This window comes from Candidatus Nealsonbacteria bacterium, from assembly GCA_026396195.1.
Lineage (GTDB): Bacteria > Patescibacteriota > Minisyncoccia > Minisyncoccales > JAGGXC01 > JAPLXH01.
Genome location: JAPLXH010000007.1, coordinates 1 through 56959, shown reverse-complemented (window position 1 = coordinate 56959; position 56959 = coordinate 1). Strand labels below are relative to the sequence as shown.

At 35.3% G+C, this 56959-nt stretch carries 60 protein-coding genes, 1 tRNA gene and 1 other RNA gene (1 of these 62 cut by a window edge); 50 read left to right on the top strand and 12 right to left on the bottom strand.

All coding sequences use genetic code 11. From position 1 onward, the window contains the following. Positions 1-240: the 3' portion of a DNA polymerase III subunit delta gene (gene holA, locus NTU58_02720; protein MCX6764598.1), read on the top strand. It extends 699 nt beyond the left edge of the window; only the last 240 of its 939 coding nucleotides appear in the window; the start codon falls outside the window, past its left edge; the stop codon is at positions 238-240. On the opposite strand, the gene rpsT is transcribed toward holA, so the two are convergent. Continuing rightward, on the bottom strand, positions 237-512 hold the full coding sequence (gene rpsT / locus NTU58_02715) for a 30S ribosomal protein S20 (GenBank protein MCX6764597.1): 276 nt from the start codon (positions 510-512) through the stop codon (positions 237-239). The two genes, holA and rpsT, sit on opposite strands and share 4 nt — an antisense overlap. A gap of 58 nt (positions 513-570) precedes the next feature. Continuing rightward, positions 571-2517 carry an excinuclease ABC subunit UvrB gene (uvrB, locus tag NTU58_02710; protein MCX6764596.1) on the bottom strand — a complete coding sequence of 649 codons (1947 nt, stop codon included), beginning with the start codon at positions 2515-2517 and terminating at the stop codon, positions 571-573. Between the two features lie 45 nt (positions 2518-2562). On the opposite strand from uvrB, the gene NTU58_02705 reads away from it, so the two are divergent. The 6 genes from NTU58_02705 to NTU58_02680 all read left to right on the top strand — a co-directional run bounded on the left by NTU58_02705 (position 2563) and on the right by NTU58_02680 (position 7983). Continuing rightward, complete coding sequence (locus tag NTU58_02705) at positions 2563-3846, top strand: UDP-N-acetylmuramoyl-L-alanyl-D-glutamate--2,6-diaminopimelate ligase (protein ID MCX6764595.1); 1284 nt, start codon at positions 2563-2565, stop codon at positions 3844-3846. A gap of 240 nt (positions 3847-4086) precedes the next feature. Beyond that, on the top strand, positions 4087-4263 hold the full coding sequence (locus tag NTU58_02700; protein ID MCX6764594.1) for a hypothetical protein: 177 nt from the start codon (positions 4087-4089) through the stop codon (positions 4261-4263). A gap of 10 nt (positions 4264-4273) precedes the next feature. Further along, complete coding sequence (locus NTU58_02695) at positions 4274-5215, top strand: Nif3-like dinuclear metal center hexameric protein (GenBank protein MCX6764593.1); 942 nt, start codon at positions 4274-4276, stop codon at positions 5213-5215. Between the two features lie 19 nt (positions 5216-5234). After that, on the top strand, positions 5235-6380 hold the full coding sequence (gene metK, locus NTU58_02690) for a methionine adenosyltransferase (protein ID MCX6764592.1): 1146 nt from the start codon (positions 5235-5237) through the stop codon (positions 6378-6380). A 79-nt stretch (positions 6381-6459) separates the two neighbouring features. Continuing rightward, entirely contained in the window at positions 6460-7341 is an 882-nt protein-coding gene (locus tag NTU58_02685; protein MCX6764591.1) for a presenilin family intramembrane aspartyl protease, read from the top strand. Positions 7342-7443: 102 nt separating this feature from the next. After that, a complete protein-coding gene (locus NTU58_02680; protein MCX6764590.1) occupies positions 7444-7983 on the top strand; it encodes a hypothetical protein in 540 nt (179 codons plus the stop codon). Positions 7984-8149: 166 nt separating this feature from the next. On the opposite strand, the gene NTU58_02675 is transcribed toward NTU58_02680, so the two are convergent. Continuing rightward, a complete protein-coding gene (locus NTU58_02675) occupies positions 8150-8371 on the bottom strand; it encodes a hypothetical protein (protein MCX6764589.1) in 222 nt (73 codons plus the stop codon). A gap of 163 nt (positions 8372-8534) precedes the next feature. Here NTU58_02675 and NTU58_02670 point away from each other — a divergent pair, with 163 nt between their 5' ends. The 3 genes from NTU58_02670 to NTU58_02660 all read left to right on the top strand — a co-directional run bounded on the left by NTU58_02670 (position 8535) and on the right by NTU58_02660 (position 10688). Next, positions 8535-8948 (top strand): hypothetical protein, encoded by a 414-nt coding sequence (locus tag NTU58_02670; GenBank protein MCX6764588.1) that lies wholly within the window; start codon positions 8535-8537, stop codon positions 8946-8948. 204 nt (positions 8949-9152) lie between these two features. Continuing rightward, positions 9153-9941, top strand: coding sequence for a hypothetical protein (locus tag NTU58_02665; protein MCX6764587.1), 789 nt, complete (start codon positions 9153-9155; stop codon positions 9939-9941). A gap of 45 nt (positions 9942-9986) precedes the next feature. Then, a complete protein-coding gene (locus NTU58_02660; protein ID MCX6764586.1) occupies positions 9987-10688 on the top strand; it encodes a class III extradiol dioxygenase subunit B-like domain-containing protein in 702 nt (233 codons plus the stop codon). A gap of 34 nt (positions 10689-10722) precedes the next feature. On the opposite strand, the gene NTU58_02655 is transcribed toward NTU58_02660, so the two are convergent. Beyond that, positions 10723-11727: a hypothetical protein gene (locus NTU58_02655; protein ID MCX6764585.1), complete on the bottom strand. Its 1005-nt coding sequence runs from the start codon at positions 11725-11727 to the stop codon at positions 10723-10725. 255 nt (positions 11728-11982) lie between these two features. Between NTU58_02655 and NTU58_02650 the strand changes: the two genes are divergently transcribed. Beyond that, positions 11983-12774, top strand: a complete 792-nt coding sequence (locus NTU58_02650) for a hypothetical protein (GenBank protein MCX6764584.1) — start codon at positions 11983-11985, stop codon at positions 12772-12774. A gap of 67 nt (positions 12775-12841) precedes the next feature. Here the strand turns inward: NTU58_02650 and NTU58_02645 are convergent, their stop codons facing one another. Beyond that, positions 12842-13603: a slipin family protein gene (locus NTU58_02645; protein MCX6764583.1), complete on the bottom strand. Its 762-nt coding sequence runs from the start codon at positions 13601-13603 to the stop codon at positions 12842-12844. Positions 13604-13668: 65 nt separating this feature from the next. Further along, complete coding sequence (locus NTU58_02640) at positions 13669-15243, bottom strand: tRNA uridine(34) 5-carboxymethylaminomethyl modification radical SAM/GNAT enzyme Elp3 (protein MCX6764582.1); 1575 nt, start codon at positions 15241-15243, stop codon at positions 13669-13671. On the opposite strand from NTU58_02640, the gene NTU58_02635 reads away from it, so the two are divergent. From NTU58_02635 to NTU58_02610, 6 genes are all read left to right on the top strand, one after another. After that, positions 15242-15955: a methyltransferase domain-containing protein gene (locus NTU58_02635; GenBank protein MCX6764581.1), complete on the top strand. Its 714-nt coding sequence runs from the start codon at positions 15242-15244 to the stop codon at positions 15953-15955. The genes NTU58_02640 and NTU58_02635 overlap by 2 nt on opposite strands. Before the next feature lie 68 nt (positions 15956-16023). Further along, positions 16024-16096, top strand: a tRNA-Arg gene (locus NTU58_02630). Positions 16097-16469: 373 nt separating this feature from the next. Further along, positions 16470-17015: a hypothetical protein gene (locus NTU58_02625; GenBank protein MCX6764580.1), complete on the top strand. Its 546-nt coding sequence runs from the start codon at positions 16470-16472 to the stop codon at positions 17013-17015. 22 nt (positions 17016-17037) lie between these two features. After that, entirely contained in the window at positions 17038-17307 is a 270-nt protein-coding gene (locus tag NTU58_02620; protein ID MCX6764579.1) for a hypothetical protein, read from the top strand. Positions 17308-17322: 15 nt separating this feature from the next. Further along, a complete protein-coding gene (locus NTU58_02615; protein MCX6764578.1) occupies positions 17323-17796 on the top strand; it encodes an MgtC/SapB family protein in 474 nt (157 codons plus the stop codon). Positions 17797-17857: 61 nt separating this feature from the next. Next, a complete protein-coding gene (locus NTU58_02610) occupies positions 17858-19108 on the top strand; it encodes an endonuclease Q family protein (GenBank protein MCX6764577.1) in 1251 nt (416 codons plus the stop codon). On the opposite strand, the gene rtcA is transcribed toward NTU58_02610, so the two are convergent. Next, entirely contained in the window at positions 19109-20137 is a 1029-nt protein-coding gene (gene rtcA, locus NTU58_02605) for an RNA 3'-terminal phosphate cyclase (protein ID MCX6764576.1), read from the bottom strand. It abuts the gene before it with no gap. A gap of 100 nt (positions 20138-20237) precedes the next feature. Here rtcA and NTU58_02600 point away from each other — a divergent pair, with 100 nt between their 5' ends. The 8 genes from NTU58_02600 to NTU58_02565 all read left to right on the top strand — a co-directional run bounded on the left by NTU58_02600 (position 20238) and on the right by NTU58_02565 (position 29429). Then, positions 20238-20711 carry a GreA/GreB family elongation factor gene (locus tag NTU58_02600; GenBank protein ID MCX6764575.1) on the top strand — a complete coding sequence of 158 codons (474 nt, stop codon included), beginning with the start codon at positions 20238-20240 and terminating at the stop codon, positions 20709-20711. Positions 20712-20801: 90 nt separating this feature from the next. After that, a complete protein-coding gene (locus NTU58_02595) occupies positions 20802-21842 on the top strand; it encodes a lysylphosphatidylglycerol synthase transmembrane domain-containing protein (GenBank protein ID MCX6764574.1) in 1041 nt (346 codons plus the stop codon). A 90-nt stretch (positions 21843-21932) separates the two neighbouring features. Further along, positions 21933-22565 carry an MFS transporter gene (locus NTU58_02590; protein MCX6764573.1) on the top strand — a complete coding sequence of 211 codons (633 nt, stop codon included), beginning with the start codon at positions 21933-21935 and terminating at the stop codon, positions 22563-22565. A 7-nt stretch (positions 22566-22572) separates the two neighbouring features. Further along, positions 22573-24291 (top strand): DNA polymerase/3'-5' exonuclease PolX, encoded by a 1719-nt coding sequence (gene polX / locus NTU58_02585; GenBank protein ID MCX6764572.1) that lies wholly within the window; start codon positions 22573-22575, stop codon positions 24289-24291. Positions 24292-24351: 60 nt separating this feature from the next. Further along, positions 24352-28338: a DUF2341 domain-containing protein gene (locus NTU58_02580; protein ID MCX6764571.1), complete on the top strand. Its 3987-nt coding sequence runs from the start codon at positions 24352-24354 to the stop codon at positions 28336-28338. Between the two features lie 95 nt (positions 28339-28433). After that, positions 28434-28871 (top strand): NUDIX domain-containing protein, encoded by a 438-nt coding sequence (locus NTU58_02575; GenBank protein MCX6764570.1) that lies wholly within the window; start codon positions 28434-28436, stop codon positions 28869-28871. Further along, on the top strand, positions 28816-29121 hold the full coding sequence (locus NTU58_02570) for an MGMT family protein (GenBank protein ID MCX6764569.1): 306 nt from the start codon (positions 28816-28818) through the stop codon (positions 29119-29121). The genes NTU58_02575 and NTU58_02570 overlap by 56 nt, the downstream gene beginning before the upstream one ends. A 14-nt stretch (positions 29122-29135) precedes the next feature. Further along, positions 29136-29429: a hypothetical protein gene (locus NTU58_02565; protein MCX6764568.1), complete on the top strand. Its 294-nt coding sequence runs from the start codon at positions 29136-29138 to the stop codon at positions 29427-29429. An 8-nt stretch (positions 29430-29437) separates the two neighbouring features. Here the strand turns inward: NTU58_02565 and rplT are convergent, their stop codons facing one another. From rplT to smpB, 5 genes are all read right to left on the bottom strand, one after another. After that, a complete protein-coding gene (gene rplT / locus NTU58_02560; GenBank protein MCX6764567.1) occupies positions 29438-29788 on the bottom strand; it encodes a 50S ribosomal protein L20 in 351 nt (116 codons plus the stop codon). A 5-nt stretch (positions 29789-29793) separates the two neighbouring features. Beyond that, the gene (gene rpmI / locus NTU58_02555; GenBank protein ID MCX6764566.1) at positions 29794-29982 is read right to left on the bottom strand and encodes a 50S ribosomal protein L35; all 189 of its coding nucleotides are present in this window, start codon (positions 29980-29982) and stop codon (positions 29794-29796) included. Continuing rightward, positions 29972-30472 carry a translation initiation factor IF-3 gene (gene infC, locus NTU58_02550; GenBank protein MCX6764565.1) on the bottom strand — a complete coding sequence of 167 codons (501 nt, stop codon included), beginning with the start codon at positions 30470-30472 and terminating at the stop codon, positions 29972-29974. Before infC ends, rpmI begins: the two co-directional genes overlap by 11 nt. A gap of 58 nt (positions 30473-30530) precedes the next feature. Then, positions 30531-30878: a transfer-messenger RNA gene (gene ssrA / locus NTU58_02545) on the bottom strand. Between the two features lie 11 nt (positions 30879-30889). Continuing rightward, positions 30890-31348, bottom strand: a complete 459-nt coding sequence (gene smpB / locus NTU58_02540) for an SsrA-binding protein SmpB (protein MCX6764564.1) — start codon at positions 31346-31348, stop codon at positions 30890-30892. Positions 31349-31488: 140 nt separating this feature from the next. Here smpB and argS point away from each other — a divergent pair, with 140 nt between their 5' ends. The 25 genes from argS (at position 31489) to NTU58_02415 (ending at position 56804) form a co-directional block, all read left to right on the top strand. Beyond that, positions 31489-33084: an arginine--tRNA ligase gene (gene argS / locus NTU58_02535; GenBank protein MCX6764563.1), complete on the top strand. Its 1596-nt coding sequence runs from the start codon at positions 31489-31491 to the stop codon at positions 33082-33084. A gap of 1 nt (position 33085) precedes the next feature. Beyond that, a complete protein-coding gene (locus NTU58_02530) occupies positions 33086-33643 on the top strand; it encodes a histidine phosphatase family protein (protein ID MCX6764562.1) in 558 nt (185 codons plus the stop codon). A 7-nt stretch (positions 33644-33650) separates the two neighbouring features. Beyond that, positions 33651-36530: an isoleucine--tRNA ligase gene (ileS, locus tag NTU58_02525; protein MCX6764561.1), complete on the top strand. Its 2880-nt coding sequence runs from the start codon at positions 33651-33653 to the stop codon at positions 36528-36530. A gap of 6 nt (positions 36531-36536) precedes the next feature. Beyond that, complete coding sequence (recO, locus tag NTU58_02520) at positions 36537-37265, top strand: DNA repair protein RecO (protein ID MCX6764560.1); 729 nt, start codon at positions 36537-36539, stop codon at positions 37263-37265. 20 nt (positions 37266-37285) lie between these two features. Then, positions 37286-37567 carry a GIY-YIG nuclease family protein gene (locus NTU58_02515; protein ID MCX6764559.1) on the top strand — a complete coding sequence of 94 codons (282 nt, stop codon included), beginning with the start codon at positions 37286-37288 and terminating at the stop codon, positions 37565-37567. 37 nt (positions 37568-37604) lie between these two features. Continuing rightward, complete coding sequence (locus NTU58_02510; protein ID MCX6764558.1) at positions 37605-39260, top strand: hypothetical protein; 1656 nt, start codon at positions 37605-37607, stop codon at positions 39258-39260. Positions 39261-39433: 173 nt separating this feature from the next. Continuing rightward, complete coding sequence (locus NTU58_02505; GenBank protein MCX6764557.1) at positions 39434-39832, top strand: hypothetical protein; 399 nt, start codon at positions 39434-39436, stop codon at positions 39830-39832. Positions 39833-39945: 113 nt separating this feature from the next. Further along, positions 39946-41271 (top strand): glycine--tRNA ligase, encoded by a 1326-nt coding sequence (locus tag NTU58_02500; GenBank protein ID MCX6764556.1) that lies wholly within the window; start codon positions 39946-39948, stop codon positions 41269-41271. Further along, positions 41264-42529, top strand: coding sequence for a pitrilysin family protein (locus NTU58_02495; protein ID MCX6764555.1), 1266 nt, complete (start codon positions 41264-41266; stop codon positions 42527-42529). The genes NTU58_02500 and NTU58_02495 overlap by 8 nt, the downstream gene beginning before the upstream one ends. Beyond that, on the top strand, positions 42526-43563 hold the full coding sequence (locus NTU58_02490) for an AI-2E family transporter (protein MCX6764554.1): 1038 nt from the start codon (positions 42526-42528) through the stop codon (positions 43561-43563). Before NTU58_02495 ends, NTU58_02490 begins: the two co-directional genes overlap by 4 nt. Position 43564: 1 nt before the next feature. Then, on the top strand, positions 43565-44236 hold the full coding sequence (rsmI, locus tag NTU58_02485; protein ID MCX6764553.1) for a 16S rRNA (cytidine(1402)-2'-O)-methyltransferase: 672 nt from the start codon (positions 43565-43567) through the stop codon (positions 44234-44236). After that, entirely contained in the window at positions 44229-45740 is a 1512-nt protein-coding gene (locus tag NTU58_02480; protein ID MCX6764552.1) for a class I tRNA ligase family protein, read from the top strand. The genes rsmI and NTU58_02480 overlap by 8 nt, the downstream gene beginning before the upstream one ends. Before the next feature lie 227 nt (positions 45741-45967). After that, positions 45968-46297: a hypothetical protein gene (locus NTU58_02475; protein MCX6764551.1), complete on the top strand. Its 330-nt coding sequence runs from the start codon at positions 45968-45970 to the stop codon at positions 46295-46297. Continuing rightward, entirely contained in the window at positions 46282-46626 is a 345-nt protein-coding gene (locus NTU58_02470; GenBank protein MCX6764550.1) for a hypothetical protein, read from the top strand. Before NTU58_02475 ends, NTU58_02470 begins: the two co-directional genes overlap by 16 nt. 129 nt (positions 46627-46755) lie before the next feature. Further along, the gene (locus tag NTU58_02465) at positions 46756-47598 is read left to right on the top strand and encodes a TatD family hydrolase (protein ID MCX6764549.1); all 843 of its coding nucleotides are present in this window, start codon (positions 46756-46758) and stop codon (positions 47596-47598) included. Between the two features lie 168 nt (positions 47599-47766). After that, positions 47767-49632 carry a hypothetical protein gene (locus tag NTU58_02460; protein MCX6764548.1) on the top strand — a complete coding sequence of 622 codons (1866 nt, stop codon included), beginning with the start codon at positions 47767-47769 and terminating at the stop codon, positions 49630-49632. Positions 49633-49724: 92 nt separating this feature from the next. Beyond that, complete coding sequence (glmS, locus tag NTU58_02455; protein ID MCX6764547.1) at positions 49725-51536, top strand: glutamine--fructose-6-phosphate transaminase (isomerizing); 1812 nt, start codon at positions 49725-49727, stop codon at positions 51534-51536. 109 nt (positions 51537-51645) lie between these two features. Continuing rightward, a complete protein-coding gene (locus NTU58_02450) occupies positions 51646-52479 on the top strand; it encodes a DUF5677 domain-containing protein (protein MCX6764546.1) in 834 nt (277 codons plus the stop codon). 6 nt (positions 52480-52485) lie between these two features. Beyond that, entirely contained in the window at positions 52486-52902 is a 417-nt protein-coding gene (locus tag NTU58_02445; protein MCX6764545.1) for an NUDIX hydrolase, read from the top strand. Positions 52903-52990: 88 nt separating this feature from the next. Continuing rightward, on the top strand, positions 52991-53848 hold the full coding sequence (locus tag NTU58_02440) for a hypothetical protein (protein ID MCX6764544.1): 858 nt from the start codon (positions 52991-52993) through the stop codon (positions 53846-53848). Between the two features lie 173 nt (positions 53849-54021). Further along, positions 54022-54780 carry a hypothetical protein gene (locus tag NTU58_02435; protein ID MCX6764543.1) on the top strand — a complete coding sequence of 253 codons (759 nt, stop codon included), beginning with the start codon at positions 54022-54024 and terminating at the stop codon, positions 54778-54780. 82 nt (positions 54781-54862) lie between these two features. Further along, positions 54863-55189, top strand: a complete 327-nt coding sequence (locus NTU58_02430; protein MCX6764542.1) for a hypothetical protein — start codon at positions 54863-54865, stop codon at positions 55187-55189. Between the two features lie 259 nt (positions 55190-55448). Beyond that, positions 55449-55751 (top strand): polyhydroxyalkanoic acid system family protein, encoded by a 303-nt coding sequence (locus NTU58_02425; protein MCX6764541.1) that lies wholly within the window; start codon positions 55449-55451, stop codon positions 55749-55751. Between the two features lie 178 nt (positions 55752-55929). Beyond that, positions 55930-56358 (top strand): hypothetical protein, encoded by a 429-nt coding sequence (locus NTU58_02420; protein ID MCX6764540.1) that lies wholly within the window; start codon positions 55930-55932, stop codon positions 56356-56358. A 155-nt stretch (positions 56359-56513) separates the two neighbouring features. Beyond that, entirely contained in the window at positions 56514-56804 is a 291-nt protein-coding gene (locus tag NTU58_02415; GenBank protein ID MCX6764539.1) for a hypothetical protein, read from the top strand. Positions 56805-56959 lie beyond the last annotated feature (155 nt).

Genomic DNA, 56959 nt, shown 5'->3' with positions numbered 1-56959 from the left:
ATGATTAAATTTCAATTTTCCAATCTTTTGATGGTTAAGGATTTAGTTGAAAGAAGAATGGGGTTTTCCCGGTTAAAAATGCATCCTTTTGTTCTGAAAAAAAGCTGTCAATTGTCCGAGCGGTTTAATTTGGAACAATTAAAAAAGATTTACAGGAAAATTTTTCAATTAGACCTTAAAATAAAAACCGGCAAGATTGGACCGGTTTTGGCGATAGACATTTTAATCGGTGAAATTTAATTTTGCTTAGTTTGTTTTCTGTTGATCAAGGCGGTAATCCTTGATTTTTTTCGGGAAGCCGCATTTTTTTTAATTAAACCGGATTTTGCCGTTTTATCTAAGATTTTGTAAATTTTAGGCAAAAGCTTCTTAGCTTCATCGGTTTTATTTTGAGAAACTAAAGTTCTCGCCTCTTTAATAAAGTCTTTTATTTTTCTTTTTTTTACCGAATTTATTTTTCTCCTTTTTAAGTTCTGCCTTAAGGCTTTTTTTGCCGAATTGGTTATTGGCATATTTTTATTTTTTAAACTCTAATCAGGATAGCAAATTTTAAAATTTTTGCAATAGCTTTTAATTAAAGCCCTGTTTTTTGATTTTATTTATTAAATCTCTTATTTGAACCGCTTTTTCAAAGTCTAATTCTTTTGCCGCCCTATCCATTTCTTTTCCCAGAAATTTAATGTCTTTTATCGCGCCAAATTCCAGCTTAAAAACATCTTTTTTTGCGGCAAATGGCCAATTTTTTATTTCCTTTATAATTGCCTTGGGGGAAATATTATTTACTTTGTTATATTTTTCTTGAATTTTTCTTCTTTTGTTTATTTCTTTTATGGCGTTTTTCATTGATAGGGTAATTTTATCGGCATATAAAATTACATGGCCTTCCGGATGCCGGGCCGCCCGGCCCATGGTTTGGATTAAGGTTGTTTCCGTCCTTAAGAAACCCTCCTTGTCGGCGTCTAAAATTGCAACCATCGCCACTTCCGGCAGGTCCAGGCCCTCCCTTAAAAGATTAATGCCCACCAAAACGTCGTATTTTCCTTCCCTGAAGTCTTTTAAAATCTGGGGCCTTTCCAAAGTTTTTATTTCAGCGTGGAGCCACTGAGTTTTAATTTTTTCCTCAGTTAAATGGTCGGACAAGGCCTCCGCTAACCTTTTAGTCAAAGTTAAAACTAAAACTCTTTGTTTTTTTTCAATTTTTTTTCTGATTTCTCCGATTAAATCCTTGACTTGATTTTTAGTCGGCCTTATCTCAATCGATGGTTCTAAAAGCCCCGTGGGCCTTATCAACTGCTTAATAATGTTTTTTTTATTTGTTTTGTTTTTTTCAAAGTGACCGGGAGTCGCTGAAACATAAACAACTTGGTTGATTTTCTTTTCAAATTCTTCAAAAGTCAATGGCCGGTTGTCCAGAGCCGAAGGCAATCTGAAACCGTAATTAATAAGCGTTTTTTTACGAGCCTTGTCTTGGTTGGCCATTGCTTGAATTTGAGGCAGGGTCATATGGGATTCATCAATGAAAATTAAAAAATCCTTGGGGAAATAATCAATCAGGGCGTAAGGCGGTTCTTTTGGCTTTCTAAACTCCAAATGCCTGGAGTAGTTTTCTATTCCATGGCAAAAACCCGTTTCTTCGAGCATTTCCAAGTCATAATTTGTTTTACTTTCTAATCTCCGGGCTTCCGTCGGTTTTTTTTGTCTTTTGAATTTTTTTAATTGTTCTTGAAGTTCCAGCTTTATGTTTTCCAAAGATATTTTTAACTTATTTTGAGGCCCCAACCAAAAATGAGCCGGGAAAATTTTGATTTTTTGGCCGCAAGGCTTAAATTGAGGCGATAAGGAGTTTTTAGACAAGTAAATCTTGCGAATCTTATCATTTAAAAATTCAATTCTTAAAATTTCTTTTCCGGTAACCAAAGAAATATCAACCATATCCCCTCTCGCTCTGAAACTTCCGGGCTTAAAATCAATATCGTTTCTCTGGTATTGCAGGGAAGTTAAATGGCGGATAAATTCTTTTCGGCTTATTTTTTGGCCGGGCTTTATTTCCAAAGATATTTTTTGGTAATTTTCCGGAGAGCCGATGTTATAAATACAAGAAACCGAAGCCACTATGATTATGTCTTTTCTGATCAGCAAATCCTGGGTGGCGGCATGCCTTAATCTGTCAAGCTCTTCGTTGATTTTTGCGTCTTTCTCAATATAAGTGTCGGTTTGGGGCAGATAAGCCTCCGGTTGATAATAGTCGTAATAAGAAACAAAATAATGCACCCCGGCTTCCGGGAAAAAATCTTTAAATTCTTGGTAAAGCTGGGCGGCCAAGGTTTTGTTATGGCTGATAATCAAGGTTGGCTTTTGGATTTTTTCAATTAAGTTAGCCAAAGTAAAGGTTTTACCGCTTCCGGTAACTCCTAATAAGATTTGATGCTTTTCTCCTTTTTTTAAATTTTTAACCAAGCTTTTTATTGCCTTGGGTTGATCTCCGGTAGGCTTGAATTTTGAAACTAATTTAAACATGTTAATATAATTTAAAGCGAAAAAGGCTTTGTTTATGAATTTTATATGAAAAAAATAATAAGAAAAATAGCCCCTAACTTTTTAATAAACTTTTATCATTTCGGGTTGGCGTTTTTGGGAGCTGTTTTATATTTTTTCCCTTCCCGAAAAATGAAAATAATTGGCGTGACCGGCACCAATGGCAAGTCTACCGTGGTTTATTTAATAAGTAAAATTTTAGAAGAAGCCGGTTTTAGCGTGGGATCGGTTTCCACTATTAAATTTAAAATAAAAGATAGGGAATGGCTTAATACTCTTAAAATGACAATGCCCGGTCGTTTTAAGTTGCAAAAATTTTTAAGGCAGGCCTTAAATCAGGGTTGCCAATATGTCGTGGTAGAGGTTAGCTCAGAGGGGCTTTTACAGTCCCGTCACAAATTTATAGATTTTGATGCTGCTATTTTTACCAATTTAACTCCCGAGCACATTGAAACCCACGGTTCCTTTGAAAAATACAGAGAAGCCAAGGGAAAATTATTTAAATCATTAAGGGGAAGCAAAAAGTCAAAAACAACATCAATTATTAATCTGGACGACCCTAACGCCGATTATTTTTTAAAGTTTGAAGCGGACAGAAAAATAGGATACGGATTAAATAGTGAGCCAACCGATAAAGTTTCTAATTTTTTGAAAGCGATAAAAACAGAGGCAACAGACCAAGGGCTTAAATTCGTATTGGCTGACACAACTTTTAATTTAAAACTAAGGGGTGTTTTTAATATTTATAATTCCCTCTCGGCAATTGCTTCGGCTTTGTCTCAAGGAATTGATTTGAAAACCTGCAAGAGGGCTTTAGAAAAAATAGAAGTTGTTTCCGGCCGAATGGAGGAAGTGATCAGCTCTCCCTTCAAGGTGTTTGTTGATTATGCTCACACCCCGGACGCGCTTTCTAAGGCTTATTCAGCCTTGCCCAAGGATTCTTTAAAAATTTGCGTTTTGGGTTCTTGCGGTGGCGGCAGGGATAAATGGAAAAGACCTAAAATGGGAGAAATTGCTTCCCAATTTTGCAATCAAATTATTTTAACCAACGAAGATCCTTACGATGATAACCCAGTCCAGATTATTAAAGAAATTGCTTCTGGTATTCAAAACCAATCAATCGGCCTTACGGAGATTTTGGACCGTCGGGAAGCGATAAAACAGGCCCTAGCGCTGGCGAAAAAGGGAGACACAGTAATAATCACCGGCAAGGGCTCGGAACCTTGGATGTGCGTGGCTGGAGCAAAAAAAATACCTTGGGATGACAGAGAAATTGCCAGGGAAGAGTTTAAAAAATTAACCCTTCGTTAAACCCAAAGGTTAATGCTGAGATTATCGAAGTGCTGGGTTTATAAAAAACAATTTTTTATTTTTATTAAAACCCCGATTTTTTCGGGGTTTTAAGTTTCAAAATATTCGTTACAATTGTTTTGAAAATATATATAATATAATTGCCTCGCAACACTGAGACAAGAAATATTTCTGGACAAGAAACAATTAAAAGTTTAAAATCAAAAAGAATCATCATGGGTTATTTTTTAATTAAAAATTATGAAGCGTAAAGAAAAACTATCCAGAAGCATTCGTAAATTTATTCGCAAGGAAAAAAGCCGTATTTATAGGGAATTTTTTGATTTGGAAAAACAAAAAAAAGCGATTGAAGAGCTTTATAAAAAGTTTGTTAAGATTAAAGAAGAAAAAATTGTAAAAAATCCGGAAATAAAATAAAATTTTAAATATGAAAATTAAAGAAATTTACGATTTAGCGATAAAAATGGGCAAAGAAAGCGATTTTCGGGGAGAAAAGGAGGTAAACGATATTTTAAACAGAAAAAAAGAAAAATTTGAAAAATTATCCGAAGCGGAAAAAATTGATTTTGACCTGGAAAGCCTGGAAAATCCTTATTTAGATTCCAGGATTTTGAATATAGCTCAAGACAAAGAAATAAAAAAAGTTTTAGTGGGAATAGACATAGACCCGTCGGAGATTTTGTTGGCAAAAGAAATCGGCGGGATAGACCTGATTATTTCTCATCATCCTCGGGGAAAAGGATTATCCAGCCTGTCAGAAGTAATGAGTCTACAGTGCGACATTTTAAATCAATACGGGGTTCCCATCAACGTTGCCGAGGGGTTGATGAGGGAAAAAATTTCCGAAGTTGCCAGAGGAATCAATGCACTGAACCATCAAAGAACAGTGGATACGGCAAATATTTTAAAGTTTAACTTAATGTGTTTGCATACTGTTTGCGACAATTTAGCCGCTAAAAAATTGAAAGATTTGGTTGACGAAAAAAAACTGGAAAGAGTTGGCGATTTAATAGATTTGTTAAAAGAAATTCCCGAGTATAAAGAAGCAATGAAAATTGGAGTAGGTCCAAAAATTTTTGTCGGCGACCCGGAAAGAAGGTGCGGAAAAATCGCTTTGACCGAAATTACAGGCGGAACAGAGGGTTCCCCGAAACTTTATGAAAAAATGGCGCAAGCCGGAATAGGAACAATCGTGGGCATGCATATTTCCGAAGAACATAAAAAAGAAGCGGAAACAGCCAATATCAATGTTGTTATTGCCGGTCACATTTCCTCCGATTCTTTGGGAGTGAATTTATTTTTAGACGAGCTTGAAAAAAAAGGAATTGAAATTGTTCCTTATTCGGGCTTAATTAGAATTAAAAGATAAAAATTAAATCGAAAAAAATATGAAAAATTTTTTCTTTACTTCAGAATCAGTGACGGAAGGGCATCCCGATAAAGTAGCGGATCAAATTTCAGACGTTATTTTAGACGACGCTTTAAAACAAGATAAAAACAGCCGGGTGGCTTGCGAAGTTTTAGTCGGAATGGGATACGCGGTTATCGGAGGAGAGGTTACCACTTCCGCTTGGCTTGATGTTGCCAATTTAGCAAGAAATGTAATAAAAAATATAGGGTATAATAAGCCGGAATACGGGTTTGACGGCAATTCAGTTGCTATTTTTAACAGCATCCACGAGCAGTCTCCTGATATTGCCATGGGCGTTAAGAAAACCGCTAGCAAAGAGCAGGGAGCCGGAGACCAAGGGATGATGATAGGGTTCGCCTGTAATGAAACTCCGGAATTAATGCCTCTTCCCATAATGCTGGCCCATAAATTAGTTAAAAAACTATCTCAAGTCAGGAAAGATAAGATTTTACCTTATTTAAGGCCTGACGGCAAAAGCCAAGTTACAATTGAATATGAAAATAATATTCCAAGAAGAGTAAATTCGGTTGTGATTGCCGCCCAGCATGACGATATTTCTTTGGAGAAGGTCAAAGAAGGCGTGATTAATGAAGTAATAAAACCGATTTGCGGAGATTATCTAACTAAAGATACGAAATTTTTTATTAACAATACCGGACGTTTTGTAATCGGCGGTCCGGCGTCAGACACCGGAATGACCGGTAGAAAAATAATGGTTGATACTTACGGCGCCTGGGTACCGGTTGGCGGAGGAGCGATGTCAGGCAAAGACCCGACAAAAGTGGACAGGTCCGCTGCTTATATGGCCCGTTATGTTGCGAAAAATATTGTTGCCGCTGACTTAGCTGAAAAATGCTTGGTAAGGTTTTCTTATGTAATCGGAGGCACCCAGCCTCTTGAAATAAGCGTGGATACTTTCGGGACAGCCAAAATTCCGGAAGAGAAAATAGTAGAAATTATTCCTAAGGTTTTTGACATGTCACCGGGCGGAATCATCACTGGCTTGGATTTGTTAAGGCCGATTTATTTGAAAACCGCCAGTTATGGTCATTTCGGCAGAACTGAGCCGGAATTTACCTGGGAAAGAACTGATAAAATAGAAGAACTAAAAAAGCTAGCTTAAAAATGAAGAGTCATTCCTCTAAGCAAGCTAAAAAAGGGAAAACAACCTATCGAACTCCCGACCAATTTATATATAGAAAATGTCTGAAAACATTAAAGAACAGAGTAAAAAAACTCAGATAAGTTTTATTTTTTGGGAAATTGTTTTATTTTCTTTAACTTTGTTTTTAGGGATTGCCACTTCTTTTCAGATATCCAGATTTATGGGTGTTCAGCAGGCTTCCGTCTCCCCTATTAATCCTTGGCAGTTTATTTTTTCTTTCGCCTTGGGTACCTTGCTGATTTTATCAGTTATTTTTTTTATTAAATCTAAAACAAAGAAAGGGATAATTTTTAAGAGCCTTTTTGTTTTTGTTCTTTTTTGGGGAATTTTATTGACATTAGATGTTTGGCTGGAAAGCCTATTTTCTTTTTCAGGAGCTGTTTTTGCTATTTTTTTATCAATTTTTTTAATTTTTTTGCTATTGAAGAGACCTTCGGTTTTAATTCACAATATTTGTATTATCTTGGGGGTAGCCGGAGTGGGAGCGATTTTGGGGTTAAGAATTGCTCCGGAAACCATGATTTTGCTTTTGATAATTTTTTCGATATACGATTTTATTGCGGTTTATAAAACCAAGCACATGGTAACCATGGCAAAAGAAATGGTGGAGCATCGGGCGATTTTAGCATTGATTGTTCCGCCAAAAATATCGGACTTTAAAGGAAATATCAAAGAAGTAAAAGCTGGTGGCAAATTTTTAATTTTAGGCGGAGGGGATATTGCCTTTCCTTTAATGCTTTGCTCTTCTTTAATTTCAAGAAATGTTTTTTCTTCTTTGATAGTTGGCATATTTTCCATAATCGGACTTCTTTTCAGCTTTTTTATCTTTACTCTTCAAAAAGAAAGAAAAGCAATTCCAGCTTTACCGCCAATTGCCTTGTTCTCAATTTTGGGGTATTTAATCAGTTTATTTTTATAGGTTTATTTTTGTTCAATATTACTCGATTTATCGAGCTTGCTTTTTTTATTAAAACTTTATAGAGTATTTTTAGTATCATTAACAAAAAGTAGGTGAAATAATATGAGAGATATATCTTGTTTACAAGGACCGGAAGAATTGGAAAATCTTAAAAAATATGCATTAAATTCCTTAGACAACCAAGAAAAGACATTCATTAAAAAGATGGATAAAAAAGCGAAAGCTTATGTCGAAGAAGAAAGCTCTGATTTTCTTACGTTAAACGAAATAACGCAATTAGACCGTGTGTGGAAGAAATATCAGCATCTAAGACCATTTGGATTCTTGTTCGATCCAGAAAAAAAGATGCCAAAGGTTTTTAAAAATCAAACAGCTTTTATTGTCTGGACAGTTTGGAGAGCCTTTCATCTTTTAAGCGAAGAAGATTTGAAAGGCGCAGCTTTGGCAGCCGCGGATGTTCTTTCAAGATTTCAGTCACCCTATTTGCCAGAAGCGAAAAAAGAGGCAGTTAAAGCGTTTTCAACGGTTATGCTGAACACGGGATATAGTTGCCCAGAAGATCTATTAATTTCTTTTTGGCAAGAAAAAATATTCCCATTTTTAGAAGGAAAATGGGAATTCAAATGGGAACTTAAATCCTAAAAAATAACCCTAGACTCTTGTAGAAAATAAAATTTTACTTGAGTCTTTTTATTTTCAGAAATTTGAATTAACGGAAAAATCGTCTTGATAGCGATTGGGGCGGTTTTTTTGATAATAAAAAACTCTTGTTAAAAAATACACAAGAGTTAAAATATTAATTTTTGAATTATATCTTTTCTAATTTTTCAAGTTGGAATTTTTTTATTTGACGATTTATTTCTTTCTTGAGTCTTATGTCTTGAAGTTCTGTTTTTGCAAACTTTTTGGCTATTTGTCTTAATTTTTCTTCGTCTATATCTGGAGGTGCACCACTCCATATCGTCTCTATTTCTTCGTCAGTATAGTTTCCTTCCTCTTTCATTATTTCAATAAACCTTTCTTTTTTCATAAGATCACTTTTTAAAGTTCTGAAATTATCTTTAACTTTTAAGAAAATTTTGTCAAACAGGTTCTAATTCTTCAATGAATTCAGGACTTCGCATCTCTCCTCCACCTTTACAGGCTACGGACGGACAAGGTAGAATAAAACAATAATTAAATAATTTAAAATTATGAATAAAAAAATATTAATAGGAATAATAGCAGTAGTAATCGTAGCAGTAGTAATTATAGCGGTTATTATTACAACTTCTTTTTTAAAGCCCAGTTCTAAAAAACAAGAAACAAACGAACCTGTTCAGCAAAAAAATGAAGAAATTGATTCAGCCGCTTTAGACGAATCAATAAAATCAACAATTGAAAGCCTTAAATTAACTTGCGCCGATTTTCTTAAGGGAGATTTAAGTGGTAACCCTGACTCCGATTGTCCAGGATTTGATAAGTCGATAAATAAAAGTCTATGTTTATACTGTTATGCCGTTAAAAATCAAACCCCCGACTTATGCGGAAAAATAGATAATGAGTCCGCCTTAAGGACAATATGTCAAAGAGCAACTGGAACCCCTATTGATGAAATAATAGATTAATAATTTTTTTAAATTAAATTTAAAAATAGGCCTTATATCCCTCCTCCCTCCTGACGGGTAAGTGTTCTATTTGGGGACGATGTTTTAAGAATATTAAATCCATGGCTATATCCATGGATTATTTAATTCTCCGCAAAGATATTAGTAGGACTATCCACAGGTTTATTTTAGAATATGTCCTATTGTGTTGTATAATTAATTTGTATGACAAAGAAAAATGAACCCCTTCAATTGAACCCCCTTCAAAATGAAGCCCTTCAAGTTGAACCCCCTTCAATTGAACCCCCTTCAAATTTTGAAGCCCTTCAAATAATTGAAGCCCTTCAAATATCTAAAAGCACCCTAGAAAGAAGGGTGCGTGAAGCTCTGAAGACAGAAGGGCTTAATTGGAACGATTCCCCTTCAAAGTTTATTGAAGCAGGTTCAATTTTAAGGAAAAAAGCCGCAAGTGAAGAGGAAGGCAGGAAAGATTTTGAATGGATTTATACTCAAGGGTTTAAAGGTTTTGTTAAGAATAAAAGAAGTTACTTTCAGAAATTAAAAGACAATGTAAGAGATAGAATTGAAGCCCTTCAAAAAAGAAGTGAACCCCCTTCAAATTTTGAACCCCTTCAATTGAACCCCCTTCAAAATGAAGCCCTTCAATTTGAACCCCCTTCAAACTTTGAAGCCCTTCAAAAAGCTACCCTAAAGAAGATTGAGCCTGGGACAACGAAGGTAGGACAAAAGAAGCGTTGGATTAGGTTATTGAGAAATGCTTTAAAATTCCAGAACGTAAAGCATGAAGGTAAGGAAGCGGTTTTTAAAAAGGAGATAGAGATTAAAGACGGAATTATTAGAGAACAAAAAAAAGAATTAAAAGAGAGAGAGATTAAAATAAACCAAATAATGGTTTCGGTTGGTCAAGAGCAGGGGAAGGTTGGTTTGCTTATGGAGGAAAACACAAAACTAAAAGACCAATTAAGATTAAAAGCTCCTTCAAGAGAGGAATAAGTAAAAATAGTGGTAGAATAAAATAATAAATAATTAAAAAACAGCATGCCCATAAATTTTGCTTGTATTGTTCCCCACTCGCCATTGCTTCTGCCTTCAGTGGGGTCGAAAGAAGACAGGGAAAAATTTAAAAATACGATAAATGCTTTGGAGAAATTAAGAAATACGCTCACAAAACTAAAGCCAGAGCTAATAATAATTTCCTCTCCTCATAAAAATTGGGGTTTTGACGTTCCTTTGTATTTTTTGGTGGGAGAAAAAAATAAAACGCCCGCAATAGAAGTGGGATTTAGCAGCGAGCAAAAAAATTATATTAAAACTTATTTAACCGAAGAAAAATCACCGCAGTTTTATTTTGAAGAAGGAGAAAAAATGTATAAAACGCAAATTAAGGATTCGAAACCCAATATTGCTTTAATTGCTTCGAGCGATTTATCTCATTGTTTAAAAAAAGACGGTCCTTACGGTTTTCATCCGGACGGTCCAAAATTTGACGAGGCTTTAATAAAATATTTAAAGAAAAAAGATCTGAAAAATATTTTTAAATTGAACGAAAAATATCCTGAATCCGGTGAATGCGGTTTAAGGCCTATTTGTTTTCTTTTGGGCATTTTGAATGCTTGCGGCGTAGATAATAGCATAAGCGTAACTCGGAAAACAGATATTTTATCTTATGAATTTCCTTTTGGCATTGGTTATTTAGTCGCGAGCATGAAGATTTACAGGTCTTTCAGAGTATATACCTAATAAATAAGCTCTAAATTCTTCATATTTTATATTTTTAAATTACACTTTTTTGGTTTGAGGGAAAAGTAATCGCTTTTTTGATATCTTCCTCTCCTTTTAAAAATTTGAGAATTCTTCCTATTCCGAATCCGCAACCGGCATGAGGAACGCTTTTTTCTTTTATTTTTTGGAAATACCAATTAAAGTCTTCCAGTCCTCCGCCTTTTTTCTCCAATCTTTTGAACATCCTTGAATGTTCAAGCCTCCATCTTAATTCTTCCGGCTTGTGGACTCTTTGGGCCGCTCCGACACATTCTCCTCCAAAGGGTATGATTAAATCAGCAGAAAGAACTCTTTCCGGTTTTTGAGGGTCAGGTATCATGTTAAAAAATTTTTCAACTTCAATTTCTTTTCCATGGTCATATAAAGGATTCGGGAAATGAGTGATAAAAAAGGGCTGTTCTCCGAACTGGGCAGCTAATTTTTGTTCATTTTTCGAGGAAATGTCGCTGCCAAAAGGAAGCTCAAGAATTCTGGTTGCATCGTCGTAAGTAATTTTTGGAAAAATAGGTTTCACCTTTTCCAATCTTTCCGTATCTTCTTTCTTAAAATTCATTTCTTCCTTTGTTTTTTCCGGTAGATTTAAGACATCTTCAATGACTTGATAAATAACCTTTTCAATATAAGACAAGAGCTCGTTAAAATTTCCGGCAAATTCAATTTCCATCATTGAAAACTCAGTTAAATGGCGGTTATCAACTCCTTCTTCTGCCCGAAAACTTGGACCTACTGAATAAACTTTTTTAAGATAAGGGACAAAAGCTTCAAGGTATAACTGAGCAGTTTGGGAAAGGTAAGTTCGGTGGGGAGAGTTGGGATTAAACCAATAAAAGTTTCCATTTACTCCTATTTCAAATAAGGTGTCAACGTTTTCGCAGGCGCCGGAAGCTCTGACTATTTTTGGCGGAAAAATCTCAAAAAAATTGGCTTCTTCCAGCCAGTTTCTCATTGATTTTATTACTTGGTTTTCTAATTTAGCCGTGGCAATTTTATCTTCCATAAATTTAAAAAAAATCGCCCTAATGGGCAATTAAGCTTCGACCTTTATTGTTTTTTAATTTCCACTTTTTTTTACGCATTTTTTCTATTGTATTCGACCAGCCATCTTTGTCAAGGCCTTAGTTTTCCACTTTTTTATTAATAAAAAAGTTTTAGCATTTTTTGTTCCTCCTTTTTGTTAAGGCTACGGACGGATAAGTTTTCCTTCGTTCTTGAGAGCTAAGGACGGACAAGGTAGAATAGATTAAATAAACATATGTTAGATAGAAAACAAAAATATTTACAAATAGCACTTAACAGCAGTTTAAGGGAGGCGAAAGAAATTATTTATCAGCTTCCTTTAGATAGAAGAATTATAATTGAGGCTGGCACTCCCTTGATAAAAGAATACGGAGCAGAAGCCATAAGAAATATAAGATATTGGTGGGAGGGAAGGATATTCGGTTACGAATTAAATCCTTATCAGAACGTTACCATCAGATTTCCGCTGATTGATTTAATCAATAAGTCCATAGAGCAAAAAAGAGAGTCACAAATAATAAAAAACCCAAGGGAAAATAAAGAAAAATTTTTTCCCTATATTGTCGCCGACTTAAAATGCATGGATAGGGGAGAAAGAGAAGTAGAAATTGCTAAACAAGCCGGAGCCAATGCTTTGACGGCATTGGGACACGCTCCAATAGAAACCTTAGATGCTTTTATTGAAAATTGCGAAAGACATAATCTAGATTCAATGATCGACATGATGAACGTTGAATTCCCTTTAAACGTAATGCGCCAATTGGAAAAACCGCCAAAAGCTGTTATTTTGCATCGAGGAGTTGACGAAGAAGCTTTAAATCCCGAAAAAGAAATTCCTTTCCATGAAATTCAAAGAATAAAAAACGAATACGATATTTTAATCGCCATTGCCGGAGGAGATTCTTTTTCGGAAGTTCAAAGAGCTTTGTTTAACGATGCCGATATCGTTGTTGTCTGGAAATCATTTTATAAAAGTACCGGGGAGACGGCAAAATTAGCGCAGGATTTTTTGAAAGAAATAAGGTAATAAATTTTAAAAAATAAAAAGAAGGTTTAAGAAACCCTCTTTTTTAATTGGCTAATTTTTATTATTTTTATTTTTTTCTTAAAGAAAGTAAACTCTGGAATCCTTCCATTATTTCTACTGGCAAAGCAAAAATTACGGTTTTTGACGGATCAGGTTGCAGCTTATCTATAGTTCCCAACGTTCTTAAAGACATTCCGCCGGGAATGGAGCCCAAAATATTTGCCGCTTTTTGAATATTTTCCGAGGCCTTTACTTCTCCTTCAGCTTTAATAATAATGGCTCTTTTTTCTCTTTCTGCCTCGGCTTGAGCTGCCATCGCTCTCTTCATTGATGCCGGTAATTCAATGTCTTGCATTTTAATAGCCGTAACATCAACTCCCCAGGGAGCAGTTTGTTCGTCCACTACTTTTTTAATTTCAGCTGCCAATTTTTCCCTTTCGGTAAGCAAAATATCAAGCTCTACTCCCCCTACAATATCTCTCATTGCCGCTAGCGCATATTGAGAAGTAGCATAGCGGTAATCTTCAATTTTTAAAACCGCGTCTTCGGCCCTTTCAACTTTAAAATAAACAACAGCATTAATTCCCACGGGAACGTTGTCTTTAGTAATCGCTTCTTGCCGGGGAATATCAGCCGTGGTGATTCTCATGTCCACTTTAGTCATTATTTGAATTCCCACCAAAATCCAGCGCAGTCCAGGCTCAAAAGTACCGGTATATTTCCCTAAGGTAAGAATCACTCCTTTTTCATATTGTTTAATTACTCTTAATCCGCCCAAACCAAAAACAACAAACAGGAAAAAAGCACCAAATAATATAAAAGGAAACATATATTTTTTATTTATAAATTAATTTTTTCGACTTTGATTTTTTTCAATTACAATAATTATACTATTTATAGCTTTTTTGTCATGTACTCGCCATCTAATCTGTAACCTAATTTTTTGTAATATTCCCTTACTCCTATTCCCGAGATCACTGCGATTCTTGGTAGATGAAATTCTTTTTTAGTAATTTTTTCAGCTTCTTTAATCAATTTTTTGCCCAAGCCTTTATGCTGAACTGCCAAAGAATTTTCTTCTAAAGGAGTTTGTTGTCCGTAAGTATGAAGTTCTCTGACAATAGAAGAATTATTCAAAACAGGAATAAAATTATTTTTAGACCATCTGAGTCTTAAAAAAGCAAAAAGTTTTGTTCTTTTTTTATTTTCAAAACTCAAAAAAGTTTCTTTTCCTCCGGAAGCTTGATAATCTTCCCTGAAAAGAAAAATCTTTTCATTAGGGTCAAAGTTTTCTTTTATTTCCCGGCATCTTATGCAATTGCAATTCAAGTTTCTTTTTTTCATTTCTTTTTGGACAACCTCTCTTAAGTTGGAAATTTTTGAACCTGATTCGATTTTTTGAGCTGGTATATCCCGAAAAAGGCGGGCTAATCTTATCCAGCGAGGAAGAACGGTTTTTACTTTAATTAAAAGTTCAATCAAGTCTTTATCAGAATATGATTTGTAATTTCCTTGTTTCCAAGTCTTATATAGCTCCGAGCCCTTGCAAACTAGGCAAGGATAAATTTTCAACCAGTCGGGCTTATAAGCGCCATTATTAATAATTTCTTCAAAAGCCAAAAAATCCTTTTTTAAATCGGAGCCGGGGAGATTGGGCATCATTTGGTACATTATTTTAAATCCAACATCTTTTAATAATTTCGTGGCTGAAATTATTTTTTTTAAGCCGTGGCCCCGGTTTGATTTTTTGAGAATTTTTTCGCTAACCGCTTGAACCCCCAATTCCACCATTGTAATTCCCAGCATCCTCATTAAAAGAATTTCTTTTTCGTTTATAAAATCGGGCCTGGTTTCAATCGAGATTCCCACAATCCTATTTTTTGTTTTTTCGTTTATTTTTTTCTCTTTTTTGAAAATTTTAATATCAGATTTTTTTATTTCTTTTTTTCCATTAGCAGCGCTGAATAAATTAGCAAAGAACCAAATTTTATAATTTTTCGGATACGAAGAAAAAGTGGCCCCAATAACTCTTAACTCAATTTTATCGGTAGGGTGTCCTTGTTTTTTCAAGCTTTCAATCCTTTTTTGAACCTGCAAATAGGGGTTAAAGTTTAATTTTAGAGCTCTTTCTGCCGCCGGTTCTCCCTTTAAATAACTTTTCGGCAATCCTTTTTCAGTTGGGCAGAAAATACATTTTCCCGGGCAGGAATATGGCTTGGTCAGAACGGAAACAACGGCCACTCCCGAAAGAGTCCTAACAGGCCTTTTTCTGAGAATTTTTTCCAAACTTTCATCTCTCTTTATTCTTTTTTCTTTCAACAATTCATGATAAGCTTGAATAAGCTGGACATTGGAAAAACAAGGGATTTTAAATTTTTTAGCCATTTCCCTTTTAGTTTTAGCCAGCTCTTCGGAGGTTTTTGCTTTTTTATTTATTAATTCTTTTATTATAATTTTTTCTATTTTCATGGATGAAAAATATGCGGAATATTTATTAGTAGAGGGTCGCAAGGGATATGATGTTATATCCAAGGAATTTTCCGATTCCCGAGCTTTTTTGTGGGAAGAATTGATTCCCTTGGCAAGATACATTGAGCCCGGAGACAAGGTTTTGGATTTGGGTTGCGGCAATGGCCGGCTTTTCGGATTGTTAAGAGAAAAAAACATAAACTATGCCGGGGTGGACAGTTCCGAAGAGCTTATTAAAATTGCCAAGGAAAAATATCCGGAAGAAGCTTCCAGGTTTTCGATAGCCGAAGCCTTAAATTTGTCTTTTCCCGATAATTCTTTTGATAAAATTTATTGTATCGCTGTTTTACATCATATTCCGTCCGATAACTTTCGCTTAAAATTTTTAGAGGAAGCAAAAAGAGTTTTAAAAAATAAAGGACTTTTAATTTTAACGGTTTGGAATCTTTGGAGCAAAAAGGAAACCTTCTGGTTTTTATTAAAGTATACAATTTTAAGATTTTTTGGAAAGTCAAAATTAGATCAAAAAGATATTCTTTATCTCTGGAAGGGGTCTCAAGAAAAAAAGAGAGCTGAGCGTTATTTCCATTGTTTTGACAAAAAGGAGCTGGAAGGTTTAGCTAAAAAGTCCGGTTTTCACGTGAGAGACTCGGGATTTTTTTCCAGAGGCAAAAACAAGAAAGCCAATATTTATTTGGTAGTTGAAAAATAATTAGTGTCTGTAATACGCCCTCGTAGTTCAATGGACAGAGCGCGAGCCTTCTTGCCCCATAACCTTATGCGCCTGTAGTTCAACGGATAGAGCGTTGGCCTCCGAAGCCAAAGATTACTGGTTCGAATCCAGTCAGGCGCATTATTGCGGTTCAAGGCGAAGCTTGAAATATAGGTTCGACTCCTGTCGAGGGCACACAGCTTGTCTGTAAAAATTGTTAATAAATAGTGGAAAAAAAGAGGGGGAAAAAATAAGTTTTTAAACTTGACGAATAGTTTTTAAACATTAATATCAAAACTGAGAGAAGGACAAATAGGGCAATAAGGTTTAGTAATGGAAGTGTTTGCGCAATTAGCTGTTGCCCAACTAGCTTAAGAACACTAAAATTATTAAATTTTCGTTCATTTCTCTCAAACAGGCGGTTGTGAATAACGACTGTCTGTTCTTTTTTGTTTTTATTTAAATCTGTTAAAATACAATATAATCAATTAACTAATCCATATAAGTAAAAATTATGAAATACAAAATTGCGGTTTCAGGAGCTGCTCAGATAGTCCATTGTTGCGAAAACGTAGAAAAATTGGCTGAAGAGGTCGGCAAAGAAATTGCCCGTCAGGATTGCATTATAGTTACCGGGGCAACCACCGGAGTTCCTTATTTTTCCGCCAAGGGAGCGCAGAAAGCCGGCGGAATAAGTATCGGTTTTTCTCCGGCCGCTTCAGAGCTATCCCACAAGAAAGCCTATCGCCTTCCTCTTGATGCTTTTGACACCATGGTTTATACCGGTTTTGACTATGCGGGGAGGAATCTTCTGATGACTAGAGCCGCTGATGCGATAATTGTTATTTGCGGAAGAATGGGAACGTTAAATGAGTTTACAATCGCTTTTGAAGACCAAAAACCAATCGGCGTTTTAATAGGTTCGGGAGGGACGGCCGACATGATAAAGGGATTAATAAGAAAGCCTTTTCGGGGAAAGCTAAGAATAGCCTATGAGTCCGACCCTAAAAAATTAGTCAGCGAGGTTATTAAATTAATAAAAGACAAAAAAGGTCGATAATTTAAAAAAATAATAAAAAAATATGGCTCAAACAAAACAAAAAAAAGACAAATTAATAGGAAAAATTTCTCATTATTACAGCAACATCGGGGTAGCTGTGATTGATTTAACCGGAGCCTTGAAAGTCGGAGATTCAATCAGGATTGTCGGCGGAGAAAATACCGACTTTACCCAGGAAGTTGATTCAATGGAAATTGACCGCAAAAAAATAAAAACCGCCAAGTCCGGTTCTTCCATCGGGTTAAAAATAAAAGAAAAAGCCAGGGAAGATTATAAGGTTTATAAAGTCTAGGTTTATTTTTTTAAAATGAATATTATTAATTTTCAAATTTTTTTTCAGTTGATAATGGCAGTTTGTCTTGGAGCTATAATCGGCTTGGAAAGAGAATTTAAAGAAAAGGGAGCGGGCTTGAAAACCTACAGCTTGGTAAGTTTGGGTTCTTGTGTTTTCGCCATAACAGGAATGGCGTTATTTAAATCCTCTGTCGCGGAGTCCGGTTTTTATTTGGGGTCTTCGACCATCGTCCAGGCAGTGGCGATGGGAATCGGTTTTATCGGGGCAGGAGTTATTTTTCAAAAAGAATCTAAAATCGAAGGCATAACCACGGCAGCCGGTTTATGGGTTACAGCAGCCATGGGAATGGCCGTGGGACTAGGTCTTTATTTTATTTCTTTCGCTACCACTTTATTGATGATTGCTATTTTTGTCGGTTTTGGTTTTTTTGAAAATAAAATTTTGAAAGAAGAGGTAAAAAAGATTAATAAAAATAAAAAAAGATAAAAATGCGGCGTTGCCCTGTCAAAGGAGAGAAGGGGATGTATTTTTTATAAAAGATTAAAAAATGAAAATAGTTGCCGATTTTCATATTCATTCAAAGTATTCCAGAGCTACCTCTCCCCAGATGGATTTGGATAGCTTGGATAAATGGGCAAGAGTTAAAGGAATTGATGTTTTAGGTACGGGTGATTTTACCCACCCTCAATGGTTTAAAGGTTTGAAAGAAAAACTGGAAATGGCGGAGCCCGGTTTATTTAAATTGAAAAAATCCGACTCAAAAATAAGATTCATATTGACCGTAGAAATTTCCGGTATTTACAGTAAAAACAACAAGGTCCGCAAAATTCATAATTTAATTTTTTCTCCTTCTTTTGAAATAGCTGAAAAAATAAATACCCAGCTTGGCTTAATCGGTAATTTGAAATCCGATGGCCGGCCTATTCTGGGCTTGGACTCGAAAGAATTGGCAAAAATTGTTTTTAGCATCTCCAAAGATTGTGTTTTGATTCCCTGCCATATTTGGACGCCTTGGTTTTCTTTGTTCGGCTCCAAATCAGGGTTTGATTCTATCGAAGAATGTTTTGAAGAATACTCCTGTTATATTTTTGCCGGAGAAACCGGATTATCTTCTGACCCGGCAATGAACTGGCGGATTTCCGCTTTGGATAAAATTACCCTTATTTCCAACAGCGACGCCCACAGTCCGGCTAAAATCGGCCGTGAAGCGAATATTTTTGATTTAGATTTTTTAAGTTATTCAAATATTGTTGAGGCGATAAAATCAAAAAACCCTAAAAAATTTCTTTATACGATTGAATTTTATCCTCAAGAAGGAAAATACCATTATGATGGGCATCGCAATTGCGGAGTAAATTTTTCTCCCAAAGAATCTAAGAAATGCGGAAACATTTGTCCGGTTTGCGGCAAAGGTCTGACAATAGGCGTTTTAAACAGAATAGAAAAGCTTTCCGACCGGCCCGAAGGATTTAAACCTCAAAATGCGATTCCTTTTAAAAGTTTGATTCCTCTGCAAGAAATAATCGCCGAAAGCTTGGGAATAGGGGTTGGAACAAAAAAAACAACGAAAGAGTATGAAAATTTAATTAAGAACTTCGGAAACGAATTCAATGTTTTACTGGAAACTTCTTTGAAAGACCTTGAGAAGGTTTCCAGGCCTGAAATCGCAGAAGGGGTTTTAAGAAGCAGAGAGGGTAAAATTTATATTGAGCCCGGATACGACGGAGTTTACGGAAAAATTAAAATTTTTTCCAAAGAAGAACAAAAAAAATTGTCTCAGCAAGGCAATTTATTTTAGTTAGAGGGATGGAGTCCGCTTTATCAGATTATTTTTTATTTCAAAGTTTCCCTCCAAAAATTTTTCAATTACCCAAATGTTGGTTTTACAATGCTCGGTAACTTCTGAAACAGTTACCGAGCTTTTTCTTTCAATTAAAGCCAAGTAAATTAAAATTTGGTCAGCTAGGCGTTTATCAAGACAGGCGTTGCTTTTTTGCTCTTTTAAAAGTTCCAGAGCCGTTTCCTTTCCAATATCCTCGGCTCTTTTTCCAAATTTTCCCAGGCCGTCGGTTCCGATAATTGTATTTTCGAATTCGCAGATTATACAAACCTGGCTTCCCGGGCATTGAGTCTGATAATATTCTGCCTTTTCTTCAACATTTAGGTTTAACTCTCCAAGAACCTCCCTTATTCCGGCTAATTGTCTTTCAGCCACTTTTTTTGATTTTAAAAACTCGGAAGCTCCCGAAAAAACCCTGATTTTTTTAAATTCTCCTCTTTCCACAAGGTTGATTTTTTTTAATTTTGAAGGAATTATTTTAATTTTTAAATTGGCATTTCCTTCCGGGTAATATCCTTTTTTTAAAATTTCTATTTCTATTTTTCCTCCCAGCTTTTCTAAAACTCTTAAAAAACAATATTGAAAATAATCAATGGTCGGAGAAAAAAAAGTATCAGTTGCTCCTCCTTCAATAATAAGAGTTGTTGGAGATTCGCTTAATAAACAAAAAGGCAGCAATCCCTGTAAAAGCAAGGTTATGCTTTCGGCAGCAGGCACCTTGATGTTGAACGATTGCCGGCCGTTTTTAATTTTTCCGGGAAAAAATTTAATCTCTTTCGACCCTAGAAAATCTCCCTCTAACTTGCCTTGGCAAAGCAGGGACAGGGTTTGAACCTCCAAAAGATGCTGATGGGCCAATCCTGGCCTTTCCCGACCCTTTCTGATATTTAAAATCCGGCATTCTTTTTTGGTTATTGCCGACAAAGCCAAAGCTGTTCTTAAGATTTGGCCCCCGCCTTCGCCATGAGAGCCGTCAATTTCTATCATAAAGTTAAAAATATGTTATACATCATTTTAAATTATTTTCAAGTTCTTGACAAACTTTCTTCAAAAAATAAAAATAAAGAAGAAAAAAATAAAAAAATTTATGGAAGAAGGAAAAATTTATTTAACCAAGGAAGGATTGGAAAAAACAAAGAAACAATATCAGGACTTATGGAAAATCAGAAAGGCAAAATCAGCCGATGATATTCCCCAATTTTTACAATCCGAAGAAATAAACCCTGAATATTTAAGTTTTCAGGAGGATTTGAATTTTTTAGAAAATAAAATATCGGAGCTTAAATATATTTTAAAAAATTTTCAATTAATTGAACCTCCGGCTAAAGCAAAAAGAGAGGTTGTTAATTTGGGGGCTCAGGTTTGGCTTGAGAGCAAAAACAATCAAATAGATAAATTCAGAATAGTCGGGCACTTGGAAACGAATCCTTTTGAAGGCGAGATCAGCAACGAGTCGCCTTTGGGCCAGGCTTTATTGGGCCATAAAACAGGAGAGGAAATAATCGTTCCCTTGGCAGTAAAAACAAAATACAAAATAAAAAAAATTGAGTACAGAAGATAAACAGCGTTAGAGGGCGCCTCTGATGGGACCTTGTTTAAAGCGCTGTTTTACTTTTTTAAACCAACTGGACTATAATTAGATTATCTGCTTATGAAAAAAATTTTATTATTTTTGATTTCTTTAACAATAGGCGTGGTTGTTTTTGGCATCGTCACTTCAAAAGTCGGGTTTAACGACATTGCCCAGGCTTTTTCTTTGTTTTCCCTTCGAGGATTTTGTGTTATTTTATTTTTAACTTTAATTATTGCTTTAATCGATATTTGGAAGCTAAAGTTTATTTTAAAAAGCCAGGGTTATAATATTTCTTATTGGGGAGTTGCTCAGACCTGGCTTCCAGGTGTTGCTATTTCCTATTTATCTCCTTTCGCCATTTGGGGTGGCGAGTTTTTCATGACCTATACTTTAACCAAAAAATATTTTTTACCTTGGGAAAAAAGCGGAGCAGCTGTTTTCATTTTTAGAGCCGTAGATGCTACTATCTTTTTTCCATTTTTAATTTTAGGAGTTTTAATTTTTCCCATTACAGCAGGTTACTTCCCCGCCAGTAAAGTATTAATTGCCGGAGGAATAATAACCGCTATTTTTGTTGTTTTGCTTATAAATTTCTATATTAAAAGTTTCAAAGGCCAGAGTGTTTTATCCGGGTTGTTAAAAATTTTTGGCAAAGATCCTGAAAAAGTCAAAGAGGGCAAGGGGGGGAAATTAATTTTTGGCGGAGAACAAGAAACGCTTAAATTTTTTAAACCAAGAAAAAAAGAAATGTGGATAGCGATAGGAAATTCACTTTTAAAATATTCAATTATTTTAATGAGAGCTTGGCTTTTAATTTTTTTCTTTCAAGGAGGATTAAATGTTTTAAAGGCACTCGCTGCCTACGGTTTTTTTAATTTAGCCGACATGTCTCCTATTCCGGCTCAATTGGGCATTCAAGAAGCAGCGCAAGCGTTGGTTTTCCAAGGCTTCGGATTAGGGGCCAATGTTGGAGTTGCTTTTTCCTTGGTTTTAAGAGCGATGGATTCGCTTATTTGCTTAACCGGCCTTTTACTTCTACTGAAAGTTGGCATCGAACTGATTAAAAAGAGAATAATGGAAATAATCGATAAATTCGTTTCGAAAGAGCCCGAGGAATAAACAATGAAAACAAAATAATTTTTCAAAAATTCCACCAAGAGGCGGAATTTTTTTTTATTAGAAATAATTGCCATATGGTATAATTAAAAAATGAAATTTAAAATTAATCGTATTGTAAAATATTTAATCTTGAGCGATTTGTTTTTTTGGACGGGCTGGGGATTAATCAATCCTATTTTCGCTATTTTCATTATTCAAAGAATTGAGGGCGGATCGGCCCTTGTAGTGGGCTTGGCAGCCGCGGTTTACTGGATTTTAAAATCCGTTCTCAGGGTTCCCATCGGTATGTTTTTAGATAAATGTCCTGGAGAAAAGGATGATTATTTATTTTTGGTTGCGGGATTGTTTATGGCCTCGATGGTTTCGTTCGGTTTTTTATTTGCTAAAAGTCCCGGGCACATTTATTTATTGCAGGCGCTTAACGCCGTGGGGATGGCTTTATCTCTTTCAGGATGGCAGGCTATTTTTACCCGTCATATCGATAAAGGCAAAGAAGCTACTGAGTGGGGATTGGATGCTACGGGCTTGGGTATCGGCATAGGCGTTGCCGGAGCTTTAGGCGGTTGGGCGGTAACCAGTTTTGGATTTGAAATAATTTTTGTGGGAGTTGGGATTTTGGGATTAATCAGCGTTGTTTTTCTTTTTGGTTTAAAAAATGAAATCAAGGGAGTTTTTGACCATGGCTTGCATTTTTCTTTTAAAGAAATTTTTCATAGAGAATAAATAAAAAATGAAAAACCAAGAGGTTGCTAAAATTCTTTATGACATAGCTATTTTTTTGGCTATAGACGACGTGGCTTTCAAACCTTATGCTTACGAAAAAGCGGCTTTAAATATAGAAAGTTTGGAAGAAGACCTTGAAGATATCTATAAAAAAGGAGGGAAAGGAGCCTTGGAAGATATTCCCGGAGTCGGAAAGAATATCGCCGATAGCATGGAAGAATATTTAAAAACTGGGAAAATAAAATATTACGAGTCATTAAAAAAGAAACTTCCGGTAGAACTGGATGAGTTAATGGCGATAGAAGGGGTGGGTCCTAAAAAAATAAAAGTTCTTTATCAAAAACTGGGAATTAAAAATTTAAAAGAACTGGAAAGGGCCGCCAAAGGCCACAAAATTGCTTCTCTTTTTAGTTTTGGAGAAAAGAGTGAAAAAAATATTTTAGAAGGAATCGCTTTTTTGAAAAGAAGCAAGGGTCGGTTTCTTTTGGGAGAAATTTTTCCCAAAGCTAAAGAAATAGAAGAAAAACTGAAAGCATTAAAGGAAATTAAAAAAATTTCACAAGCCGGTTCCCTGAGAAGGAAAAAAGAAACAATTGGCGACGTCGATTTTTTAGTTGTTACGAAAAATCCAAAAAAAGTAATGGATTTTTTTGTTTCTTTGCCCGGTGTTGATAAGGTTTGGGCCAAAGGCCTTACCAAAGCTTCGGTTAAAATGAGCGGGGGATTTGATGTTGATTTAAGGGCGGTTCCTGAAAAAAGCTACGGTTCTGCTTTGCAATATTTTACAGGTTCCAAAGAGCATAATATTGCCACCAGAAAAATTGCAATAAATAAAGGATTAAAGCTTAACGAATACGGCGTTTTTAAGGGGAAAAAAATGGTGGCCGGCTGGAGCGAAGAAGGAATTTATCGGGCATTGGGAATGTTATTTATTGAGCCTGAGCTCAGAGAAAACAGGGGCGAAGTTGAAGCTTCTCTGGAGGGGAAGTTACCAAAGCTAATAGAGTTGGGCGATATTAAAGGAGATCTGCATTGCCACTCTGATTGGGATGGCGGGGAAAATTCAATTTTAGAAATGGCCCGAACGGCAATTGAAAAAGGTTATGAATATTTGGGGATCAGCGACCACACTAAATTTTTAAGGATAGAGCAGGGCTTGGACGAGAAACAATTGGAAAAACAAAGAAAGGAAATAGAAAAATTAAATCGTAAATTAAAAAAAGAAAATTTAAAATTTAAAATTTTGCAGGGAGCGGAAACTAATATTTTAAACGACGGGTCTTTAGATATTAAAGACAAAGCTCTTTCGAAGTTAGATTATGTAATTGCCGGCGTTCATTCTTCTTTAAAAATGCCCAGAGCCAAAATGACGGAAAGGATTATAAGAGCCATGAAAAATCCTTTTGTTAAAATTATTTCCCATCCTACAGGGAGAATCCTTAAAAAAAGAGACGAATATCAGGCGGATTTCGATAAAATTTTAAGGGCAGCCAAAGAATTTGGAGTGGCTTTGGAGGTGAACGCTTGTCCGGAAAGAATGGATTTGAACGATATTAATATAAAAAAAGCAATGGAAGCCGGGGTTAAGCTGGCAATAAATACCGATTCTCACCGCAAAGACCAATTGAAATTTATGGAATTCGGCATTTTTCAAGCCAGAAGAGGCTGGGCAAAAAAACAGGATATTATTAATACTCAATCTTTGGAAAATTTGTTTACTTTATAAACAGGTGCTTTGTTTATTTTTTTGTTTTATAATATAATAATAAAAATAACACCATAAAAAATGTTTAAATTAAAAAAAGCTTTTACCCTTCCGGAACTTTTAGTTGTTATTGCGGTTGTAGGAATTATAAGCGGGGTTGCTTTTGCTTGGGTTCAAGGGGAAAGAGCGAAAGGCAGAGACACAAAGAGAGTGGCAGAAATTAATACTCTAAGGGATGCTTTACAATTATATAAAATGGATAAAGGCATATACCCCACCTCTACGGGAGAAGAAGCATGGTGCTCAGTTGAAGGAGATAACTTAAAGCCGGGATGTGACTTACTAGAAAAACTTGCTCCTTATCTTCCTCAAGTACCAAAAGATCCTCTTTTTGGTAAAATAATTGGTAACAAATTTTTTTCCTATCAATATATATCCACCTCTTCGGGTGCAGGTTATAAACTTCATGCTGATTTGGAAACTGAAAGCTTTTTTTGTTTAGGCGCCGGAAATTCTCCTTGTTATGAAATATCTGGGGGAATAGGCGGTTCTGATATAGTTTATGTTCTGCCCCCTATTCCAGCTTGTCCTAATGGCATTAGAGAAGGCTCTGAACTTTGTGATTGTAATGGTCCTTGTTCTGGTGCTGGAGAAACCTGTCTTCTTCAATCAGCTCCGCCTCTTATAGGAGGAACCCTTTCTTGCAAGGATGATTGTTCTGGTTTTGATACTTCAACTTGTTCTTGCGCCTGTTCCGAATCAATTGAAGGTCAGACTTTTTTAACACCTTGCGAACAATGTAGTTCTGTCAGTCCATCAAAATATTGTCCACTGACAGGAGGGCCATTAATACCAGATTATTGTGGCAGCGGAAAGCCATGTAATTGTCATCCTCAAATAAATTTTGATCCGACTTCTTATTCCTGGCCAGAAGAGGCTGGCATGGTGCCTATTGCAGTTGTACTCTCCGAAAGCGTGAATGCGACCATTACTGTACAGTATAAAATTATTGCCGGCGGTACGGCTGGAGACCCAGGATGTGAGTCGGTTCCGGGGCATCCGGGATGGAGCATATGTAAAGCATATATTGATGAGGGTGACGACTATAATCTTGAAGGAAACGGTATTCTTACTTTTGGTCCCAACGTTAAAAAAGAATATATTTACGTCAGTATTTTAGACGATAGTGAACAAGAAAATGACGAGACGTTTTTCCTAAACATTTACAATGCTTCTTCTTCTTATCTTGATGCTGAACATGAACCTCAAATTGGTCCAGATGATGATTTTACTTTTACAATTGAGGATAATGACTGGAAATTATATGAACAACAACCTGTTAGTGGTGGACAATCCAAAGCTTTATACGGAGATATCTGGGGTGCTCAGACTTTTACTGTTGGTAAAACGGGAGATAACGAAAATCATTATATAAAAAGTGTATGGTTGTGGTTAAAAAGAGTTGATAGGCCCTCAGGAGATCTTAAGGTTAGTATTAGAAATGTAGATGGACGTGGATTTCCGACGGGTACTGATTTAATATTCGGAACCACAACAGCCGGTGATTTGCCTTTGGCTTATGCCACTCGAACAATAGCTTTTAGGCAGAGTCCTGTTTTATTAAGTCCAAACACTAAATATGCAATTGTAGTTAGGTGTACTGACGCTAATAGTTCAGCGCCATGTTATTGGCAAGCAGACTATGCTGAACCAAACGGCCCTTATTCTGGAGGAAGTCTTTTTACCTCTCCATTAGGAGCTCCTGGAAATTTTTTGAATCAAAGCATTACTACAGATTTTCTATTTCAGGAATACGGATCTTTCGCTCCCAGCGTTTCTTTTTCAGAAGATTCCGGATTTGTGGACGCAGAAGATCCGCTAACAATAATCTACTTAAATATTTTGCCTGGGGCGGGTGGCGCAGAAAGAGTACATATTGAAAGTACTGGCGGTACGGCTGAAGAAAGGGTAGATTATGATCCTATTGATGAAGATTTTGTTTTTAAGCCTGGCTTTCCTAATCATTTTTTTAAACCAACAATTCATCCTAATCCCGCTAATCCTGGCGCCAGAACAGTTATTTTTACTCTTTCTAACCCCAGAGACTGCATGCTTGTTGCTCCTGTTACATACACTCTAACAATAATAAATGGAGAAGCCGTACCAATAGTTAAAACTATCGATGCCACGCCTATAGGCGAAAACTCAGCTACCCTTAAAGGCAACATTGATTTCCGTGGCTCTGCTAATGTTACGAAAAGAGGTTTTGAATGGGGAACAACCACCGGAGTTTATCTAAGCAGTTCGACTGAAACAAGCTCTTATCCTGAAGGACCCTTTGATTTTCCAGTAGCTACTTTGAAAAAATGTACTGAATATTTTTATCGAGCCATAGCCTACAATAGCGTTGGTTGGGGCACTGGTGAGGAGAAATCATTTAGAACTATTGGATGTCGTCCGCCAGCACTTTGGACCAATGCCGCCACAAAAGGCGCCACCTGGGCTATTCTTAGTGGTTTATTTACGATTCCGCCTCTTGGTCCTAATGACGTTACAGAAAGAGGTTTTAAATGGGGGACAGCTTCCGGAGTTTATCCAAATATTTGGACTGAAACATCAGCATATTATCCTCCAGGAACTTATACTTCTACAATAAATGTAATCTGCGACACTTCTTATTATTATCGAGCCATAGCTAAAAGTAGTGACGGTTGGGGCACCGCAACAAACCAGATTCAATTTACTACTGATGGGTGTACTACGTCAGCCACTCCAACAGTTGTAACCAAGGATGCCACAATCATAGGCAATACCACGGCTACCTTTAACGCTACTATTACTGACAGCGGAACGGCTTCCACTACCCAAAAAGGATTTAGATGGGGAACAACACTAGGAGGACCTTATCCAAACATTTGGACTCAAACAGGAACTTGGGGTGCAGGAGGTTATTCCTCTTCAACAACTGGTTTAACCAGCTGTACTAATTATTATTATCGAGGCATAGCTTACAATAGTGTTGGCTGGTCAACTGCAACCAATGAGATTCAATTTAAAACTACTGGATGTGACTGGTACGACCCTTGGTTATTCCGTAAAAAAATAACCATAGACCGCACCAAAGTTGCTGCTGATTTAATCGATTTTCCAGTTTTAATTTCTACTATCAGCGCTGATTTATCATCAAAAGCCCAATATGATGGTGATGACATTTTGTTTACTTTATCAGACGGAATAACCAAAGTACCTCATGAGATAGAAAAATACGCTTCTTCTACGGGTGGATTAATAGCTTGGGTAAAAATCAATGTTTCTTCAACCGCAGATACTTATTTATATATGTATTATGGAAACGCTGTTGTTTCTAATCAGCAACAAATAATTAATACCTGGGACAGTAGCTTTATGATGGTTCAACATATGAACGGCGCGCCATACAGCGCAGTGGATGACTCCACAGTCAATAATAATGATGTTACTGGCGCTAATGGTTGCACATTCAATCAATCAGCTAAAATCGGATACGGTGTTGTTTTTTCAAAAGCTGCTTCAAATTGGTTAAGCATTTCTGATTCATCTACTTTACGTCCGGCGAATGGGATAACAATGGAAGCATGGTTTAAAACTGCGTCGATAACCACAGGTCAAAGAATTTTTAATAAGGGAATCGTAACGTCTCCTTATTCTGGATATTCACTTTTGGTATATGCAGATCGTTTTCTTTGGCAGATGTATGCAGGGGCATTAAATCAATATGATGATTTTAGTGCTACTATTTTAAATAACACATGGTATCATGTTGTTGCATCGTATGACAAACAATATATGCGTGTTTATCTAAACGGTTCACTTCTTGCAAGTCATGTCGAAACTGATCCCATAACCCATAATTCAACCGTCCCTCTTTATATAGGCAGAAGCAATGCCGGCGGTGAATATTTTGACGGACTTCTTGATGAAGTTAGAATTAGCAGTAACGGTAGAAGCGCGGCTTGGATTTCTACTTCTTACAGTAATCAAAGTTCACCATCTACTTTTATGAGTTTTGGAATTGAAGAAAATCTTTGATGATTAGATTGATTAACGAAGCCTTTTAAAATCAACCTTATTTTTAGCATCTAAAAAACAATAACTCTTTAACAAACCGAGTTATTGTTTAGTTTATGTTATTAGAAAAATCAGCCGGAGCAATAATTTTTACAAAAGACAAGGAAATTAGATATTTATTATTGCGTTATCCTTGTTCCGGAAAAGCGCCAAAGGAATATTGGGATTTGCCAAAAGGCCATATTGAAAAAGGGGAAAAGCTGGAAGAAACAGCTAAAAGGGAAATAGAAGAAGAAACAGGACTAAAGGAGATTAAATTTATTCCCGGCTTTAAGGAAACAATTAAATATTTTTTCAAGTTTAAAGAAAAAAACATTTTTAAAATTGTTGTTTTTTTTCTTGTTAAAACTAAAGCTAAAAAAATAAAAATATCTTTCGAGCATTTAGGTTTTAAATGGTTATCTTATGAAAAGGCCCTAAATCAACTTTCTTTTAAAAATGCCAAAGAAATTCTTAAAAAAGCCGATAATTTCCTTTCAGAAAAGAGTTTATGATATTGTAAGAAAAATTCCCAAAGGCAAAGTTTTAAATTATAAAAAAGTAGCGGAGCTGGCCGGTTTTCCTAGGGCTTGGCGGGCAGTTGGTAATATTTTGAATAAAAACAGAGAACTTGATATTCCTTGTCACCGAGTCGTGAAATCTGACGGGAAAATCGGCGGTTATAATAAAGGAACAAATAAAAAAATATTGCTTTTAAAAAAAGAAGGTTTTATAATAAAGAATCTTTCTTTGACAAAAAAATAAGGAGAGAAAAAAAGATGCTCGAGGAACTGAAACAAACGAAAAATCAGCTGGAACAAATAAAAGAAACCGTTGGAAAGGCAAATTTTTTTGAAATAGAAAAATTGGATATTCGCGGGAACAAAGATCCGATAGAAATTGAAAAATCGATAGAAGTTTTTTTTGAGATAATGGCTCTATCCACTGATTTAAAGAAGTTTTTTACTTCTATTCAATACAAAGTGATAGACAAAAGAATAGAAGGAGAGAAACGTCTTGAATCATTAAACAAAAAAGCTCTTCAAATAGAAGAGCTAGTTTTTTTGTTTTAACATGATTTTCATTCACTCAAGCAATTCTTTATAATTTTTTCCATAATTTTGGGATATTTTTGGCCCAATTCCGCCAGAATTTTTCTGTCAATTTCAATCTTGTTTTTTTTTAATCCATAGATGAATCTACTGTAAGATAAATTGTTTTGTTTGCAAAAAGCCGCAATCTGGATTTGCCAGAGGCCCCGGAAGTTTCTTTTTTTCTTTTTTCTGTCTACAAAGGCGTGAGTGCCGGCGTGAAGCATTGCTTCCTGCGCCGCCCTGTATTTTGATTTTCTTCCCCATTTGAAGCCCTTGGTCTGTTTTAGAAATTTCTTCTTTTTTTTATGGGCAGCCTTCCATCTTTTTACTCTTGCCATAATATTTATGAATTATTAATTAATTTCTTTATTTCTTTAGCCAGGGAACCCTCAATTTTTATCCATTTTCTGCCTTTTCTTATTCTTTCTCCGGATTTTTTGGCCCGGAAATGGTCCTGACCGGTAGCTCTTCTCAGAACCTTGCCGGTTTTTGTGATTTTGAATCTTTTAGAGATTGATTTTCTAGTTTTCATGGTCTTTTTTAGCAATAATCATTGATAAACTGCATGAAATCATTTTTAATTCCTTTTCGACTTTAAACGGAATTTTTTCGTTTAATATTTTTAAAAAATTATTTATTTTTTCTTTAGCCAGATTACCAAAAGCCCTTTCCCTTCCCCTTAAGCGCATTCCAATTCTTACCTTGTCGCCCTTTTTGAAAAACTTTTCAGCCAAATTGGCTTTGGTTTCCAAGTCATGCAGGGAAATATTAAAGCCCAATCTTATTTGTTTTAATTCTCCGGATTTTTTGCTTAGTTTTTTGTTTTTCTTTTCCTGATGATAGATATATTTTCCATAATCCATTATCCGGCAAACCGGCGGCTCCACTTTTTCGGTGACTTGGATTAAATCCAGGCCTTTTTCTATGCTTAGCTTCAAAGCCCTTTCTAACTCCATAATTCCGAGCTGCCCTCCGGTTTCGTCCACTACTCTGACGGACCTGCTCCTTATTTGATTGTTGATGAGTGGTTTTTTAAACAGATTTTTTAAAAAATTAACCCTTTTTAAGGTTTTTTGTACGTTGTGGAGACGGAGGGAATTGAACCCTCGTCCAGAAATTTTTTTTGAATAATTCTACAAACTTAACTTATTTTTATTTTTGGAATCTGAGTTTAAAATAAGTAAAATTTCAGATTCCTAGTTTCATTCATTTCGGCAGGCGCTTTGAAACGAAAGCTACTGCTCATCTCGATTTTTGACACCTATTTTTAGCTATCGAGAGTCACTAAAATAGATGGCTTTAAGCAAAAGCTAAAGCGGGTTTTTTGAATAAGTTGACACTTATCATTTTCCGGAAGTTTAACGAGAATTCCGGAGGACTCGGCTTGATTATTCAAAAATAAAATTCCTGTCGAATCTGTTCGTCCCCGTATTAAATTTTTAACTTTGATTGATTGCTCTTTTAATTTCCCGGTCTGTGTCCCTTTTTTTTATCAGCTCTTTTTTATCGAATTTTTTCTTTCCTTTCGCAATCCCGATTTCTATCTTTATTTTGCCTTTTTTAGTATAAGCTTTTAAAGGGATTATTGTCAACCCTCTTTGGCTTGATTTTCCGATTAAATATTTGATTTCTTCTCTTTTTAACAAGAGCTTTCGAGAGCGCTGGGGGTCGTAATCTGCGGGCGAGTTTTTCGGTTGATAAGGTGGAACGCTGCACCCGATTAAAAAAACTTCCGGATTTTTTTCCGATTGTTTTAAAACCACATAAGAGCCTCCTAAATTTATTCTTCCCAGTTTTATTGATTTTACTTCCTGGCCAAGCAAAAAAATTCCTGCTTCAAATTTTTCCAGGACTTCATAATCGTAGTAAGCTTTTTTATTGTCAGCAAGAGTTGCCATAAGTTTTATAAGCTTTTTTACTTGCCCCGTACCTCCCCGATTTATCGGGACGGTGCGGGGTTTTCAGAAATTGTTGTCATTATCTTAAGCTTAACATTAAACTCTTTAAATTTTAAGTAAAATACGATAGACTGAACTTAATGATTAGAGAAAAAATCAGGGAATTAGTTGAAAATTCCTGTAAAAATTTATTTTCCGATAAGGCTTTTAGAATCAAAATTGACATTACGAGAACATCGCAAAAAGAACACGGCGACTACACGGCGAATGTCAGGGGTTTGGCTGTCGAAGAACAGGCAAAGATAGTAAATTATATTAAAAAATTACCGGATTTCAAGGGGTATTTTTCGGACGTTAAGTTTGAAAACCCGATTTTTATAAACTTTTTTCTTTCCGCAAATTGCTTGCAAGACAATTTGAAAGAAATTTTAAAACAAAAAAATAAGTTCGGAAATTTGAAGATTGGCAAGAATAAAAAAATAAACGTAGAGTTTGTTTCAGCCAATCCGACAGGTCCTTTAACCTTGGGGAACGGCCGGGGAGGTTTTTGCGGAGATGTTTTGACAAGTATTTTAAACAAATCCGGCTTTAAAGCAAAAAGAGAATATTACGTTAACGACACCGGAGAGCAAATTAGAAAGCTGGGACATTCAGTGATTGGAGACGACCAGGCTGTTTATAAAGGTGAATACATTAATGAGTTAAAAGAGAAAATAAAAGGAAGCGACCCGGAAAGAGTAGGCAAAAAAGCCGCTAAAATGATTTTGAACAGTGAATTGCTGGGAAAAGAATGGGGCATAAAAAAGACCATTAAAGAAATGGGAATAGAGTTTGATGCATGGTTTTCAGAAGAAAGTTTATATAAAAACAAGGAAGTAGATAAGGTCTTGGATTATTTGAAAAACAAAGGATTAACTTTTGAAAGAGAAGGAGCTTTATGGTTTAAATCAACTCAATTTGGCGATGATAAAGACAGGGTTTTAGTTAAATCTAGCAACGAAAAAACTTACATTGCTTCGGATATCGCTTATTTAAAAAATAAATTTGAAAGAAATTTTGAGAAGTTGATATTTTTTTGGGGAGCTGACCATCATGGCTACATTAACAGGATTAAATCAGCAGCAGAGGCATTGGGATATAAAAAAGAGCAAGTAGAAATTATAATAATGCAGATGGTTTCCATAATATGGAGCGGCCAAAACCTGAGGATGTCTAAGAGAGAAGGCGTTTACAAAACCCTCCAAGAATTAATTGAGGGTTTGGGACCGGACGTGGTAAGATTTTTCTTTTTAACCCGAAATCCGAGCAGTCAATTAATTTTTGATTTTGATTTGGCAAAAGAAAAATCCGAAAAAAATCCGGTTTATTATATTCAATATGCCCATGCCAGAATTTGCAGTATTATAAAAAAAATTAAAACTTCCGCTTTCGCCAAGGCTTCGACGGGCAAGCAAAACTTAAAACTGCTTATTCATCCAAGCGAATTAGAATTAATTAAAGAATTAATCAGGTTTCCTGAAATTGTTGAGGATATTGCTAAGAATTATCAAATTCAAAGAATTCCTCAGCATGCGTCAGATTTAGCCGCTGCTTTTCATAAATTTTACAAGGACTGTCGGGTGATTTCCAAAGACAAAGAGTTAACCAGGGCAAGATTATCTTTGGTTCTGGCTACAAAAATAGTTTTAAAGAATAGCTTAGATTTAATGGGAATTTCAGCTCCCGAGGAAATGTAATATGAAAAACAAATATTTTTTGCTAAGGCACGGCCAAAATTTTTATCAATCCGAATTTCCGGACACAGTATACCCCTGGCCGGAAATATCCCTTATTTTGCTTACAGATAAGGGGAAAGAAGAGGCAAGAACTGCCGCTCAAAAATTAAAAAATAAAAAAATAGATATAATTTTTTCTTCGGATGCTTCCAGAGCCCGCCAAACCGCCCAAATAGTTGGCAAAGAAATTGGAAGTGATATAATTTTGGACAGCCGGCTTAGAGATACTAATTTCGGGGTCTTCGGCAACAAGAAAAAAGAAGAATACCGTAATTTTTTTTCCCAAATAAAAGAAAAGTTTATTAAAAGACCTCCAAAAGGCGAAAACTGGAATGATATTGAAAAAAGAGTCAAAGATTTTTTAGATGAGATTGAAGAAAAATATAAAAACAAAAATATTTTAGTTGTCAGCCACGGAGACACCCTATGGCTTATGGAGGGATTATTAAAAAACATTAGAGACAGAGAAAAACTTTTAGAGATAAAAATGCAGAAGACTGGAGAAATAAGAGAAATCTAATAAAAATATGTTGAATTTTCCGGAAAATGAGAAAAAAATTTTAAATTTTTGGAAAGAAAGGAAAATTTTTGAAAAACTTCGCGAAAAGAACCGAGGCAAAGAACCCTGGTCTTTTTTGGACGGTCCCATCACGGCCAACAACCCTATGGGCGTCCACCACGCCTGGGGCAGAACCTATAAAGACGTTTTCCAGAGGCAAAAAGCGATGCAGGGGTTTGACCTGAGATTCCAAAACGGTTTTGACTGCCAGGGGCTTTGGGTGGAGGTAGAAGTGGAAAAAGAGCTTGGTTTTAAATCAAAAAAAGATATTGAAAAATTCGGCGTTGAAAAATTCGTTAATCTTTGCAAGGAAAGGGTAAAAAAATACTCAAAAATTCAGACCGACCAGTCGATCAGGCTGGGCCAATGGATGGATTGGGAAAACTCTTATTATACGATGTCGGAAGAAAACAATTACGCTATCTGGAATTTTTTAAAAAAATGCTGGCAGGAAGGGCTTCTATACAAAGGCCAGGACGTGGTGCCTTGGTGCTTGCGTTGCGGAACGGCAATTTCCCAGCACGAGATTTTAACCGAAGAATATAAAGAAATAATTCACAAGGCAATTTTTATAAAATTGGCGCTCGTTGGCAAGAAAAACATTTTTTTCCTTGCCTGGACAACTACTCCCTGGACTTTACCGGCTAACGTTGCTTTAGCCGTTCACCCAGACTTGGATTACGTAGAGGTCAAAGATGAAAAGGGAGATGTTTTTATTTTACTTAAAGAAAAATCAAATTTAATTCCAGAAGGAAAAATAATTAAAACCATTAAGGGAAAGAGTTTAAAGGGCTTAAAATACAAAGGATTATTTGACGAGCTTGCTGAAGTTAAAAAAAGCCTTAAAAGCTATAAACATCAAATTGTATTATGGAAAGAGGTGAATATTGAAGAAGGAACGGGCATTGTCCATATGGCTCCGGGCTGCGGCCAGGAAGATTTTAAACTAAGCAAAGAGCTAAAATTGCCGGTAATCAATCCGACTGACCAGGAAAGCAAATATAAAAAAGGTTTCGGCTCCTTAAGTTCGAAATTGGTGACAGAAACGAATAATTTAATTTTCAAAGACTTAGCCAAAAAAGATTTTGTTTTTAAGATTGAAGACTATAAACACCGTTATCCGACCTGCTGGAGGTGTAAATCAGAACTGATATTCCGATTGGTTAATGAATGGTATATTTCAATGGAAAAAACAAGGGAAAGGTTAATTAAAGCCGCAAAACAGATAAAATGGATTCCTTCTTTCGGCTTGGAAAGAGAGCTGGATTGGTTAAAAAACATGCAGGACTGGTTAATTTCCAAAAAACGTTACTGGGGCTTGGCTCTGCCGATTTATGAATGTAAAGAATGCGGGAATTTTGAAGTGATAGGTTCTAAAGAGGAGTTGAAAGAAAGGGCAATTGCAGGCTGGGAAAAATTTGATGGCCATTCCCCTCATAAGCCCTGGATAGATGAAGTAAAAATAAAATGTTCAAAATGCAAAAAATCGGTTTCCCGGATTTTAGACGTTGGGAACCCCTGGCTGGACGCCGGCATTGTTCCTTTTTCTACAATGAGATATTTTTCCGACAAAGATTATTGGAAAAAATGGTTTCCGATTGAATTGGTTTGCGAATCTTTCCCGGGCCAGTTTAAAAATTGGTTTTATTCCATTCTGGTGATGAGCGTTGTTTTGGAAGACAAGGCTCCGGTTAAAACCATTTTCGGTTACGCTTTAGTAAAGGATGAAAAAGGCGAAGAGATGCATAAATCCAAAGGAAACGCCATTTGGTTTGACGATGCGGTAGAAATTATAGGGGCCGACATTATGAGATGGATGTATTCAAGTCCTAATCCGGCTTTAAATTTAATGTTCGGCTATAAGGTTGCCGATGAATTTAAAAAGAAAATTTTTAATCTTTGGAACAGTTTCACTTTTTTTGAGACCTATGTTTCAAAAGAAGAAATAAAAGCCGTTCAAAAAGAATTTTCCGGCTCAAACAATATTTTGGACAAATGGATTATATCTTCTTTTAACAGCTTGATAAAAGAAGTCACCCAATCTTTTGAGCGATATGATTTGGCCAAAACAATTGGATTGATTGAAAATTTTTTTATTGAAGATTTATCCCTTTGGTACATAAGAAGGTCAAGAAAAAGATTTCAAAGGCCGGAAAATGAAAAAGAAAAAAAAGAAGCTCGAGAAACACTGCATTTCATTTTGCTTAATCTGATGAAATTAATAGCTCCGACCGTTCCCTTTTTCGCCGAAAATTTTTATCAAGAGTTAAAAACAAAAGACCTGCCCGAGTCCGTTCATTTATGCGATTGGCCAATCTTTAAAGAGAAAGAAATAAATAAAGACCTGGAAGATAAAATGAAAAAAATAAGAGAAATTGTGGCCATCGCTCTTTCTGAAAGAAAATCAGCCAACATAAGGGTCAGACAGCCCTTGAGTGAATTGAAAATAAAAAATGAATTTTTAAAAGAAGAAAAAGCATTATTGGAATTAATCAAAGACGAGGTTAATGTAAAAAATATAGTTTTTGACAATAAAATTAAAAAAGAAATAGAATTGGACTTTAAAATAAGCGAAGAACTGAGAGAAGAAGGGATGGTGAGGGAAGTTTTAAGGCAAATTCAAGTAATGAGAAAAAAAGCCGATTATAAGCCCAGACACAGGGTTCAAATTCAATATACGGCTTCCCCGAAGTTAAACGGTATTTTAAGCAAGAACAAAGATTTTATTTTGAAAGAATCAAAAGCGGAGAAGTTTGAACTCGGAGAAAAGCCAAAACTGGCTTTTGACGTAGAAATAGAAATGAAAATCGATCAGGAAAATTTGTGGCTGGCAATAAAGAAAATTTAAAAAAACATGTTCGTTCATTACAGAACCTTGGGTTTTGTTTTAAAAAAAGAAGATAGGGGAGAATCGGACCAACTTTTTACCATTTTTACCAAAAATTTCGGAAAGCTTAAAATTTTAGGAAAATCAATAAGGAAAATAAAATCAAAACTAAGGGCTTCAATTCAGCCTTTTTATCTGGCAGAGGTTGAATTTATCCAGGGGAAAGTATATAAAACTTTAACTGATGCGGTTAGAATTGAAAGATTTAAAAAAATAGAAAAAGACCTGGATAAATTAAAAACAGCGGTTGAGATTTCTGAAATTTCAGATAGGCTGATAAAAGGAGAGGAAAGGGATAAGAAAATTGGAAATCTAATCTTAGAGGCCTTTAAAAGATTGAATAATTGCCCTTCCCGGTTTAATTTTATAGTTTTTTATTATTTTCTTTGGAATTTTTTTTCAATTTTAGGGTATTGTCCGGAAACTGAAAAATGTATTTTCTGCAGAAAAAGATTATTGCCCAAAAATCTTTATTTTGATTCGGAACAAGGCGGTGTGATTTGCGGAAATTGTTTTAAAAAAACAAAAAAAGGGGAAAAAATTAATCCGGAGACGATTAAATTTTTAAGGGTTTTTTTAAAGAAAAACTGGAAGATTTTATCCAAATTAAAAACCAAAGGAGAGAATAATGAGGAACTGAAAGAAATTTCAGAAAAATATCTTTCCCATCTTTCCAATACTTTAGATATTTCTTAAAAACTGTTAAAATAATAAATATGAACCCCGTTAGAAACGCGAAGATATGGTATGTCTATGTTTTGCATAACAGAGAAGGTCATTGGTATACAGGCTCAACCAAAGATTTGCGAAAAAGAATTTTAAGCCATAATTTAATAAAAAATAGGTCCACAAAATATGGGGTTCCTTGGAAAATAATATATTGCGAAATTAGTATTAATCAAAAAGATGCCCGAGCAAGAGAAAGATATTTAAAATCTGGTATGGGTAGGAAATACCTTAAAAACAGATTAAAATTCTTTTTCGCCGAGGGTTTCTAACGGGGTGAAGCGAAAGTTTACTTTTTTTATTATATTCTTGGCCATATTCCTGGGAATAGCCGGTTATTGGTATTCTTCAAAAAATCTTTATTCAAAAGATATTTTAAAATTGGAAATTTTGGGACCATCGGAAACAGGCATTGGAGAAGAAATTGAGTATTTGGTAAAGTACAAAAATAATAGTGATGATATCCGTTTGGACAACCCAAAATTGATTTTTGAATATCCTTCCCTTGCTATTTTAGAAGAAGGGAAATCCTTGAGACAAGAAATGGGAAAAGAACAGCTGGGAGAATCAATTTATCCCGGAGAAGAAAAAACAATCCATTTTAAATGCCGGCTTTTAGGCAAAGAGAATGAAGCGAAAGAGGCTAAGGCCAGCCTTAGCTACCAGCCAAAAAACTTGAATGCCCAGTATGAATCAAAGACCACGCTTACCACTATAATAAAAAACGTACCCATAACTTTTTCTTTTGATGACTTGCCCTCAACGATAAAATCCGGAAAAGATGTTAATTTTATTATAAGTTATTCTTCTTACGCTGATTTTCCTCTTTCTAATTTAAGTATAAAAATTGAATATCCCGCCGGATTTGAATTTAAAAAATCAGAGCCAAAGGCTCTTGAGCAGAAAGAATGGGACATAGGCTCTTTAAATAAAAGCGACAAAGGAAGAATAAAAATTGCAGGAGTTATCAGCGGAGGCCTGAAAGAACAAAAAATTTTTAAAGCCCAACTGGGAAGCTGGCAGGACGGAGAATTTATTTTATTAAAAGAAATATATAAAGGCGTAGAAATCGTAGAGCCGGATTTAAGAATTACCCAGCAAATTAACGGCTCTTCCCAGTCTACGGCCAATGCGGGAGACCTTTTACATTATGAAATTTTTTTTCAAAATTTAGGACAACAATCATTGGAAAATTTATTTTTGATAGTTGAGCTGGAAGGCCAGATGTTTGACCTGGAAAGCATAAAAACTACTTCCGGAGATTATGCACTGGGAGACGATTCAATTATTTTTGACTCAAAGAAAAATCCCGACCTTAAATTTTTAGATGCCCAAAAAGAAGGCAGGGTTGAGTTTTGGGTTGAGTTGAAAAAAGATTTTACAATTTCCGACATTGATAAAGATAAAAACCCGATTGTCAAAGATAAAATTATTCTTTCCCAGGCCAGAGAAGAATTTGAGATAAAAATTAATTCAAAATTAGAATTTTTGCAAAGAGGTTTATTTTTTGATGAAGCATTCGGAAATTCCGGGCCCTTGCCGCCCGAAGTCGGCCAACAAACCACTTATACTGTAACCTGGTATGTAAAAAATCATTACGATCAATTAAATAACGCAAAAATAAGAACAATTTTGCCCTCAGGCGTTGAATTAACCGGAAAAATTTTTCCGGAAGACCAATCCCAAAAATTTACTTTTGATTCTCAGTCCCGGGAAATTGTTTGGGATATCGGGGATTTGGAGCCCGGTAGGGGAGTTTTAAACTCGGCCCCGAATATGACTTTTCAAATTGCCTTAACGCCAAATTCCAGTCAAAGGGGAAATCCGGCTTTATTAATAAACAAAGCTGAGTTTTCAGGAGAGGACCAGTGGACCGGACAAACTTTGAGAATTGTAGCTTCTTCGACCGATACTACCCTGCCCGATGACCCCAATATGAGCAGCGAAAAAGGAATTGTTAAATAATTTTTTTAAAATTGATTTAAGTCCTTCGGCAAAAAAACCGAAGGCTTTTATTTTTCGGTAAAAGATGTGAATCACGAAACCCAAGTAAAATTATCCTCTGAAAAGGTTCTAATCCCCTTTTAAAGAGGGGATTTGTTTACACTGAGTTTATCGAAGTGGTAGAATAAAAGAATATGAAAAATAGATTATCAATAATATTAGTTTTAACTGGGACGATTTTTGCTGGGTATTTGATTTACTTTTTTTACCCTGATTATTTATCAGATTTATATATTAAAATTATTCTAGTTCTACATATGGTAGATAAAATTTTATTTATTTGGTCCCTATTACGTCAATTTATTATTTGGATTTTTCCAATTATATTTGGTTTAATTGCAATTATAATATCGTTTAAAAAACCAATTATTAGTGGATTGTTAATGATTACTGGAGGTAGTATACTTTTATACCAGTTTATTATTTATTACTTTTTATATGGGAAACATGACTTTTATTATCTTTTTTTAATTCCCGCTACGCTTTTAATCACGGGAGGGTTAATAATGCTTTTTGGAAATAAAAAATCTTAGTTAAATTTATAGATTAAAACAGGCTCTAATATGGTTCGGCAGGAGGCCGCTAATAAAGCGGTTTTTTTTGATAAAAGGCTTTTATTTTTCAGCAAAATATGTAAAATGAAACAATGGAAAATTTAATGGAAAAAATAGTATCTTTAGCTAAAAGAAGGGGATTTATCTTTCCCTCGTCTGAAATTTACGGCGGATTTGGGTCTTGCTATGATTTTGGCCCTCTTGGCGTTGAAATGAAGAAAAATATCAAAGAAGCCTGGTGGCAAGAAATGACCAAAAACAAAGAAAACATCGTGGGTTTGGATGCGGCAATTTTAATGTCGCCCAAGGTTTGGGAGGCATCCGGACATTTAGCCGCCGGGTTTGCCGATGAACTGGTGGAATGTAAAAAGTGCAAAAAAAGATTCAGGGCCGACCAAATAGATAAAAATTGCCCGGAATGTGAGGGAGAATTAGCCAAACCGAGAAAATTCAATTTAATGATGAAAACTTTCGTGGGACCCGTAGAAGAAGAAGCCTCAAAAACCTATTTAAGGGCGGAAACTTGCCAGGGAATTTATATGAATTTTTCCAATGTTTTATTCTCTATGCGTTTAAAAATTCCTTTCGGTATTTGCCAAGTCGGCAAAGCTTTCAGAAACGAGATTAATCCCAAGGATTTTATTTATCGAACCCGAGAATTTGAGCAGATGGAGCTTCAATGGTTTTGCAACCCCAAGGAAGCGGATAAGTGGTTTAATTTTTGGAAAGAAGAAAGAATGAAATGGTATTTGGCTTTGGGGGTTAAAAAAGAAAATTTGCGTTTTAAAGACCATGAGAAAAAAGATTTAGCTCATTATGCCAAAGCCGGCGTTGATATTGAGTATAAGTTTCCCTTTGGCTGGAAAGAAATTGAAGGCATTCATAATCGGGGAGATTGGGATTTATCTAATCATGCCAAAAACAGCGGCCAGGATTTGAGTTATTTTGACGAGGGAACCAAAGAAAAATATATTCCCTATGTTATTGAAACTTCGGGCGGAGTAGACAGAACCTTTTTAACTTTTTTAATTGATGCTTATGAAGAAATTGAAGGCGGAAGAACTGAAACCACCAAATCTGCCAAAGAAAGCGAAGCTATTCTTAAATTAAACAAGCAATTATCTCCGATAAAAGCAGCTGTTTTTCCTTTGGTAAAAAATAAGCCTGAATTAGTCAAAAAAGCAAAAGAAATTTATAAAATATTGAAAAATAAATTTAATTGTCAGTATGATGAATTGGGCTCAATCGGGCGCCGATATAGAAGACAAGATGAAGTAGGCACTCTGTTTGCGATAACGATTGATTTTGAAACTTTAGAAAAAGATGATGTGACTGTCAGAGACAGAGATACGATGAAACAGGAAAGAATAAAAATAAAAGATTTAGCCGTTTTTTTAACCGACAAAATTAATGTATAAAAAAACTACTCTTTCGAACGGATTAAGAATAATTACGATTCCGATGAAAGGCACCAAGGCGGTGACTGTTTTAGTTACAGTGGGGACCGGCTCAAAATACGAAACCAAGGAAAATAACGGCATTTCTCATTTTTTAGAACACATGTCTTTTAAAGGAACAAAAAAGCGCCCCAGTTCTTTAGAAATAAACGAAACAATAGACAGAATCGGAGGGTTCAATAACGCTTTTACCGGTAAAGAAGAAACCGGTTATTGGGCAAAAGCAGATTCAAAATATTTAGATTTATTGTTGGATTGGGTTTCGGATATTTTATTAAATTCAAAACTTGGAGAAAAAGAAATTGAAAACGAAAAAGGAGTGATTGTTGAAGAGCTAAATTTACGTTTTGATACGCCGATTGTTTATATCGAGGATTTTTGGGAAGAGATGCTTTATAAAAATCAGCCGGCTGGTTGGTCGTTGGGCGGGGAAAAAGAAAACATAATGAAACTTAAAAGACCTAATTTTTTAGATTATTTAAAAAATTATTATTCTTCAAAAAATATTATAATTTGTATTGCCGGGAACATAAACTCAAAAATTGTTGAGAAAAAAATTAATAAGTATTTTAAAAATATAAATACAAGAAATCCGAAGTCAAAATTAAAAGTAATTGAAAAACAGAAGAAACCCGAAGCCGCGCTTCATTTTAAAGATGCCGGCCAAACCCAGATAGCCCTGGGAGTAAGAGGGTTTAATCTTTTTCAACCCCAAAGAATTGCTCAAGCGCTACTAGCTAAAATTTTAGGAGGATTTATGAGCTCCAGGCTTTTTATCTTAATGAGAGATAAAAAGGGGCTAACTTATTATGTCAGAACTTCATCAGAATCTTACACCGATACTGGTTATTTGGTTACTTGGACTGGGGTAGATAATAATAGGGTTGAGGAGGCAATAAAATTAATCCTTAAAGAATACCAGTCTTTTAAAAATAAAAAGATAGATAAATCCGAGTTGCAAAAAGCAAAAGAAAACATAAAAGGAAATTTGACCTTGTCTTTGGAATCTTCTGATGCTCAAGCTTCTTTCTATACTGACCAGGAATTATTAACCGGTAAAATTTTAAATCCTGAAGAAATATTTAAAAAAGTTGATGCAGTAACCGTTGGCGATATTCAAAAATTAGCTAAAGATATTTTCAAACCGGAAAAATTAAACTTGGCTTTAATCGGGCCGTTCAAAAATAAAGAAAAATTTAATAAATTATTAAAAATATGAGCAACATTGAAATAAAAAAAATAGATATTTCTTGGTCGGCAATTTTTAAAATTTTAGCGGTAATTATCGTTATTTATTTTCTTTACTTAATAAAAAGCTTGCTTGTCTGGTTCGTTTTTGCCTTGGTTATTTCTATTTTATTTGAACCGGCCATTGAAATTTTGACAAAAAGAAAAATTTCCAGGCTTTTTGCCGTAATTTTTGTTTATTTTTTGATCTTTAGTGTTTTTAGTTTGGCTATTTATATATCCTTGCCATTTTTAATTTCTGAAATTCAGCATTTTTCTCAGGTTTTCCCGCAAAAGTTTCCAATTTATTTTGAAAAAGCTTCTCCGATATTTCAGGAGCTTGGATTGGAAAAAATTTCAAGCACTGGAAACGTTTTAGACATTATTAAAAAACATTTTCTGGGAATGAGCCAGGATATTTTTAGCACTGTTTTAATTATTTTTGGCGGTATTTTTTCCGCTTTTTTTACCGTCAGTATGGCTATTTTTATATCCTTGGAAAAAAATTTCATAGAAAGAATTTTAAAATTTTTTCTTCCTAAAAAATACGAAGAGCATTTTTTAAGCCTTTGGAAGAATTCGAAAGAAAAAGTCATCGGTTGGTTTTTGATGAGGATTGTGGGTGTTATTTTTATTGGTTTAAGTTCTTGTTTGGCTTTCAGGCTTATAAACATTGACTACCCGGTTTCCTTAGGAGTTCTTTTCGGTTTATCGGATTTTATTCCAATCGTTGGTCCGGCAATAGCCGCAATTATAATTTTTATGGTGGTTTCGGTAGATAATATTTTTAAGGGAATTTTAATATTAATAGCAATGTGGTCGATTGGGGCAATTGAAAATATGGTTTTGTTTCCGGCAATATCTAAAAAAATGATAAATGTTTCGCCCCTTTTAGTTTTAGTTGGGTTGTTTATTGGCGGAAAAATTTGGGGCATCGCCGGAATAATTTTATTTGTTCCCTTGCTGGCAATTTTATTCGAGTTTTTTAAAGATTTTTTAAAAGAGAAAAATAAACTGGTAATCTAAAATGGGCATTTTTTATATCGTTGCCACACCCATCGGTAACCTGGAAGACATAACCTTGAGAGCTATCAGGATTTTAAAAGAGGTTGGTTTGGTTTTGTGCGAAGATACCAGGGTAACTAAATTTTTATTGGAAAGATTAAATATTAAAGCTCAACTTTTAAGTTATCACCAGCATAGCCAGCAGGATAAAATAAGCTATATTCTGGAAAATTTGAAAGAAAAGAACATAGCATTGGTAACAGATAGCGGAACTCCGGGAATTTCCGACCCGGGAAACAAACTAATTGAAGAAGCGCTAAAAAAATTTAAGGATGAAATAAAAATTATTCCTATTCCTGGTCCTTCGGCTTTAACAGCCCTGGCGAGCGTATCGGGTTTCCCAATGGATAAGTTTTTATTCTTAGGCTTTCCACCAACCAAGAACAAAAGAAAGAAATTTTTTGACAGAGTTGTAAGCTCTGAAGTGTCCGTTATTTTTTATGAATCTTCTTATAGAATTTTAAAGAGTTTGGGCGAGCTTGAAGGTTTAAACCAAAATTTAAAAATTGTTGTCGGTCGAGAACTGACCAAGAAATTTGAAACAATTTATCGGGGAGAAATTAGAGAAGTGATAGAAAAAATAAAAAAAGACCCGATAAAAGGAGAATTTGTGGTAATTACAAAAAATGATTAAAAAACCTAAAAAATTTTATATCACAACCAGCCTCGCCTATACTAATGCTTTGCCTCACATTGGTTTTGCCTTGGAATTAATACAGGCTGACGTTTTAGCGCGTTACCATCGTGTTTTAGGTGAAGACGTCTTCTTTTTAACCGGCACAGATGAGCATGGAACAAAGGTGGCCAGAAAGGCCGAGGAATCAGGAAAAAATCCAAAAGACTTTACGGACGAACTTTCAAATAAGTTCAAGCAATTAGCGAAAGTTCTTAATTTATCAAATAATGATTTTATCAGAACCACGGACCAAAAACGTCATTGGCCGGCGGTTCAAATTGCCTGGAAAAAATTTGAAGAAAACGGAGATATTTATAAGAAAAAATACAGAGGTCTTTATTGCGTGGGGTGCGAGGCTTTTATAACCAAAAAAGATTTAGTTGAAGGTAAGTGTGAAATTCACCAAAAAGAGCCGGAAGCAATAGAAGAAGAAAATTATTTTTTTAAACTTTCAAAATATTCAGAAAAAATAAAAGAACTTATCAAGAAAGATGAAATTAAAATAATTCCCGAGGAAAGAAAAAATGAAATGTTGAGTTTTGTTGAACAGGGATTGGATGATATAAGCTTTTCCAGGCCCAGAAAAGATTTGGAGTGGGGGATTCCCGTGCCGGGTGACGACAGCCAAACAATATATGTTTGGGCAGACGCTTTAACGAATTATATTTCCGCCTTGGACTATCCAAAGGGAAAAAATTTTGAAAAATTCTGGCCGGCAGATATTCATTTTTTAGGAAAAGATATCTTAAGGTTTCATTCAATAATTTGGCCGGCGATGCTTCTATCTTTAAAACTACCTTTGTTTAAAAAAATTTTTGTTCATGGTTTTATTACCTCTGATGGGCAGAAGATGTCAAAATCATTAGGGAACGTGGTTAACCCGTTTGAATTAATTGAAAAATACGGAACTGACGCTGTCCGTTATTTTCTATTGCGGGAAATTTCTCCAACTCAAGACGGAGATTTTACTCACGAAAAATTTAAAGAAAGATATAATGCTGATTTGGCTAACGGCGTGGGAAATTTAATAAGCAGAGTATTAACCTTGATTGAGAAAAGATTTGACGGAAAAATACTAAAAAGCTTAAAAAAAGAGCCTAGTTTGTTAATAGAAAAAAAAGAAAATTATAATAAGTTATTAGTTGATTTAAAAATAGACCAAGTCTTGAAAGAAATTATGTTAATTTGTTCTGATTTGGACAATAGAATTGATAAAGAGCAAATTTACAAAGCCGATTCTCTGGTTTTATCCGATGCGCTTTATATTTTTGCTGAAACCATTAGAATTTGGGCTTGGCTGGTTTCACCTTTTCTGCCGGAAACCGCAGATAAAGTTTTTGAACGGTTGGGCTTAGATATTAAGAAAGAAAAGAATAAAAAATTTGAAGAAGCTATAAAATGGGGCGGTTTGAAACCAGGCACTAAAATTAAAAAAGGAAGCCCCTTATTTCCAAGAATTTAATGAGAATAAAACAAAAAGAAGGGCGAAAGCTCTTCTTTAGTTTGGACTTGAAAAAATAGTTGAAGTATGTTAAAGTATGGTTGTAGTTCTTTAAAAGACGTAAAAAAGCAAGGAGTCTTCTGACGGTAGAAATATTTATTACTTAAATGGATTAATATGTATTTCCGCCGTCAGAAGAAAAATTTCAAAATTTTTCGTGAAAAACGGCAGAAACAAGGATGTGAACAATGATGAATAGAGGAGATGATAGAAAAAAAAATAGGCAGAACGAAGGAACAGCGTACGTCTATACAGATATGGAAACCGGCAAAAATCCCCTCAAAGAACTTTCTGGAATCCCAGAAATTGCAATATGCGAAGGTACTAGATACGACACAGTGATTACGGTTGACGGAAAAAAGATAGGTCTAGAGCTAGTGGCAGATATTTTAGCCACAGAAGGGATTAATGGGCAACCAGGTAGAATTTTGTGGAGCAATGTTGATAAAACATCAAAAAAAGCAGTGATGGAAAGAATCAAATCAAACGGAGTCGATATGCAATGTGTAAAGTGCTGATCCTATTAAGGTTAGAAGCGGTAAGTGGTGCGGTCATTGATGTTAAGGAGTTTAACAAAGAAATAAAGAAGTTGCCAAACGTTAAAGATGTTTTTCTTGACACTCTTCCTGGAACCGAGATGAAACAACTGATGATTGCTGTTAGCGAGAACCCAACAGATATATCCGATGCTATAAAAGAAATCGAAGAAAAAGGAGAAAAGATAGAAAATCCTAAAAAATTTAACATAGGAGAATGGGTCGCTCAAAAAACCAAGGATATAATCAAAGAGATCACGCAAGAAGAAACTGCCGTAATCGATACCGCAATTTTGGAAAGTATCGACTAAAAAGGATGGGATGAAACACTATCCTTCCCTTCTTTCTTTTTTATCTATATAACGGCCTAAAATATTTTTTAGCGCCGTTCTTCTTTTTTAGATTGAAACAAGTTTTCCATTAAACTAAAATAAATTATTATGTTAATTGATTCCCACAGCCATCTTAATTTTTCGGCTTTCAAAGAAGATAGAGAAAAAATCATCAAAGAATGTCTGAAAAATAATATTTGGATGATAAATGTTGGCAGCCAATACGATACTTCCAAAAAAGCCGTAGAAATTGCCGAGCAATACGAAAAAGGAGTTTATGCAGCAATCGGGCTTCATCCAATTCATTTGGATACTGGTTTGGTAAAAATGAGAATAGATGAGGAAGAGGTAGAGTTTAATAGTAAGGAAGAAAATTTTGATTACCAAAAATACAAAGAATTAGCCAAGTCCAAAAAAGTGGTAGCTATCGGAGAGACCGGATTTGATTATTACTGGAGGCCGAAAACAACAGCAAAAAAAGAACTATTCAGGCAAAAACAGAAAGAATTGTTTTTGGAGCACTTAAAACTGGCGAAAGAATTACAATTACCTGTAATTTTTCATTGTAGGATGGCTCAAAAAGATTTAATCAAAACGCTTTTGGAAAACTCGGAATTAAAACCGCAAAAAGCCGTAGCCCATAGTTTTGTGGGTAATAAGGAAGATCTTAAACAATATTTGGATTTAGGATATTACATCGGATTCAACGGAATAATTTTTAAAAAAATACAAGGAATTAATTTTGAAGAAGTGATCAAAGAAACGCCATTAGAAAAACTTTTAATAGAAACAGATTGTCCTTATTTGGCTCCTCCGCCCTTTTTAGGGGAGAGGAACACTCCTATATATGTAAGATATGTTGCAGAGAAAATAGCCCGGATAAAAAATAGAAAAATTGAAGAAATTGAAGAAATAACTTCTCAAAACGCCAAACAATTATTTAATATTTAATTTTTAATAATTAATAAAAAAAAAGTTAGAAACCGCCGCCGATTACTGGCGGCATTGTTATTGACAGATTATTAAAAATGTGTATAATATTAAATTTAGAAGGAGGTTGGATGAGGTTCATTCAACCAATGAGCTCTTTAAAATAAGAAAAAAAGGAGATGAGAAAATATGGCAAAAAATGGAAATTTTGGGAAGACCTTATGGATGTTAGCGCCGACAACACTTTTATTTATAATCAGTCTGGCGTTATTAGCTGGAGATGGCTTGGCCGAATTGGGCGGATGCGTAATGACTATAATCTTTTTTATAGTCTGGGTTATAACCATAATCTTCGGAACGAAATTTTTGTTTGGCGAAGGAAATGGAGCAGAGATAATATTTTTATGGTCAATTCTTTTGATAGAATTAGCAGTACATATGTTTTTAACTGCTCCCTGGTATCAATGGCTGGCAATGTGGTTCCACATAAATCCCTGGGTACTGGAAGCAATAATAATAAGCTTTATAATCGGCTTATTATTAGGACTAGTTTTTATAAAAAAAGACTTGAGGACAGCTCTTTCTGTTGGAATTATAACTTTTTTGATTGCCTGCGTTATTCTTATGGTAATTTTCAGCGTTCTATCGGGAGGATATGCAAAATGCACCGTATATGAAAAATTAGCGACAGAAGAAATAGCCGATCTTCCGGCAACCGATGATAACTATACTAGGACAGCTCCGATGAAAACATCAGACAGAATGGCAAAAGACACTTGTCAAATTCCTCAATTTAGCCCGGAAACCCCTCCTGACATTACAATGATTGGAGATATTCCCCATTTCGGTTATGTTTTATCTCCGGACGGACCTTTTAACCATTACACCGAAAAATCAACGGGAATGGTTTTCGTGGATATGACGACCATCGATAAAAGAGTTTTCGTAGAAGAAATCTCTTTAGAGTACGCGCCGGGCCAAGCAGTAAAAGATGATATCTATTGGCAATTATTTTTCAGAAATTACTGGATTAACGCCGAAAGAACAAAGCCATTAATCTACAACAACAGCGGCACAAAAGAGTATTATCTGGCAGTTCCCTACATTACTTACGAAACCAGGTTTACTTTCCCAATTTGGTATACTATTCCAAAATGGGGCGGAGTTTTCTTGGTAGACTCAGAGGGGAATATCGAAGATTTAAGTCCGGAACAGGCAAGAAACCATCCGGTATTAAAAGGCCAATCGCTCTTTCCGGAAAAATTAGTTCTGGAATATGTTGATAGCCAGAAATACTGGAAAGCTAACAATTCTTGGTGGGACGCAGTGATGAATGTTTGGGTCAGGCACGAGCAAGAGATTGTAGTAACGGATGTATCAGGACAAGGAAACCAGCAGCCGTTTCTTTTAAACACGGTTGATGGTTTTAAATGGGTGGTTTGCACCGAACCTTGGGGCGGATCTCGCGGAATATACAGAATTTTCTTGTTTGATGCCAGAGACGAAAATGTCAAAGTTCAAGTGAAAAAGTATTCGAGCGGTAATGAACTGGGACCTGTAAAAGCCTGTGATTATGTTCGAAAGAACAATGCGATGGTCGATTGGTCTACTTTTTCGGCAATAGAGCCCATACCCGTAACTCCCTTAAAAAGAGTACTATGGGAAGTTAGAGTAGTTCCGGCCGATGGAAGTGGAATTTCATATATCGCTTTCGTGGATCCTATCAACGGCAAGGTTTGCGAGTTTAAGACCGATGAAGAAATCAGAAACTTCTTAGATAAAGGCGAAGAACAGTTGCCGCCACCCGCATCAGGCAGAGAAATTCAGGGCATGGTGATTGACGTCCACGATTATATCCAGGATGGAAACACCAGGTGGTTAATAACCATTGGGCAGGAAACAAATCAGACGATAAACTATGTTCTAACTTGCGCCAGAGTAGAAGACTTTGACCTTCAAACGAGAGACAAGATAGAAAATCTCCAAATAGGAGACGAAATAACAGTTATAATCGCAGAGAATAATATTATACAAGAGTTGCAAACATCTCCATAACACACCTTTTTCTTTCTTTTTTTAATGGTGTGTTTTTTTATTGACTTTGAATTTAAATTATAAGAAGATAAAAGCATAATATTATATATTTTATGTGCGGAATCGTAGGTTATATTGGTAAAAAACCAGCACTTCCTATTTTAGTTTCAGGATTAAAACGGCTTGAATACCGAGGCTATGATAGTTTCGGTTTTTTTGCTTTAAATAAAAGCGAACATTTTCTTTTGAAAAAAGTCGGCAAGATTTCCGAATGGGAGAAAAATTTATTGGACATCAGTTTTGCGGGAAAAATAGGCATTGGCCATACTCGCTGGGCAACCACCGGAGATGTCACGGAAGCTAACGCCCATCCCCACTTTGATTGCACTAACAACATTTTTTTAGTGCACAACGGCATAATGGAAAATTACGAGCAGATTAAAAATAAACTAACAAAAGAAGGCCATTCTTTTGTTTCTGAAACCGATACGGAAGTTTTTTGTCATTTAATTGAAAAATATTTTCAAGGTAATTTGGAAGAAGCGGTAACGCAAGCCCTGAGAGAAGTCAGGGGCAACTATGGCATTGCCGTTATTTCCAAAAAAGACCCTAATAAAATTGTTTTAGCCAAATTTGGCGCCCCCCTTTTAGTCGGGGTTTCCAAAGACGAGTATTTTGTGGCTTCCGACCCGGCCGCCATGGTTTCTTATACCCGCCAGATAATTAATTTAGACGACAATGAAGTGGCGGTAATATCTCCGGACAACCATTTTCTTTTAAAAGAAAAACCCATAAAACAGATTGACTGGGAAATCCAGGAAGCGGACAAAAAAGATTATTCTCATTTTATGTTGAAAGAAATTTTTGAAGAACCGGATGTTATTCAGGAAGCAATCAGGGGAAGAATGGAGTTGGAAAAAGGCATAGCGAGATTGGGAGGACTGGAGCAAGCGCGGGAAAGATTAAATAAAATAGAAAAATTAATTTTAGTCGGTTGCGGGACGGCCAGATACGCGGCAATGGTGGGAGAGTGTATGTTTGAAGAATATGCTCAGCTTCCCACTAAAACCGAAATTGCTTCAGAGTTTCGTTACAGAAAACCGATTTTAGATGAAAAAACGGCAATTTTAGCAATTTCCCAATCAGGCGAGACAGCTGATACTCTTGAAGCAATAAAAGAAGCAAGAAGAAAAGGAAGCTTGGCTTTGGGCCTTGTTAATGTAGTGGGCTCTTCAATGTCCAGAGAAACGGATGCCGGAGTTTATAACAGGGCCGGAGTGGAAATTGGAGTGGCGGCTACCAAATCCTTTGTTTCCCAGCTTACCATTTTAGCCTTGATGACGGTTTATTTGGGCAGAAAAAGAGAAATGAGCTTTGTTACTGGCAAAAGAATTCTTGAAGAGCTAAAAAAATTGCCGGACTTCGCCCGAAAAATTTTAAAACAATCCGATTTCATAAAAGAACTTGCCAAAAAATATTCCGGATATCGAAATTTTTTTTATCTTGGGAGAAAATATAATTATCCCGTTGCTTTGGAGGGTGCTTTGAAATTAAAAGAAATCGCCTGGAAAATTCACGCCGAGGGCAATGCCGGCGGGGAAATAAAGCATGGCTCTTTAGCTTTGATTGACCAGAATGTTCCCACTTTTTGCATTTGCACTTCGGATTCAGTTTACGACAAAATGAAAAACGCCATTGGCGAGATTAAATCGCGCCACGGAAAAATATTAGCTATTGCCACCGAAGGCAATGAAGAAATTAAAAAAATAGTCGACGACGTAATTTATATCCCAAAAACCCTGGAAATGTTGACCCCGATTTTATCAGTAATCCCCATACATTTATTCGCCGCTTATTTGGGATTAGAATTGGGTTTGGATATTGATAAACCTCGAAACTTAGCAAAGTCGGTGACAGTTGAATAGAGGTTCGCTTCGCCCGTCCGAATCCCGAGCGCAGTCGAGGGAGAAGGAGGGAGTCCAAGCTCCGCAGCAATTATATATTTGGCGTCAAAGACTAGGAAGTACTAAATAAATGAATTTATTAACAAAATTAGAAAAAAAATATTTAAAATATTTAGCGGAATTATTAGATTATGGAGTTTTACAATTAAATAGATTGAATGGAACTAAATTTCAATTTGGACATCTTCCAAGTTTTTTATTATATAATCATATTGCAATTCATAATTATTCGGAAGCGGTATATTTGTTATGTAAAGATTCGAGACTACACTCTGCATATGTTCTTCTTCGAAGTATTTTCGAAGCGCATACGAATGCTGAATATATAAAATTTGGAGATTCTGAAAGAAAGTTATCATTATTCGCAAAAGAGGGCTTTATTGTTAGAAAAAAAATTGCAGATTGTTTTGATCAATTTATTAAAAAATATCCCCAAAAGAAAGAATCCATTTCTGTTTTAGAAGAAAAAAACATAAATAAGATGAAAGAATTTTCGGGAAGTCATATTAAAGGAATAGATAACGCCAATAAATTGAATCAAAATGAAGAATATCCGGATATTCTTAGAAGATCGATAGAAATTGATAAAAATTCATTAGATATAGAAGAGAAGGGAAATAGCGAGCTTTATTATCATTTAGTTTATAGATATTTATCGCCATATGCGCACTTAAATTTATTTGGGCTAGAAACGTTTGTGGATGAAGGAATCGATGGGGACATAAAATTTATATTAGGGCGGTCAAATAATGTTTCTACTATTATAATGCAAACATATGCATATTATTTTGTGTCATTAAATGGTCTTTTTGAAAAGAAAATTTTGGATGGCGAAATAATAGAAAAATATAAAAAATATTTCAAAGAGTTTAAAAATAATCGTGATTTAAAAACATCGGAGTGAAAAATTATGGAAAATATTGTTAATGCAATAATATTAAAAGATAACAAACTTCTAACCATTAAAAGAAAAATAGATCCTTGGCCAGGCATGTATGGATTACCAGGGGGACACATTGAAGAAGAGGAAAATAGAATAGAATCTCTAAAAAGAGAATTAAAGGAAGAGATAGGTCTCGAGATTAAAGTTAATGGATCAGACTTTCTTGGAATTGAAACATTAAGACATGAATCAAGAGAATTTAAGATTTTCTTTTATAAAGCCGAAATTGTCGGAGGAGAAGAAAAATCCCAGAAAGAAGAAGTTGAAGAAATAAAATGGTTTGGTTTTGATGATTTTGTTCAAAATCTTAAAGAATTTAAATTTTCTCCTGACTATATAAAAAGAATTTCTAATATAGCAAAGTTAGGGGGTTGTCATTCGTAAAACAGGTTTTAACCTCGTCGAAGCCCCGCAGCCGTCATATGCTAAGTCAGGTGACCGAGACACATTTACTTTTTTTATTGTAATGTCATTGAAAACTAAAAAAGAAATAATAAAAGATCTAGAAAAAACTGGTTTTCCCCTCGAAGTTTTTGTGGCATCGGAATTAGAGAAAAAAGATTGGATGGTTTATAACGGTTATTTGTACATAGATGAAGAGACCGGCCAATCTCGAGAACTAGATCTCCACGGAGTTAAGGTTGATTTGTGTTATGCAAATAATATTATTGAAAAAGTAGATATTGGAAACGCTAATAAGCTTGTATCACATTTAGTTGTGCAATGTAAAAAAAGTGATAAACCATGGATATTTTTTGATAATGGTGGAATGAGATGGCCTACTATTCCAGACGAGTGTCTAAAATCTAAAAAGAAAAAATTTAATGAAATGCTTTTCGATGATTTAGAAATTTTCGGTTTGAAAGATTTTTGTCTTAAAGATGCTATACTTCATAAAAGTTATCATGAAAGTTTTTCAAAACCCAATCAGAATAGTAAAATATATGAAGCACTCGTGACTTTAGTTAAGGCCACAAAATATATTAAAAAAAGATATGGATTGGGAAAGTACACTTTGCATTATTTTATGCCTATTATAGTGCTAGACGGGATGCTTTGGAGTGCTAGTTTAAATAAAAATTTTTCAGTTTGCGTAAAAAAAGTAGATAATTTATTTGTTGTTTTTGAAACTTTACCAAAACTAGATAACAAAGGGATGTCTTTTGAAGAAGAATATGTAATTGAAGTCATAACTCGTAAGGCTTTTGCTAAAAAATTATTAGATATTCAAAAAGATAATAAAAAACTATACAAATGTTGGACTAATTTTATTAATTCAATTAAACGCCCCGACCGAGGCGCGTCACCAGAAGAGTCTAAAAATCGCTGAAATTCCCTTTAAAATCTCGGTTCTAGACCGAGGATGCCAGCTATCCTTCGCCAAGGCTACGGAATAGCAAGCAAAAATAAGTCGCCAATCAGGCGCCTGCCTGCCGGCAGGCAGGGTTTTTTGTTTGACAAAATAATAAACTTGGATTAGAAGAAGTAAGGAGGTAGAAAATAATGAGATCGTTGAAAAATAGTATTGTGAAGGTGGCATGCCTGATATTAATAGCAATGATAATTGCGGCCCTTTTTGCGCCGTGGCTGTTCCCGGATTATGCAGAAAGAATACAAGAATGGGTGATTGGCATCATTTTATTGGGTGCGGTCATAAATACAATGTATTTTATGGTCATCGGGAGCCACAAACCCGACACCGATTCTGCAGAGGCTCGGATCCTGGCAAAAATTTATGAGTTTCCCGTCGTAAGGATGGAGCCTGTTTGGGTAAAAAAATTAATCGAAAGTCTTAAAGACAAATTTTCCGAAAAAGAAATTCGCGAAGCGGAAAGCAGGCTTTATGGGTCAGAAATAATAAGTTATTGCAAGGTAGATGGTAGTGATAGCGAATACTGTTACCTCATTGAAGATAAGCGAGTAATGTACCTTGCTGAAATGATTTATGACAGAATAAACAAGAAGCACAAAAAAGCGCTCAAATATATTAAAGATCTTGGTTATCCTCTAGCATATTCGGGCGAGAAAACAGCAGAGATATGTAATAGAGAAGATCATTTCTTAGAAGTAGTGGATCCATATCGGAAAACGCTACTGAGCGTTCCTTCTTCCGATCTTCGGAAAATAAGAGCAGTGTTCGAAAAATGCAAAAAGAAAAGTTACTTTACCAGCAATAGCGCCAAAGGAATAGTTGGTTTAGCCATCGACAACATAAAGAGAGAAGAAGACATCAGACGACTTGAGAAACCATATAGAGACTAACAATCTCTATTTTTTTTATTCCCTTAAATTTTAAATTGACAAATCATTTGTTTAGAGTAGAAAGAAATAGGAGCGTGAACTAATGGAAGAGGTTTTAATTTCAACCGTAGAAGATGTTGATAGGGCAGGTGAAACAGGAGCGATCTTTATAGGATACACTAAAAGATCCGGCGAGAAGAAATACTACCAAATATTTATTACTTCTGGCAGAAGAATAGAAAAATATAAGAAAGAATTACCAGGCTCACAGATCGCTGCACTTAAGGTCGACGGACGACTGCAATGTCTTGTTAAGATAGAGTCTTTTGATAAAAAAGGTTATCTGAAAGATTGGAAAAAAATAGGAGAGGGGCATTGTACTCTCAGCGAAATAGTGGCGTTTCAAAACAATCTACCAATAGCAAATTAACAAAATAAATCTAAATTGGGTTTTTGCCCAATTTTTTTATTTAAACTTCTACCAAACAGGTTCTAACCCTTCAATAAATTCAGAGCAGGCGTAGTTCACTAGGGGACCCCCATTCTTCGACAGAGTTTATGGTGAGTTTATCGAACCACTCAGCGCAAGCAAACAAATCGCCAATCCGGCGGTTTTTTGTTTAGATTTGACTTTTCGAATAAAAAATAATAATATTAAAAATAGTTCATAATATGAAGGAGGTATAAAATTGTCAAAAATTTATTTAAGGCACAAAACCAGCTTGTTATCTGCTGAGATTAAGGAAAAAGCGGACAATTTAATCGAAGAAGCTTTAGGAAAATACAAAGATCAGGTTTCTGATTTTCGAAAAGAATGGAAAGGGAATACTTTAGTGTTCCTATTTAAAGTCAAAGGTTTTTTTGTTTCTGGCGAGGTTACAATAGAAGACAATTTAATTATAGTTGAAGCGAAAATACCTTTAGTGGCAGCTCCATTTAAAAGAAAAATTGAAACTAAATTTTACGAAAAAGCGAGAGAGTTGTTTCCTTAAAACATTAGAAGTAAAAGAGATTGAAAAAAGTTCTTTCTCTTTTTTATTTTGACAAAAAAAATAATAAATTGTATTATTTTTTTGGAGGTGATTAGTTATTAGAAAAGCAGGCATTGTGGCGTTTGCGTTCGGAGTTCCTTACAATATTAGATCTAATCGACTTATTGCAAAGATTACATTGGATAAAGCTAAGGAAATCAAAGCATCCATCTATACTCAGTTTGATATTTCTATCAACCCCGGAGAAGGAGATATTAAGGATATTAAGGTGGTGTATACCGAAGAGACGCAAGGTAATTCGCCTCCAACCCTGAGAATAGCAAGAGGAGCAGTTTACTGGGCGGAAGCGTTAGAACTTGAAGAACTTTGGATAGTTGCTGCCGTACCGCATCTTTGGCGCTGCGAAAGAGATCTTAAATATGCAGTAAGGGAAGTCGGATTACAAATTGACATACATATTTGTGAGGATGTTTATAAATATCCTGAAGACGAATGGTATTGTTTTGAATCTAAACAAATACGCACTCGTTCTCAAAAGGATTGGAAAAAAAGAGAAAATAAACTCAAAAAAATGCCAATGTTTATCTACAAACGCATTGCCAAATAAACTTTTAAAACCCTGTGTAGATTTTTCTGCTCAGGGCTTTTTTATTTATTGCCAATCAGGCGTCTGCCTGCCGGCAGGCAGGGTTTTTTAGTTTGACAAATTTGGTGATTAAAGATAAAAAGAATCAAGAGTTTTTTTAAAAGGAAGTGGAAAAAATGAAAGATATTGTTTTGGGAGAAATTAAAGAAAACACAATCGTGACATTGAGGTTAGCTAGAGGAAAAATAAAAGGCAAAAGAATACAAATAGGTTTATTGCACGATTCTAATGCAGAAAAAAACCAACCGTTTTATTTTGTAAACGTACAAAGATTATTGTGGTGGAGGTTTGCAATTTTGGGGACGGCGAAATCTTTTAATTATCAAGATAAAGAAAAAGAGAAAGAAGACGCAAATAAATATTTTTCATCATTGATGGAAAAATATAATTTAACAGAGGTTCATTGAAAACCTCTTTTTTATTTGACAAATCAATAATTTAATATAAAAAGAAGTTGGAGGTAGAAATAATGGGATATAAGCCAACTCTTGGCGGGCTAAAGATAGCCCAAGAATACCTTAAAAAAGAGGGATACCCCTTGCCAGTATTCCAGGTAAATATT

Excerpts from the sequence above, each read along its gene's own strand:
- rpsT (MCX6764597.1), bottom strand. The coding sequence starts at position 512 with ATGCCAATAACCAATTCGGCAAAAAAAGCCTTAAGGCAGAACTTAAAA.
- uvrB (MCX6764596.1), bottom strand. The coding sequence starts at position 2,517 with ATGTTTAAATTAGTTTCAAAATTCAAGCCTACCGGAGATCAACCCAAG.
- NTU58_02705 (MCX6764595.1), top strand. The coding sequence starts at position 2,563 with ATGAAAAAAATAATAAGAAAAATAGCCCCTAACTTTTTAATAAACTTT.
- NTU58_02700 (MCX6764594.1), top strand. The coding sequence starts at position 4,087 with ATGAAGCGTAAAGAAAAACTATCCAGAAGCATTCGTAAATTTATTCGC.
- NTU58_02695 (MCX6764593.1), top strand. The coding sequence starts at position 4,274 with ATGAAAATTAAAGAAATTTACGATTTAGCGATAAAAATGGGCAAAGAA.
- metK (MCX6764592.1), top strand. The coding sequence starts at position 5,235 with ATGAAAAATTTTTTCTTTACTTCAGAATCAGTGACGGAAGGGCATCCC.
- NTU58_02685 (MCX6764591.1), top strand. The coding sequence starts at position 6,460 with ATGTCTGAAAACATTAAAGAACAGAGTAAAAAAACTCAGATAAGTTTT.
- NTU58_02680 (MCX6764590.1), top strand. The coding sequence starts at position 7,444 with ATGAGAGATATATCTTGTTTACAAGGACCGGAAGAATTGGAAAATCTT.
- NTU58_02675 (MCX6764589.1), bottom strand. The coding sequence starts at position 8,371 with ATGAAAAAAGAAAGGTTTATTGAAATAATGAAAGAGGAAGGAAACTAT.
- NTU58_02670 (MCX6764588.1), top strand. The coding sequence starts at position 8,535 with ATGAATAAAAAAATATTAATAGGAATAATAGCAGTAGTAATCGTAGCA.
- NTU58_02665 (MCX6764587.1), top strand. The coding sequence starts at position 9,153 with ATGACAAAGAAAAATGAACCCCTTCAATTGAACCCCCTTCAAAATGAA.
- NTU58_02660 (MCX6764586.1), top strand. The coding sequence starts at position 9,987 with ATGCCCATAAATTTTGCTTGTATTGTTCCCCACTCGCCATTGCTTCTG.
- NTU58_02655 (MCX6764585.1), bottom strand. The coding sequence starts at position 11,727 with ATGGAAGATAAAATTGCCACGGCTAAATTAGAAAACCAAGTAATAAAA.
- NTU58_02650 (MCX6764584.1), top strand. The coding sequence starts at position 11,983 with ATGTTAGATAGAAAACAAAAATATTTACAAATAGCACTTAACAGCAGT.
- NTU58_02645 (MCX6764583.1), bottom strand. The coding sequence starts at position 13,603 with ATGTTTCCTTTTATATTATTTGGTGCTTTTTTCCTGTTTGTTGTTTTT.
- NTU58_02635 (MCX6764581.1), top strand. The coding sequence starts at position 15,242 with ATGGATGAAAAATATGCGGAATATTTATTAGTAGAGGGTCGCAAGGGA.
- NTU58_02640 (MCX6764582.1), bottom strand. The coding sequence starts at position 15,243 with ATGAAAATAGAAAAAATTATAATAAAAGAATTAATAAATAAAAAAGCA.
- NTU58_02625 (MCX6764580.1), top strand. The coding sequence starts at position 16,470 with ATGAAATACAAAATTGCGGTTTCAGGAGCTGCTCAGATAGTCCATTGT.
- NTU58_02620 (MCX6764579.1), top strand. The coding sequence starts at position 17,038 with ATGGCTCAAACAAAACAAAAAAAAGACAAATTAATAGGAAAAATTTCT.
- NTU58_02615 (MCX6764578.1), top strand. The coding sequence starts at position 17,323 with ATGAATATTATTAATTTTCAAATTTTTTTTCAGTTGATAATGGCAGTT.
- NTU58_02610 (MCX6764577.1), top strand. The coding sequence starts at position 17,858 with ATGAAAATAGTTGCCGATTTTCATATTCATTCAAAGTATTCCAGAGCT.
- rtcA (MCX6764576.1), bottom strand. The coding sequence starts at position 20,137 with ATGATAGAAATTGACGGCTCTCATGGCGAAGGCGGGGGCCAAATCTTA.
- NTU58_02600 (MCX6764575.1), top strand. The coding sequence starts at position 20,238 with ATGGAAGAAGGAAAAATTTATTTAACCAAGGAAGGATTGGAAAAAACA.
- NTU58_02595 (MCX6764574.1), top strand. The coding sequence starts at position 20,802 with ATGAAAAAAATTTTATTATTTTTGATTTCTTTAACAATAGGCGTGGTT.
- NTU58_02590 (MCX6764573.1), top strand. The coding sequence starts at position 21,933 with ATGAAATTTAAAATTAATCGTATTGTAAAATATTTAATCTTGAGCGAT.
- polX (MCX6764572.1), top strand. The coding sequence starts at position 22,573 with ATGAAAAACCAAGAGGTTGCTAAAATTCTTTATGACATAGCTATTTTT.
- NTU58_02580 (MCX6764571.1), top strand. The coding sequence starts at position 24,352 with ATGTTTAAATTAAAAAAAGCTTTTACCCTTCCGGAACTTTTAGTTGTT.
- NTU58_02575 (MCX6764570.1), top strand. The coding sequence starts at position 28,434 with ATGTTATTAGAAAAATCAGCCGGAGCAATAATTTTTACAAAAGACAAG.
- NTU58_02570 (MCX6764569.1), top strand. The coding sequence starts at position 28,816 with ATGCCAAAGAAATTCTTAAAAAAGCCGATAATTTCCTTTCAGAAAAGA.
- NTU58_02565 (MCX6764568.1), top strand. The coding sequence starts at position 29,136 with ATGCTCGAGGAACTGAAACAAACGAAAAATCAGCTGGAACAAATAAAA.
- rplT (MCX6764567.1), bottom strand. The coding sequence starts at position 29,788 with ATGGCAAGAGTAAAAAGATGGAAGGCTGCCCATAAAAAAAAGAAGAAA.
- rpmI (MCX6764566.1), bottom strand. The coding sequence starts at position 29,982 with ATGAAAACTAGAAAATCAATCTCTAAAAGATTCAAAATCACAAAAACC.
- smpB (MCX6764564.1), bottom strand. The coding sequence starts at position 31,348 with ATGGCAACTCTTGCTGACAATAAAAAAGCTTACTACGATTATGAAGTC.
- argS (MCX6764563.1), top strand. The coding sequence starts at position 31,489 with ATGATTAGAGAAAAAATCAGGGAATTAGTTGAAAATTCCTGTAAAAAT.
- NTU58_02530 (MCX6764562.1), top strand. The coding sequence starts at position 33,086 with ATGAAAAACAAATATTTTTTGCTAAGGCACGGCCAAAATTTTTATCAA.
- ileS (MCX6764561.1), top strand. The coding sequence starts at position 33,651 with ATGTTGAATTTTCCGGAAAATGAGAAAAAAATTTTAAATTTTTGGAAA.
- recO (MCX6764560.1), top strand. The coding sequence starts at position 36,537 with ATGTTCGTTCATTACAGAACCTTGGGTTTTGTTTTAAAAAAAGAAGAT.
- NTU58_02515 (MCX6764559.1), top strand. The coding sequence starts at position 37,286 with ATGAACCCCGTTAGAAACGCGAAGATATGGTATGTCTATGTTTTGCAT.
- NTU58_02505 (MCX6764557.1), top strand. The coding sequence starts at position 39,434 with ATGAAAAATAGATTATCAATAATATTAGTTTTAACTGGGACGATTTTT.
- NTU58_02500 (MCX6764556.1), top strand. The coding sequence starts at position 39,946 with ATGGAAAATTTAATGGAAAAAATAGTATCTTTAGCTAAAAGAAGGGGA.
- NTU58_02495 (MCX6764555.1), top strand. The coding sequence starts at position 41,264 with ATGTATAAAAAAACTACTCTTTCGAACGGATTAAGAATAATTACGATT.
- NTU58_02490 (MCX6764554.1), top strand. The coding sequence starts at position 42,526 with ATGAGCAACATTGAAATAAAAAAAATAGATATTTCTTGGTCGGCAATT.
- rsmI (MCX6764553.1), top strand. The coding sequence starts at position 43,565 with ATGGGCATTTTTTATATCGTTGCCACACCCATCGGTAACCTGGAAGAC.
- NTU58_02480 (MCX6764552.1), top strand. The coding sequence starts at position 44,229 with ATGATTAAAAAACCTAAAAAATTTTATATCACAACCAGCCTCGCCTAT.
- NTU58_02475 (MCX6764551.1), top strand. The coding sequence starts at position 45,968 with ATGATGAATAGAGGAGATGATAGAAAAAAAAATAGGCAGAACGAAGGA.
- NTU58_02470 (MCX6764550.1), top strand. The coding sequence starts at position 46,282 with ATGTGTAAAGTGCTGATCCTATTAAGGTTAGAAGCGGTAAGTGGTGCG.
- NTU58_02465 (MCX6764549.1), top strand. The coding sequence starts at position 46,756 with ATGTTAATTGATTCCCACAGCCATCTTAATTTTTCGGCTTTCAAAGAA.
- NTU58_02460 (MCX6764548.1), top strand. The coding sequence starts at position 47,767 with ATGGCAAAAAATGGAAATTTTGGGAAGACCTTATGGATGTTAGCGCCG.
- glmS (MCX6764547.1), top strand. The coding sequence starts at position 49,725 with ATGTGCGGAATCGTAGGTTATATTGGTAAAAAACCAGCACTTCCTATT.
- NTU58_02450 (MCX6764546.1), top strand. The coding sequence starts at position 51,646 with ATGAATTTATTAACAAAATTAGAAAAAAAATATTTAAAATATTTAGCG.
- NTU58_02445 (MCX6764545.1), top strand. The coding sequence starts at position 52,486 with ATGGAAAATATTGTTAATGCAATAATATTAAAAGATAACAAACTTCTA.
- NTU58_02435 (MCX6764543.1), top strand. The coding sequence starts at position 54,022 with ATGAGATCGTTGAAAAATAGTATTGTGAAGGTGGCATGCCTGATATTA.
- NTU58_02430 (MCX6764542.1), top strand. The coding sequence starts at position 54,863 with ATGGAAGAGGTTTTAATTTCAACCGTAGAAGATGTTGATAGGGCAGGT.
- NTU58_02415 (MCX6764539.1), top strand. The coding sequence starts at position 56,514 with ATGAAAGATATTGTTTTGGGAGAAATTAAAGAAAACACAATCGTGACA.